Below are 56,244 nucleotides of genomic sequence, written 5' to 3'. Positions count from 1 at the left end.
CCTAACTTCTTTGCTTTCGCTGAATTTTGAGGTGGGGTCTTACTGCCCATTAAAGCGGGATAAAGTGCAAGGAGATTGTGTCGAATGAACAAAAAGAATTTCAAAAAGAGTAAAGCTACTGATGGCATTGATGTTGAGTTCTCTCGTGAACTCGCTGACCACAATGACTTAGAAGCAAACGCACGTGCAAATGCCGCTGATGCACGTCAAAAACGCCAGTCAACAGAAAAATAAGGTGAATAATCACCTTATTCTTTTCAACAGGGACCTACTACCCAACAAAATAAGCCGAGAGATACCTCTCGGCTTATTTTCTATATTTTTTTACGTAATGCGCCAATGTAAGTAACGGATATATGTGGGCATAGCTATGATAACGAATATAAAACCCACCTGGTAAACCTGTTCCAGTAGGATATTTTTCATTCACATAAGAATTCGCAAGCAAATATGAAATACCTTTTTGAATAGCTGGTGTTTCATTATCATAGTAAGCAATGAGAGCATCTAACGCCCATGCCGTTTGAGAGGGTGTACTAAATGGTAAAGGAACAAATCTTTTCTCCAAGCTACTTTGACAAGATTCTCCCCAGCCACCATCTTCATGCTGTATATGTTCAAGCCATAAAGCTGCTCGTTTTAATGATGGATTGCTAGATGGAATTCCGAATGACCGTAAACCTGTCATAACAGCCCACGTACCATATATATAACAAATCCCCCATTTCCCATACCATGATCCATTCTCCTCTTGTACATTCATTAACCAATTTATCGCACTTTGTTTTTGTTTCTCAGGCAATTCATTTTGCGCATATGTCCCGAAAAACTCTAACACCCTCCCTGTAATATCTGGTGTAGAAGGATCTGTAATCATATCGCTTGCATTTTCGATTGGTAATTTTGCTAATATATTGCTCGTCACACCTTTTTCAAAAGCTCCCCAGCCCCCATCATTATTTTGCAATCCTTTAACCCAATTAATCCCTTTCTGCCAAGCATTATCTACCTTTTCGGTTCCTCTACTTCTTGCCAACACTCTTAGTGCAGCTGTTGTATCATCAACATCTGGAACTGTCGTATTTACATCCGAAAAACCCCAACCACCTGGAGTAAGCGCCGGGGCATGTACGCTCCAATCAGCTTTTTTTGTATGTTGTTTTTTTAATAAATATGCTGTTGCATTTTGAAGCATTTTATTATCTTTCGGAACGTGGGCCTCTTGTAACGCATAGCTGAGTAAGGCCGTATCCCATACAGTTGAGGGAGAGTTTTGCACATGATTCCCGCTTTCCATCTTCCATATATAAGATGTTATCCCAGCTATAGCCTTGTGAATCATTGATGATTGAAGAGAATGCCCTAACGCAAGTAAAGCATAAATCATATAAAACGAGGCAGTTGCGTAACTATATAACGTTCCATTTTCATCAATACGCTCTTTCATAAAACGCTCTACTTCCTCATATCCTTTATGATGTAACGAGAGTGGATACGAGATAATTTGTTTTACATCACTTAATAACGTTTGAAACAACGGAGACCGATCCTCCCGAAACCATTCTCCGCCCCCGCCCGCAATGTGATTTAAATTTGGCAATAACTTTTTCCCTACTCGAAACCTTTTATTTAAACACAGCATCATCGGAATTAAATGGATACGTGCTGAGCTACTCAATTCAAATATACTGAGAGGGGAATCATTCTGTAGAAACATGATTGGTGTTGGTAAATGAAAGAGTGAAGGATATTCATATTCTCCATGAATTGCTAATAAAAACTTCGTCATAAAATGAGCACGCGCCACGCCTCCGCGTTCCTTAATAAAATTTTCCGCTCGCTTCATACTCGCATCTTCTTTTGTATATTTTTTCGATGCAAGTAAGGCGGCATAAGATTGGATTGTAGCCGATAAATTACCTCCCACTTCATCTTCATACAATTTCCATGTTCCTTCATTTGTTTGAAGTGATGCTAATCTTTTTACAAACGGTTCTATCTCTTTATCTCTACCTAATAATTTTAATAAAAAAATCATATGGCAATCTGTTAATGGAGCTCCTTCAAAACAAAATCGCCACGTACCATCTTGCCGTTGCATCGTTTGAAGTGCATTTGCTCTTCTCGCTATTTCTTCATGCGCTTTTTCATATAATAACAAGTTACTCACCCACCCTTTCGAAATCCGTATAACGATATTCAAGAAGGTAGCTGAATATGTATGAATACAAAGAAAAGCAGAACATATAAAATGTTCTGCTCATAAACAATATCCTACTCCGACAATAATCCCTAATAAAGCACCGACTACTACTTCATACGGTGTATGTCCGACTAGCTCATTTAACTTCTTATATTCTGTTTGTTTACCGTGGAAAAACTCATTCAATATTTTCGCTTGTTTACTTACGGCAAGCCTTACTCCTGAAGCATCATACATAACAATAATGGCAAAAATAGCAGCAATGGCAAACATGGAACTTTCCACACCTTCCACAACTCCAACACCTGTCGCAAGCGCTGTAACAGTTGAAGCATGAGAACTTGGCATCCCACCTGAAGCGAAAAACTTTGCAAAATCAAATTCACCCGTTTTAAATAATTTAAAGACTACTTTCGTTAATTGTGCTAAAAACCATGAAATTACAGCGGCCATAAGCGGATCGTTATGTAAAATTGTTTCCACGTTCTCAGCTCCCTACTAGCTATAATGGAAATCCTATATAGTATCAGTATAAAGAAAAATGCGTAGAAAATACTACGCATTATGATACTTTTGCTGATTTATTTTTTATAAATTTCGGTTGTTTCTGCACTAAGAACTTTGTTTTCGCTACCGAGAATACAAATAATGCAACCCATATACAGAAAAATGCAATCATATGGGTAGATGTGAAATGTTCACCAAATACGAATACACCTAAAATCAAACTAATTGTTGGTGCAATATATTGTAAAAAACCTACCATATAAAGCGGAATAAGTTGGGCTCCTTTTGCAAAATAAAAAAGTGGTAGAGCTGTAACAATACCTGCTCCTATTAATAATAATGTCGATAACATTGAGATAGAGCCAAATGAGCCGAAACCATGTACTCCTGTCATTACTAGATAAATAATCGCAAACGGCGTCACTAACATCGTTTCCATCGTAAGTCCAATTGTCGCATCATAGTTTAACAATTTTTTCGTTAATCCATATAATCCAAATGAAAGGGCAAGTGATAAAGAAACCCACGGAATAGCCCCGAAACGTACTGTTAAAATGATAACTCCTACTCCAGCTAAACCAACTGCAACGTATTGCCAAAAGTTTAACTTTTCCTTTAAAACGACTGTACCAAGTAAAATACTAATAAGCGGATTAATATAATAGCCAAGACTTGCTTCAATGACATGATTATGATTAACGGCCCATATGTAGACAAACCAGTTTCCGCTAATCAAGACTGAAGCTATTGTTAATGACATTAATAATTTAGGTCGTTTAAAAAGATTCACGAACTCTCCAATAAACTGACGAAATCTCTTCGTAACACCTAATACGATTAACATAAACACGAACGCCCAAACGATGCGGTGTGCTAATATTTCATCTGCTGGGACTTCCTCAACCCATTTCCAATAGATTGGTAGTATTCCCCACATCGTATACGCACCAGCCGCATATATAATCCCTTTTTTTTGCTCTGCTGATTGACTCCCCATCTTCCTTTTTCTCCTCTTCTCATTTTTTCTCCATTATACGGTCTCACATGCTCACTTTACCAATAATCAATCTGCATTTCTTTCGACATTTCTCATACAACGAATAATAAACATATCGTTATTACAACAAGTAACGGTATGCCGAAAACAAATTTCTTTTTATGAGTTTTATGATGAAACATATACATACCGATCCAAGCTCCAACTGCTCCCCCAGCTGCCGCTGATAAAAACAACGTACTTTCTGGCGTTCTCCACTGTTTCTTCTTCGCTTTTCGTTTATCAAGCCCCATAAGGCTAAAAGCTATAACGTTAATAATAATAAAATAAATCCATTTCATCGCTTTCTCTCCCTATGAAAAATTCGCTTAATGGTAACATGAAAAAACGATGGAAACAACTGAAGATCACTTTTTATCAAACTAGTTTAATTCGTTACCTTCATATTTACATAACCAATTAAAATCGCAGTTATAGCAATTAAATAGAAAGCTGTTATGAGCAAAATCTTATATTTCATTCCCTTCACCCACTACCATAGCATCGAAAAAACTTCCCTCAATCTCCTTCTCATCAAAGTGAAGAACTATAATTAACCCTATATATAAAGAAACGAAATTTAAAAACCATCCCCCATTATCATCTTTCTTAGCTAAACATTTAAATATCTCTTGAAATTGCATACGCTCATCTGTTGCAACAACCGGTCGCACGCCAAAATATTTCAATACAAGATGTAGGTTTAGCTGCACGGATAATGATAAAATATATTTTAATAGCTCCGTATATTCTGCACTATCTTTTTGACTATACAACTTCACAAGCTTTTGATGTAAATGAGGGATCGATAATGTTACGTCATTCGTTTTTGTTGCTTCTATCGTTTCAATCATCTTTTTCATATTCACCACATTCACCCCTCCTGGAAAAACTCTAAAGCCAAAGAGTATTCACCTTACCTCATAATGTGCAATAATTGTGCATTTCTCGTCTCTCGTTCTTCTTCACTAACTAAATCATACTTTTTTAGAAGATGAAAAATATCATTTAATGTTTCCTGTGAATGATTACCTTGCAAAAATCCCTTTAACCCTATAAAAATTTCTTCAGATAAAAAACTCTTCTGACTTTCAAGCTTATTCATCACATCTTCAATAGAATGATCAATGTTACATGCCATATTAAACTTCCTCCCCTTATCCTCTATAAATAATATCCTCCGCTAACGATGTAAACACTTCTCCAACAAGAGAATCTTCATCATATACAGATGAACCGCTATTTTCTTCACGTTTTGCAAAAGGTACTTGTGCGATTACTTCTGTTTGCAATTGTTCTGCTAACATTTCGCCGCCGCCTTTTCCGAACAGATAATTTTTCGATTCATCTTGTTCTTCATAATAAGCCATGTTTTCCACAATACCTAAAATCTCGTGTTTCGTATGTTTTGCCATTACGCCTACTCTAGATGCTACGAATGAAGCTACATTATGTGGTGTTGTAACGATAATTTCTTTCGCCTGCGGAATCATTGCTGCAACATCAATGGCAACATCTCCTGTACCAGGTGGTAAATCAAGCAGTAAATAATCTAATTCTCCCCAGTGCGTATTCGCAAGGAAATTTTGAATCCATTTATTTAACATCGGTCCGCGCCACATAACCGGATTATTTCCTTCTGTAAAAAATCCCATCGACATGATTTTAACACCGTGACTAATAACTGGAATTGCTGTTTGATCAATCATCGTTGGTTTTTGATTCGTTTCCATCATAGCTGGAATGCTAAAACCATATATATCTGCATCTAATATCCCCACTTTTTTGCCCATACGAGCTAAAGCCGTTGCAAGATTAATTGTCACCGTTGATTTTCCGACTCCACCTTTTCCGCTCGTTACAGTAATAAATTGTACCCCTGAATCAGGACGAAGCATGCTCGGCATACCAGTTTCTGTTCTAGTATTTTTCTTTAACTTCTCTGTTAAGACTGCACGTTCTTCTTTTGTCATAGAACCAAATGTTAAATCCACTTTAGAGGCACCAATTGCGTGAAGTGAATCTTCAATATCTTGTTGAATTTTTGCTTTTAACGGACAACCTTGAATCGTTAGCACTACTTCAAGTTTAACCTCTGTTCCATTCATTTGTATATTTCTAACCATGTTTAACTCTACAATACTTTTGTGTAATTCTGGATCCTCTACATGTTTTAACGCATTCATTATTTGTTTTTGAGTAATCATAGAACTCATCCCTTCTCATATTCTAATTTATATACAACATCTTCTTGTCATTGCGAGAAACACTTATTATCCACCACTAACGGGCGGGATGAATGCGACGATATCTCCAGCTTTTATCATCTCTTCATTCGTTACAAACTCTTCATTAACAGCCACCATCACTTTATCAAGCGATTGTAAACCATAGCTTGCTTTGAGCCATTCTTTTAATTGCTGCACTGTCATTTCTTCTTTTTCTGAAATTACGAATCGATCCAATCCGACTTCCTCACGTAAATTTGCAAATAGTAAAATTGTAATCATTTTCTCATTCTTCCTTCTTCGGTTTTCCTGCTGGATAAGGTGTATTTTCAAGTTGATCTCCAATCCACATCGTTCCATCTTCCCAAAATTCTTTTTTCCATATTGGGACGATTCGTTTTATACGTTCAATCGCGTATTCATTCGCTTCATAAGCTACTTTACGATGCGGTGATGAAACTGCAATGACTACCGCAATATCCATTATTTCTAGCCGTCCTACTCGGTGCGTAATTGCTACTTTTGCATCCGGCCATCTTTCACTAATTTCTTCCCCAATTCTCGTAAGTTGTTTTACTGCCATCGGTTTATATGCTTCATACTCTAAATGTAGAGTTCGTTTTCCTTTTGTTAATTCTCTCACTGTACCAATAAAAGTTGTAATCGCACCTGCTTCTCTTCTTGCGACTTTATTCGTTACTTCTTCAACTACAATCGGTATATCTACAATCTCAAATAGCGCTTGTCCCATTGGAACCACCTCTCACTTTATAAAATGTCCAAGGCCATTCACTACCCTCGTTATCTTCCAATAAAAGAACATCCACAAACATATCTTTTTTATATCCTCTTGTCCCGCCTGGCAATACGATAAAAGCATTCGATTCTGCTAATGAAGAAACCGAGCTAGATTTATCAAACCCTGATGGATAAGCGATTAACTGACCTTCGTTATATGTCAGTTTTGCTCGTACAAATCTTGTAAATGGATTTGGCTTTAGAAAATCTTCTCCTAATAACGCTTTTTCTCTTTTTACATGTGCTTTTTCACTAAACATATACGTCTGAATACACGGCCTTACGAACAGTTCAAAGCCTACGTAACAAGCAGATGGATTTCCTGATAAACCAAATAATAACTTTCCGTTTAATTGCGCTACAGTCGTAACACTCCCTGGTCGCATTGCAACTTTATTAAAAAGAACTGTTGCACCTAACTTTTCATATATAGCCGGTAAATGATCATAATCACCAACTGATACGCCACCTGTTGTAATTAACATATCTACTTGCCTTAACGCTTCTTTTACAGCTAAGAAGCATGTATCAAAGTCGTCGCTAAACTTCCCAAAATATTTTACTCTTCCGCCCGCTCTTCGAATTTGAGACAATATCATATACGTATTACTATTTCGGATTTTCCCTGGCTGTAAGGAATCATTTACATCCAGTAACTCACTACCGGTCGCTAACAATCCAATTACAGGCTTTCTCGCCACTGGCACCTCGCTATAGCCGAACGTAGCAAGAAGAGCTGAAATACCTGGATTAATGTATGACCCTTTCTTCGCAAGAACCGTTCCTTTACGAACATCTTCACCTTGAAAAGAAATGTTGTCGCCCGTTTGGAATGATCGCTTCACTTCCATATAATTGTTGCCAGCCTCCTCATATTGACGAGTCAGCTCTAACATAACAACCGCATCACACCCACTTGGGATTTGCGCTCCCGTCATAATTCGAACTGCTTGAAACGGAGCTATTTTCTCGTGGAATAGTGATCCTGCCCCAATCTCTCCAACTACCTCAAATGCAATTGGTTTTTCATAGCTCGCTAAAGTAGTATCTTCTGCTCTAATAGCAAACCCGTCATACGGTGAACGATTGAATGAAGGTACATCATGATCAGCTACTAAATCCTCTGCTAATATACGTCCGTAAGCTAATTCAATAGGTAGTAGCTCCTTTAATCCCTCATTAGCAAATCCCATTATTTTACGAACAGCTTTTTCAACCGTAATTGGCACTCTTCTTTCCATTATTGACAACCCTTTCTATTAACCGAATACGCGATAATATAGTTGTTTCGCTTTCGAAATATCATTTGTACCATGAATGAAAACACGACCATCTTGAAAAATAACGACGCGATAATCGTCTAGTTGGCAAGATAGTAAATACGGATTTCGATCTACTTTCCCAAGTTTTTTTAATACTGTTTCTATATCATCAAAATTGTACTGTCTATTTTCTACTGGTCTAATTTGAACTGTATTTCTTCCGCACAAAACAGCTACCTTCGTTTGATTTTCGTATGATAAATAAGGATAAGTTCGATTCGAACCGCAAGAAGGGCAATCGTCTGTTTTGATTTTCCCTAGTTTTATAATATGGTTTTGGTTACTCCATATATCAAACATGAAAAACGTTTTTCTAATTGTTGAAAAATCTTCTACTAAAATTTTGAGTGCTTCCGCCATTTGATATGCTGCGACGATTTGAACAGTCGGACTAATAATTCCAGCGGTATCACATGTCACACCTGTAACAGGAACATTTTTCAGTACACAATGTAAACACGGTGTCTTTTGCGGAATAATCGTATAACTCATACCATATGATCCAACGCAAGAACCATATATCCATGGGATATTATGTTTTTGTGATAAATCATTTATTATAAATCGGATATCAAAATTATCTGTTGCATCAATTATTACATCGACATTTTCTAATAGCCCTTCCAAGTTTTCTACACATGCATCCATTACGAAAGCATGTATTTGTACTTCCGAATTAAGTTGTTCTAGCCGATTTTTAGCAGCAATTGCTTTTGGCATTTTCTCCCTTGCATCTTGTTCAGAGTACAATTGTTGCCTCTGTAAATTACTCCATTCAACGTAATCACGATCAATAATCGTCAACTTGCCAATACCTGCACGTACGAAACTTTCGGCACTTGCACTTCCTAATGCGCCTGCTCCTACAATTAACACATGTTTATTTCGAATTTTTTCTTGCCCTCTACTCCCAATTGGTTTGAACAACTGTTGTCGTGAATACCGCTCAGCCATTACATACCCTTCCTCTCACGGACTCTATTTCATATTAGAATGTTGTTTTTGATAACAAGCGAAGTACGCAAATCCAACAAAGCCTGCTCCTCCAATTACATTTCCGATAAAGACAGGAACAAAATTCCTAGCAAGATCCATCCACGTCAGATGACCTGCAAAAATAACTGCCGAGATGACAAACATATTTGCTACCACTTGCTGAAATCCGATCACTACAAATGCCATAATTGGAATCCAAATTCCGATTATCTTTCCGACAAAATCGCTCGTCCCATAAGCAAGCCAAAGCGCAAGGCAAACGAGCCAATTACAGCCAATTGCTAAAATTAAAGTTCTCCCAAATGATTCATGTAACTTTCCTTCTGCTATCGCTACCGTTTTATTTAAATAATCCCCCTCTGTTAATCCACCAAGATGACCGAAGCAATATGCAACGAAAATAGCTCCAACAAAATTCATAAGCGTAATCCAAACCCAGTTATTGAGTACACTTATCAATGTAATTTTCTTTGCATAAAGTGCCATAGACAATGACATCATATTTCCGGTAATTAATTCTCCCCCTGCTAATACGACGAGCATGAGTCCAATAGGAAAAACAGCGCCTCCTAAAATATTCACTAAACTCCCCCAGCGATCAGGTAAATTACCTAAAACTCGAATGTTAAGTAAAAATCCTAATGAAATAAATGCTCCTCCTAAAAAACCGAGAATAAGCATTGCTGGCAAGGTCTGACTTACTTTTTGAACACCGGCCTCAATTACAAGCTCAGCAATTTGTTCCGGTTTATGAAATGCCATTACTAATTCCTCCATTTTCTCCAAATAAAAAAGCAACTTCAAAAAACCTCCTCAAAATAAAGGTTTTTTAATGCTGCTTAACCTCTCTGCACATCTTTTACAGAGATATCAATCATCACTTTTACTATAAAATAGAAAATCTACAGACGTTGCACATTTTCCATTTTGTATATGCTTTATCATAACGTCACTTTTATATATCAACCACCAATATGTGACATTTCAATTTTAGGCACTCTTTTTTTATTTGTATTACTTAAACGTTCATCTGAATAGCGATCTTCTCGGTTATTCCATATATCGCGTACGACATCTGTTATTTCCTCGTCAGTGTATTCAGATCGAAGCAATTCTCTTAAGTCATTCCCTTTAGAAGCAAACAAACAAGTATACAATTTGCCTTCTGCAGAAATACGAGCTCTCGTACATGATGAACAGAAGGAATCTGTTACTGATGAAATAATACCTATTTCCTCATCACTTCCAATATAACGATAGCGAGTAGCAACCTCACCGGCATAATTCGCTTCTATCCGTTCTAATGGCATAATTTTATGAATGGCATCTACTATTTCTTGTTTAGAAACGACCTCTTTTAACTCCCAACCGTTATAATTTCCAACGTCCATATACTCAATAAAACGAAGAATATGCTTATTCTCCTTAAAGTATTGTGCCATCTGCAAAATATCTTGTTCGTTTTTCCCCTTTTGTACGACCATGTTTATTTTGATTTTCATACCAACTTCAGCTGCAGCCTGTATTCCTTCCAGAACCCTTTGCACTTTGCTCCTATTACCATTCAAATAAAAAAACCGCTCTTCTTCTAAAGAATCTAAACTAACTGTCACACGTGATAAACCCGCCTTATATAAATCAGGGGCAAACTTTTTAAGTAACGATCCATTGGTTGTTAAGCCGATATCCTCCACACCATCTATTTTATTAAGGCGCTCGATAAGCTGCGGAAGATCTCTTCGAAGTAACGGTTCTCCACCTGTAATTCGTAGCTTTCTGACACCTAAAGAAACGAAAATACGTGTTATCCTTTCAATCTCATCAAAAGATAAAATTTTATCATTAGACAAAAACGAATAATCCGGACCAAATATTTCTTCTGGCATACAATAACGACAGCGAAAATTACAGCGATCAGTAACGGAAATACGTAAATCCTTTAAAGGACGTTGTAATTTGTCTAATGTGACAGATTTCATATTTATTGCCTCGCTTTTACTTATTTTATATTTAAAACACGCTCTGGATGCGTATATACATTTAAAGATTGGTTACGGATAAACCCTATTGTAGTAATCCCTAACTCTTCTGCTAGCTGCAAAGCCAACTCAGTTGGAGCTGATTTTGACAATATAATTTCACAACCAATTTTCGCCACTTTCAATAATATTTCTGAAGAAATACGACCACTAAAAACAATGATTTTATCGCTTATAGAAATATTATTTTTTAAGCAATAACCGTAAATTTTATCTAACGCATTATGCCTTCCGATATCCATTCTACTTAAAATAATACCATTCACATCGCACAAAGACGCATTATGAACGCCGCCTGTATGACGAAATGTCTCCGCAGATTGCTGCATTTCTTTCATTAATCGAAAACAGTCTTCTGCAGCAACCTGTACATGGACACCATTCATTTTTTTCGCGCTTAGTGCATCATTTGCAAAAACAAACCCTTGTCTACTCATACCACAGCATGAAGTAATGTAACGTTTATTTTGCATTTGTTCGTAATACGGATTCACTTTTGTCGTCGTGACATGTACAAATCCTTCTTTCTCTTGTACCCATATGTCATCAATATCTTCATACTTTCGAATGATTCCTTCAGATGCTAAGAAGCCTATTACCATGTCTTCTATATATTCTGGAGTACTAACCATTGTAACAAACTCCTGTCCGTTCATTTTAATCGTGACTGGAAACTCTGTTACAATGCTGTCCTCTATATGCTTAAACGCCCCTTGTTCATAACGAAAGATTTCTCTTTCTACCTGTATCGGTTTCACGATCAGTATCCTTCTCTCACGTTATATTTTTATCAAAAACAAATACCGAAACTGCAATATCCTCTTCTACTTTCATATCTGAGAACAAATTCACTAATTTCGCTCCAACAAGTTCCTCCAAATGTTCACGGGAATTCGCAGCATACACTTCTTGAATCATTTTTGTTCTAGCCATATGAACCATTTCCGCACCGTCCATCGTACTTGAAATGAATTTTTCAGTAGGTGTTAAGTTCCCATAAAGTGTTGCAATCGCCATATTTTCAGCAAATACAGTATGAATCCGTTCTGGTCCTTTTCCGAAAAGTTCCTTTCGAAGTTTTCGTATCATATCATTAAATTCATGTACTTTTTTTGACATACAGTCATACCCCCAAAAACACTCATTTTACTTTCGTATATATTTTACCAAAATGACCCTTTCATCCAAACTATTTCATACGAATATTTGGACGAAAAGGTTCACTTCATGAAGGTTACTCGTCTTTTAATCCTTTACCCATACCTTTTAAGAAATGAAGCCCAAATCCGATGGCACGGTTAATGTCTGGATCTTTCAATACTTTCATAAGATCGAATACACCCACTTTTTTATTACTCTCTAGATGTTCATTACCTTCTTCTAGCCCTACTAATAAGCTACCTATAAGTTTTTTCGTAAGTTCCGGATCAAGTTCTGTTAATGCACCAGCAGCGCCCATCATATTATTAATTAAATTCGTAACAGGTTTACGAGTTACTTGGCCAAGAACAATTTTTGCGATTGGCTCTTTCGCTTTCAGCATAGAATTTGCCGCTTCTAGCATACCAATATCATTCAATTCCCCTACTATATTAAACATTTGATTTAGAGCATCTTCATTATTAGCTAGAAGCCCCTTTAAATCATCTAACTTTTGCTGTTTTATTTCTTCTTCAGTTAATTCTTGTCTTTGAATCGCTTTTATAGGTGCAGCCATATTTTTCTCCTCCTACTTATCCGTTAAATGCACATACCCTGGACGTGCCCACTTACGATCTACCTCAATACCAGCTTGAGGATGACGTTTTTTATTACGTGGGTTCGCTTTTGGCATCGGATTTTCGCCATCAATTTCTAGCACTTCCATACGCACTTTCGTCTGTTTATAAGCAGGTGTGTTCGTGCGTAAGTCTACAGCAGGACCTGTTAAGAAATTAATTGCTGTTTCATTATTTGTAGAGTTCATCGGTAAATATAACTCATTCGCTTTTACACGATCTGTAACGAGTACACGTAATTTTAATGCCCCAAAAGGAGAGACAAGACGAACTAATGAACCTGTTTTCACTCCACGTTCTTTTGCAAGTTCTGGAGAAACTTCAACAAACACACCAGGTACTTTCGTTTGAATGCCTGTTGATTTATTTGTCATATTCCCTTCATGGAAATGCTCAAGCATACGACCATTATTAATGTGAAGATCGAACTCAGCTGGGAATTCAGCTGGACGTACCCAGTCAGCAATCGCAAAACGAGCTTTTTTATCTGGGAAGTTAAATCCATCTTGGAAAAGAAGGGGTGTATTCGTTCCATCAAAACTTCCCCAATGGAAACTATTCCATCCTTCCAGTACTTCATAATTCGCTTGTGAAAATAGTGGTGATAAACTTGCCATTTCAGCAAAGATTTCACTTGGATGACTATAATTCCAATTTGCACCTAATTTATTCGCAATTTCCTGCACGATCCACCAGTCTGGTTTCGCATCTCCAAGCGTAGGTAGAACTTGATACAACCTTTGAACACGGCGCTCTGTATTTGTGAAAGTACCTTCTTTTTCAAGAGACGGTGCTGCTGGTAATACAACATCTGCATATTGAGCAGTTTTAGAAAGAAAAACATCTTGCACAACGAAGAAATCAAGGCTCGATAACACTTCATGTACATGGTTCGCATTAGAGTCTACAAGAGCCATATCTTCTCCGACAAGATACATTGCCTTCATTTTCCCTTCTTCGATTGCATGAAGCATTTCAATATTATTAAGACCTGGTTCACTAGCAATTTCCACTCCATATGCAATTTCAAATTTCGCACGTTCCATATCGTTAGTAACGTGCTGATATCCTGGAAGCCAACCTGGTAAAGTTCCCATATCACAAGCACCTTGTACGTTATTATGACCTCGAAGCGGGTACGCACCTGCTGCTGGACGACGATAATTCCCTGTTGCAAGAAGTAAGTTTGAAATCGCAGCGGAAGTATCAGACCCACCTGTATTTTGCGTTACTCCCATACCCCAAAGGATACATGTACCATCTGCATCACGAATCATTTCAGCCATTTGAATAAGTGTTTCTTTTGAAATACCTGTCATTTCTTCTGCATATTCAAGCGTATATTCTTTTAGACTTTCTTTGAAATCTTCAAAGAAGTTTACGTTTTCATCAATAAATTGTTGATCGTGCCAACCTTGATCAATCATATATTTCGTAACAGCCATTAACCATACTTGGTCTGTTCCTTGTTTTGGGCTAACAAAGACGTCTGAACGCTCAGCCATTTCTGTTTTACGAAGATCAGCTACAATTAACTTTTGACCGTGTAACTTATGCGCCCGTTTAATGCGTGTAGCTAAAACTGGATGACCTTCTGTCGGATTACATCCTACAATAATAACAAGACCAGATTTGGCAATATCTTTTATCGTTCCTGCATCACCACCCATACCAATTGTACGGAATAATCCGTCTGTCGCTGGTGATTGACAATAACGTGAGCAGTTATCAATATTATTCGTTTCAAATACTTGTCGAGCTAATTTTTGAATCACATAATTGTCTTCATTCGTAATTTTAGATGAAGAAATAAAACCGATAGCATCTTTACCGTACTCTTCTTTAATAGATCCTAGTTTACTTGCAACTACATTCAATGCTTCTTCCCATGTAGATTCAACAAACGTTCCATTTTTACGAATTAAAGGTTTCGTAATTCGTTCTTTAGAATTTACGAAATCCCAACCGAATTTTCCTTTTACACAAGTAGAAATTGCGTTAACTGGTGCATCAGAAGAAGGCTGTACTTTAAGGATTTTACGCCCTTTCGTCCACACTTCGAATGAACAACCTACACCACAAAATGTACATACTGTTTTTGTTTTCTTCGTACGAGTATCACGCATAGCCGCTTCCACTTCTGATACCGCAAAAATACCGCTATATCCAGGCTCAACTTCTTTAATTAAATCTACCATCGGTTCAAGAATATCTGGTTTTAATCCCGTCATAAATCCAGCTTCACCGAGCATCGTTTTCTCCATTAAAGCGTTACAAGGGCAAATCGTTACACATTGACCGCAACTAACGCATGAAGAATCATTAATATTTACTCCTTCATCCCAAATCACTCGTGGGCGCTCCGCTTCCCAGTCTATCGATAATGTTTCATTTACTTGTAAGTTTTGACACACCTCTACACATTGACCACATGCAATACATTGATTAGGGTCATAGCGATAAAACGGATGCGTCATATCAACTTCACTTACATCTACTTTCGGTTCATAAGGATATTTTTGATGTTCAATTTCCATTAATTCTGCTGTATTATGCAGCTTACAGTTCCCATTGTTGTTGTCACATACTGTACAGTATAATAAATGATTTTCTAGTAACCGATCCATCGCCTCTGTTTGTGCTTCTTTTGCACGAGTAGAATTACGTTCAATGTTCATACCTTCCGTCGCTACTGTCGAACAAGAGCGCATTAACTTTCCGTCAACTTCTACAATACAAGTGTCACATGTTTGAATAGGATCTACTTCTGGCACGTAACAAATTTGCGGATGTTCAATCCCGTTCTCATTAATAATACCCAATATCGTTGAACCGGGCTCCGCTGTATAATTTTTTCCGTCAATTGTAATATGAACCATGTTGTCATTCATGGTCTTTCCCCCTTTTTGAGAATAAAAAAACTCCACCACGAAAATATACGCACCACATTTCGGCACGTTATTATCATGGTGGAGTAGTTTATTAGCACATCTTGCTAAAATACCAATCCATTTATTCATAAATAAAACGATAGATTCATAACAGGTCATATCACGATTCCATCTTTAACACTGTTATTATATCGTTAAACTTAAAAATATACAATATAAAATTCAAACTACGCATATGTCCGCTTGGAACTATCCATAATAACCCATATAAAACATAACAAGGAGTAAGCAAACAAATGGGGTCTTTTAATAAATGGATTCGTGGTGAAAAATCTTTTTCTACCCAAGAGCAAGCTGATCATACATTAAATAAACCTATTTCTTCTTCTCTTCCACTTAACCTAAAGCACTTGTCCAAACTGTTTAGTGGTATTCCAGAATTAATTACACGCACTTTCCCGTTAAAAAACGGACAAGAAGCTGCACTTATATATATGGAAGGACTTGTAGACAAAACTGTTATTAACGTAAACATTCTTCGTCCTTTCTTATTTAAAGAGTGGAATGAATACGATTTTTGGGAAGCCTCTGTTTCAATCGGAAATATAAAAAAAGTTCAGAAGTGGTCCGACATTGAACAGTCCCTTTTGCATGGTAAAAGCATTTTATTTATAAATGGACAACTTTCCGCTTTAGAACTTGATACGCAAGTGGCGGCTTAGTATCTACAGAAAAGTTACAGCTCATTTTATTTAGCACAAATTTTTTAAAACAAGAAGGGGCTATGCCTTACCTCGATGTTTGGTATCGTGATCCTAAAAACACTGGAAACATGCGCATGGTTGCAGTAGACGGTCCCATTTCTTCAGTTATATATAGTAACTTTAAAGATAAGCCCGCCCTTCCCGAGTATTTAACAGATTTAATTAATACGAACAAACTGTACAATCGGACCGTTTTTACGACATTCCATGAATTTCACAGGCAAACTTTTAATAAAGGTATAACACCTGCTATTTCAGAAATAAAAAAAGGTAAAAAAGATGTTATCGTTACCGGTTCTGCGCTATTAACTTCTCGCGGAATTTATAAAATGTCATTAAATCGTTATGAAAGTGCCCTTCTTCTTTTGTTACAAAAGAAAGCTAATACACCGGTTTCGCTTACATTGAAGATCCCTTCTACTTCAGTTGAAAGTAATAGTGATTTAAAAGATACCGATGGCGGCGATTTCGTAACAATAAATGTTCTTAGCATGAATCGTGATATCCGTACAGACTATAGCGATAACCACTTCAAATTTAATGTTAAAATGGATTTAAAAATTGCTGTATCTGAACTTACATTCAATATGGATATAGACAAAGATAGAAAAAAATTAACTTCTCTTATTACAAAACAACTAAACAAAGATTTGAACGATTTAATCCACAAAATTCAAAAACAACAACTTGATCCATTCGGATTTGGTGATTATGCGAGAGCATTTCAATATAAAGAATGGAAAAAGGTTGAAGATGATTGGCCGAGTGCCTTTTCAAAAGCTAACGTGAAAGTAGCACCTACTATTAAAATTTTAGAAAATGGGATTATTAAATAGCAAAAACACGCTACTTGTTCTTATACGTTTAAAGAATAAGTAGCGTGTTTTCATTTCCATTACAAATATTATTTCAACAGACTATACTCTATTTCCATTTCTAACATTACTATGTTTTTTAGCATATACAAAATATATGAAAACACCTATTATAATCCATGCCACAAAACTAATTAAAGTAAGCTTAGAAAGGTTCAAAGCTAAATATATACAACTTACTATTGAAACGATAGGTAAAAAAGGTACTAGGGGCGCACGGAATGGCCTCTTCATATTAGGATGTGTCTTTCTTAATACAATGACAGCTATAGATACAAACACAAATGCTGTTATCGTTCCCATATTAACTAAATTAGCTAATAAATTCAAATCCACTAATCCCGCTAATAAAGCTGCTAGTATACCTGTAACCCACGTATTAAAAAATGGAGTTTGTAAACGTTTATGCACACTTGAAAGTCTTTTTGGTAACAATCCATCTCGACTCATCGAGTAAGATACACGAACAAATGCAAACATAGCTACTAACAAAACTGTTGTTAGCCCTGCTATTGCTCCCACCGATAACAATCCAGCAATTCTATCTTCTCCTACAGTGCGCAACGCATATGCAACCGGATCAGCAACATTTAATTCCATAAACGGAACCATTCCAGTTAACACGAATGAAACACCTACATATAGAACGGTACAAATGAATAAGGAAACAAGTAACCCAATTGGCACGTTACGTTGTGGACGCTTCACTTCCTCTGCGGCTGTTGCAACTGCATCAAATCCTAAAAAAGCAAAAAATACAGTAGCAGCGCCTCCTACTACACCGTGAAAGCCAAACGGTAGAAATGGTTGCCAATTCTCTGGCTTTACATATTGTGTTCCTACAACAATAAATCCTACAATAACAGCCAGCTTAATAATAACCATTATATTATTTATTCGTGCACTTTCTTTTGCACCACGACTTAATAAAAATGTAACAACTAAAATAATAAGAACTGCTGGTAAATCAATAATTCCACCCTTCCCCATACCAGGTGCCGAAGCAAAAATTGTAGGAATGTGAATATTAAATCCTAATAGCAGTGATTGAAAATACGCTGACCATCCTGCTGCTACCGCAGAAGTCGCTAGTAAGTACTCCAACATAACGCACCAACCGACTATAAATGCAAAAATCTCACCTAGTGTCATATATGTATATGAATATACACTTCCCGAAACTGGAACTGTAGATGCAAATTCAGCATAACAGAAAGCTACGCACGCACATACAATCGCCGCTAATATAAACGATAATACAATCGCTGGGCCAGCATGTTTCGCCGCTACAATACCTGTTAATACGAAAATTCCTGTACCAATAATTGCTCCAATCCCTAAAAGAGTTAGGTCAATGGCACCTAAAGTTTGATTCAATACTTTTTTCTTTTCTACATCCATTGTTTTCTTTATTAAAAGACTCATTCATTGAAACCTCTTTTTCAAGTTTATCTCTTACTTATTACAATCTTTATTACTGTTCTGTTTAGAAAATAAAAATATACATGATCCACTTCCCATGAACTAAATAATTCGACAAAAGTCATAAAAATCAATCTTTTTCAACTGTAGTGAATTTTAAAACAATTAATTCAGCAACAAACCACTAAGAACGCTGATTGAATTTATCATATAATTAATTATATTGTCAACAATAAAATTAATTATATGAAATGGTTAATTATGTATCAAATGTTGTTTTTAAACATGATTACTTTCTTGAAAACATTGTTATTTCCTATTTTTATATTTATATTCATTTTTTTATATTGATTTTTATACATTTTTCATTAGATAGAATGTAAGAGACGTTATCATATTTTTAACTAAATTTTTCATTTTATATAATACATTAGATAGAATGTAAGAGACGTTATCATACCTTTAACTAAATTGTTATTTACAATTTAGTTAAAGGTATGCAACCATTTTAAAGCTAATAAAAAAGCGCAGATTTTCATCTGCACTTTTTTATTCTTCTACTTCAGCTTCTGTACTACTATTTTTAAGTTGTTCCTTCTGAGCCTCTTCTTGTAGCTCAGCTGAAATCATCCCATAATAAATTTCTGGATATAATCCAAATATTTGATATACACTTCCTAAAAACGGCATCGGAATCCCTCTTTTCTAAAGTTGTATTGCCACTCTTAAGGATTCCCTTTTCACTCATTATACATTCGTTTTTGGCGATTCTTCTTCATCGTGAACGTGTAATAAATTTTGCCACTTTTTATACGGTGCACTATTTGGATCCACATATCCTTTCGCATACGAACGATCCCACAATTGTTTAATAAACATTTCTTTTTCTTTCTTCGCAACCATATCAGCACCAGTACCATAATAGTTTTGGAAGTATAACTCAATTTCATCCAGGAATAATCTTAATAATTCATCAGAAGTTTCTTCTAACGTCGGATCATATTTCGCTTCACGATCATACATTAAAATCATATCTAAAATATTATGGACATGCTCTTTACGAAGCCATCTAATATCTTGAGCACCTAATACGAATGGATGTGTATATAAATGTCCACCTTGTATCATCGCCTTTTCTTGTTCTTCTTCAAATCTGGACAAGATGTTTTCATAAATGAACGGATTATGAAGCAATGCTCTGTGTAGTTTATAACTTTCGCTTGAAATATTTTTGCCCATGGACTGAATTAAGAAGCTACGTCCCACACCGTTATATTGATACACAAACTGCCCATCAACAGCAACTAAACTAATCCAGCGATACATATACGCGTATAGAAGAGCTCGATTACATTTATCGTAATCTAATTTTGTTTGAGTCGCATTCAAGTCTGGCATAAAGGCCGGTAAGTGCCAATACTTATCTAAATGCGGTGTCAAACTAGATTTTTTACTATTTAATTTATTCACTCGGCGATAATATGATTGGAAGTAGTCACCTTTATCATTCATAAAGCCGTTTGCAATATGCCCTGATGATAATTTAGGAAAGTCTTGTAGCGACAAGCCGTAATGTGCCCGATAACAGATTACTTCAAATGGCGAAAAGGCTTCATGTACTGTATCTTTTTCTTTAAACATCTCTTGAATTAATTCCTCTTGCAGTTCTTTCTTTAAAGAAGGATGTATACCCCAATATTGTAATTCCCTATGATGGGAAACTTTCGGCACGAACGGACTTGCTAAATGGAACAAGTCTTCAATTTTTTCACGGACATATTCATCACGATCACGCTTCTTATAATCCGCTTCTTTTCGTAATGCCTCTACAATATTCAGCTCTAATTTATCACGATAGCGTACTTGTAGTTCATCATAACAATAGCTCAGTATATGTTCACGGTAGAAATCTTCAACCTTTTTCGACTGAATCTCTTCCGTTTTCGCATCCCTGCAATATTCCCCGTACAAACTCATATAAATTTCCGCAGATATATCTTTTGGTAATACACCTAAATTTAAATGTTGCTGCATATCTTGCCAAATCTTTTCTTGTAACTTCTCTTCAGCTAATACGTATACATTCGTTGGATTTGTCTTCCCTTCAAATTCCTTACTTCGTTTTTGAATTTCAAATAATAAATTTTCACGTGTCTCGTGCAAATTATCAAAAAACCTTTCCCAATATTGAATCATTTTACTAACTGCTTGATATAGTGATTGATACACAAGTTCTAATAACATTTCTTTACGATACTCATTTAATTTGTGTACATATTGCATTACGATGTCTTCAAACTCTTTTTTGAATAGACGTTGCTGATTATTAACCATTTTTCCAAACCAGCCTTGTTGCTGCGCAATTTCAACGCGGCGGACAGCGGTTACCGTTCCATCAACATTACTCACGTTAAATTTCTTATCGTAGTTTTGAATTAAATTACGCTTTTGTTCATTGTTTTCATGGAGTCGATTCATTTTTTCTACTAACTGCTTTCGAATTTCGTATAACATAAAACGGGCTGCTACTGGATGAACAGGGTCTGTCTTCTTTAAAAACCATGTATTCAATTGATATGACTGTCCTTCAGATCCACTTTGTGAAAAACGGTCCGATTCAATCATGTCATATAAAAGAGTTGTTACATGTTCATGTACACGACTCGGAATCGCATACGCATATAAACGAACCGCATGATCAACCCTCGCTACTTCCCCTTTCATTTGTTCCATCATTTTCAGTTTCGCAGCTGAAATTTTACACTCGTGCTGTAGACGATTTAATTCCTCGTCTTTTTGCACCGTACGCTGTACATAGCTTTCTACAGCTTCTAAAAACAGTTTAGATTTCGCAACACCGACCTTACCACCCTCCGCTCCTTCACGCGTTTCATTATACATTTGTCTATAGAAAATATGAGCCTGTTCTGGGCGAGTAGCAAGATGTTCTAAGTCTTCTAAATAACTCTTCCCACGCTCTGGCTTTTCACGCTGCATACCACGTTTTACATCTTGATCGTATCTTTGTTTCTTTTCTTGAAACAATTGATCTAAATGAAGCCACGATTCATCTAAACCTTGCACAGCCCATTTTAAAGCACAATATTTTAACACGTGCTCATATGGATAAATAATCTTTGCCGTTCCTGCCCCGCAATACCGCCCTTTCCCACTCGATTCTGCTAATTGTTGAATTTGATTATCTTCCTGCGCAAAATGATTTGCAGACATCGGACTAAATAACTGTAAATAAATCGTATTTGCCATTTGCTCCATATAATCTGATAAATTGTGCAGATGGTGTCCATGTAGATTTTCGTAATCGTATAAGAAACAATAATTGTACGGTAAATGATGTTGTTTAATCGTATGATTCGTTCTTCCATCTTCATCTACTTGATCAGGTCGATATTCTAATTCAATCGTCACTCCGCCACGTTTTGATAATTCCCCAGTAGAACCGAGTGTAATGGCATGTAATTCTTTTAACGATGCATAGCCGTTTGCTTGCACCGTTTCAAACTCTTTCGCACTAACTGTTCTTGTCTTCACTAAAACATCAGGCATTAAAAACGCACCACGTATTAAAATGTTGTGATGCTGCAGTTTTTTCCGAAGCATTTCACGTAAATATAATGCAATTTGTAGAAACATCCCTGAACCTGTTCCGCCCGCTAGTGATGTTACTATAATGACACGCACTCCATATTCTGTTTGATCGCTTGTAACCGGAAAAATCTTCTCAATTTCTTGCCAAAAGGACGTCAATTTATCTTCTTTCATTGCAGCACGTAACGCTAAACGTGAAATGACGCGCAATTGTCCTGCTCCTTCTGTTAATGGTTTATCAAGTATAGTTGGATCCATCGGAAACCACTCTGGAATCGTTGGATCTCCCGCAATATACTCCCTGGGCGTTTTACTAGAACTTGTTTGCGTCTTAAACTTTCGAATATGATCAAATTTACTCAATGTATTCACATCTGTATCAAATACGTGCATTGCTACTTTTTTTCGGCGCTCCTCAGGCAGCCTTTCATATATTTGATGTGTCACAGTACTACCGATTCCACCTAAACCAATTAATATCGTTGGAACTTGTAACGTCATGTGAACCACCTTCCTATTCTTGCTTGTTTGAAAAGAGAAGGGAAAGATAATACGCTCCTCTTTTCCCATCTACTATTCACACTCGTATTTGTAAATCTCCTTACCATATCCTCTATCAATTACTAAAAGTTCATTTGGATATAGTGTCTTATGTTCCAATCCAACCTCATCTTCTGTTATAAACATCCCATCAATAATCATTCCTACTACTTGTGACTCTTTCGCTACAAAGATAGATTTCGATCCTTTCTTTGCTATAAATGTAACGGATTGCACAGTCTTTCTTTCCGCTCTAAACGGGATACCAAAATAATGTTTCCACCACTTATTTCGAAGTAATTCTGGTTCAGATTGATATAGCCAATCTTTTGCTACTTCTTGATCCCATTCGTAATATAATAGTGCTTTCCGGTGAAACCTCGGACGAATAATCCAACCTAAAACGATTATTCCTACTATTAACAGTAATAAAGTGATCGGAATAACAAGCTTAAAAATAAGCGCATACTTTTCATAAAACGGTGCATTTTGAATGTGAAGTGATATTTTTTTCTTTACTTCTTGTAACTTTGAATCCTGCACTACGATGGTAGCTTCTACGGTGCCGGTATCTGTAAAATTAAACGTGTCGGAGTAATGAGGACGAGGGTAAACATAAATTTGATTACCATGTTGCTTTATTTCATAGTTGATTGATTGTTCAGATGTGACACCAGTAGATTTTAATAGTTTCTTTACAGCCTCTTCTGTCATCGGCTTATCATCTAACTCTGGTTGTAATATAAATGGTTTACTATTCTCTAAATTCGTTACTTTTTCTTCATAATCTTTCGTAACAGTTTGAAGTGATAATTTAGGCTTTTCAGTTGTTTCGATTTTAAATTCTTTCGTCTGTCTATAAAATCCTTTTATGTTCATATGAACTTTCCCGCGTACTAATCCTTTAGTAAGCTTCGTTTCGTAATAAAACACATGCCTTTTATCGTCCCACTTCATCTCATATTGCTTTCCGTCTATTTCTACTTCTGCTTGGAAGTAAGAAGACTGCACTGGCAACTCAGTAGGTTTTGCTTCAATAACGGCTGTCACATCTTCATGCATTTCCTCAACATTTTTTCTATTTTTATCCGCTTTGTCATAAGTAGAAACAGTATAGTTAAGCGCGGGTTCGACTAGTACTTGTAACCCTTCTTTCTCAATGTCCCGGTCCACTTCTATCGTATAAGTTCCTGGTTTAATAACTTCCTTATTTTCCGTACTGATATGAACTATATTTCCGAATAATTTAGCTTCGCCTGGTGCATGTATGGAAAAAGAAGATTGTAATTGTAACGGTTTAGAAATTTGTGTAACCTGATAATTAGACAAAGAAGGCGATTGTCGTACCAGCGTCATACGCTTTAACGGAAATGGTGTTGTAATCTCTACTTTCTTCCCTACTACTTTCGTTTTTACAATCGATTCAACAGAGGAGAACGGATCACGATTTGCAACTAATGCTGCCACTTGATTGACACTTTTTACAATACCATCCTCTCCACTAGATGGCATCGTAACCCCATTTATCTCTTTCTTCCATATTTCTTTAAACGTATTTAGTTGTTCCTTTTCTTGCTGTCCTAAATCCTCTTCCATCGTAATTAAAATTGGATGTAACGATATCTTTTTTACATCCATTTCTTTCTTAAACTGTGCTAACTTCTGTGTAATTTGTTCTTTTCCACCAACCTTATCTTTTTCCAAATCATTAAATGCCCCGTCAGTTAAGACAATAAGCCAAAATTCACGTTTCCCATCTATATCTGCTTCCTTTTTTATAGATTGCATCGCTGTTTCTACTGCGCTAAACGGAGTATTTAAATACGTTTTCCACGCTCCAATTCCCTCAATTTCTGTTTGTCTCTTATCCTTCGTTAACGAAATGTTTAATGGATCATTCGGCTTGCTCATTGGAACATAAGAAAATGTATCTTTTTCATCTAATAGCGCAACCAAACTTTGCAAAGCGTAATTGGCATATTTCCAGCGATCGTTATTTCTCATGCTGCCCGAATCGTCATATACAAGTGAAACGACCCTTTCCTTTGCCTCCTCTCCTTTTGCAAAAGCTGATAAAGGTAAACATATAAATAGAAACAACATGAACGTGGCACAAATTCGGATTTTCATGATGAGGCTTCGCCACCTTTGTAGACAAATTCCTATGTTTAAATTTATGAGAGGAAACAAGATATATGACTTGTATTTTAGGACAACTAACTCATCATAACTTTATTATGTAAACAGAAATATACAGTTAGTAATATTTTCTCTCCCCTTACTTATCAAATTATATAAGTAAAAAAAGCCTGTTTAAGTTCTACACTTAAAACAGACTTTTCCTACTTTTCATATGGAAAACACACAGCAAAAAGTTTGATTTTAAATTAATACATCACTTCAATTGTAAATCCACCAGGTGCTTTAACATAAAACGTGTACGCATGTGCACGTTTAGGAGGTTCGACCAAAAATCCATCCTCCTTCAATCTTTGATTCATCTTATTTACTTGTTCTTCACTTTCTTGAGGAAACCCTACATGAAATGTTTGCGGATAATGTACGTCTTTCCCTTTCATTAACGTTAATATAAACCCATCATTATCACGCATAACCGCAAAGCCATTTCCCCTTGCTCCGCTACAAGTTAAAGCAAAATACTTTTCTAAAAACTCTCTCGCAGCTACTACATCTGCAACTGTTAAATTAAGATGTTTAATTCCCAACCCAACACCTTCTTTCTTAATTTTCTAACATTTTACCATACAAATAAAAAACACGCCTTTCACAGCGTGTTTCATTGCTTCACATACACTTCAACAACCGGATTCTCTTTATGATCCGCATGTAAGCGTATATTCTCTTCACTCGCACTATAAATACTAGCTAATAACATAATCGTTAACACATTAGGCGTTTTTGCATCGCTCCCATATTTCCTTTCCAGCGCTTCCTTATATTCAAAATCCAAGTCCCCCTGCACATATGTATACACTTCAAATCCATCTTCTAAATTGCAAACTACCGTATCAATAATATCTGCCCCTACTTGTTTTTTCATTTCATCTCGTAACGCTTCAATAAATGCTTCCCATGGTACTTCGTATGTCTGAAACTGATCTGTAGATTTCATTGCCTTTTCCTCCTTACTATATCCTTTTCCTATATTCCCCCTTTCACATAACAATTATGATAGATAGGTCATTCGTACAAGCCGCACTTGTCCCCTTTACATATCGTATTACTGTAATGCGGAAGGAGGAAAGAACATGCATAGACAAAAATGTTATGATACATGTCGGCGGTACTTTGGAAAAATTGTTCGGATTGAAGACCGAGATGGCCGGGTTCATTTAGGAAAAATAATTGATGTGACAAGAGACTCTGTATGGATTGAACCAATGCAACAACGCTCATCTTTTGATACAGGATTCGGATACTATAACGCATATGCAAACGGTGGTTGCGACCTTTGTGGTGGCCTTAGCAGATGTGATAGTTGTGGATTTGGTTGTGGTGGCGGATTTAGTAGCTGTGGCTGCGGAGGTCGTGGTTGCGGTAATTGTGGTTGTGGAGGCGACTGGGGCGGCGGTTGTGGCTGGGGCGTTGAACTCGGATTTGGTTTTATCTTCGGAATTACTTTAGCTGCACTATTTTTCATTTAATATATAAAAGAGTTGACTATATTTAGCCAACTCTTTTTCTTTACTTTTCACATATAAATATGCGATGCCCTAAAACATGTTGGTACATAAGTCTTACATGTTCATGCTGTACCCACGCCTCATATAAATCATTTGGAATATATGATGATACATTCCATTCTGGCTCTTCTGTGTAGCTAGAGATCGTTTCCGCAATTGTTCCACCGCCAGCAATTTTAACTCTTTTAAAATTTGCTTTTTGGAATAATTGTACCCACTCTCTCTCAGTTAATAGTTCTTTCATCCCATATAGCTGGGTAATTTTTCCTTCCTCTTTTTTCTCAATATGTGTATCAATAATCATTTCAATAACAACAAGCTTGCCACTCTTCTGTAATACACGATAGCACTCCGATATAGCTCTTTCTTTATCTGTAAAAGCTAGTATCGATTCCCCAAGCACAAACTCAAATGAATCGTTTAGGCAAGGTAATTGTTCTGCATCCCCTTGAATTAATTGTATATTCAATCCTTCAAACATCCATCTATCTTTCGCCTTTTGAATCATAATTTCATTCTTTTCAACCGCTGTTACTTTATAACCAAATCTTTTTGTCATATACGCCGCTGTTTTTCCAGTGCCACAACCTATCTCAAGAACATTCGCTTCATGTCTAAGAGGTAGTTGTTCTAACAATTGTTTCGTTAATGTAAAACCACCAGGATGAGCACTTCCTATTCCGTAATAAGCTAGAAAATCTATATATACGTTTCGTCTCATGGGATTCTCCGATACGATAAACTTAACTAAATCTATACAATTCAATCAAATTTATACAAGTTAGTGCTTCACCGTGTTCTCGCAACCCCGAAGGGACGAGGGGTATAACACTCCACACGAGGCAGTATCGTTACCTCCTATTATCAAGCTTTTATTTTACCCATCTTGATAAATTTATCGCAGCATTTACATCCCTATCGTGATGGCTATTGCATGGAACACAGTCCCATTCACGAATCTTTAAACTCCACTGTCCTTCTGATTGAACTGAATGGTCGTATTTTACGCCGCAACATGAACAAATCTTGCTTGAGGCGAACCATTTATCAGCTTTTACATACTCAATGCCATACTTCTCGCACTTGTATGATAAACATTGAAAGAGGAAGTGTAATTTTTGAAATGAAAATGCTTTCGATAGTTTTTTATTTTTTAACAGGTTCGAGATAGATAAGTCTTCCACAACAATCCTCATTGGTTTGGTTTTCACCAATTTAGCTGTTGCTTGATGGATATGGTTATTTCGGATATTCGTAATTTTCCTAGATAACCGCAGGTGCTCAGTTTTAGCTTTTTCATATCCGGCAGATTGAATTTTTACACCTTTTTTAAATCTCCTAGACATATCTCTTTGCGCTGATTTTTTCCTTTTCAAAAGTTTTTTAACTTTGGCATCTTTGGTTATATTTCGTTCTTTCATACCATTAGAAGCTACAAAAAGATCTTTTAAACCAACATCCACACCAATCGACTCATCGGTTAACCCTTGTGCTTCAAAGGATTCTTCGAACCCTACACTAATCCACCAGTGACGACCATCAAAGGTAACTCTTGGATTGGATGGTTTTTTGTTTCTTGGTAGTTGTTGGCTTGTTTTCACTTCTCCAATGGACTGCATATGAACTACTTTCTTTCCTATAATCAGTCTTTCATAATTGGCATACAATCCTTGGATTAAATCTTTTTTGGATTTATAAGAAGTGTGAGAACCATTTTTGTACTTTTTGAACGAATTTTTTCTCGCCTTATCAAAATCTTTTGAAGCCTGTTTGGGAACTTGTGCGTTGATGTCATTTAACCACTCATATCTCTTTCGCTTCTTGATCTTTGTAAATCGTTTCTGTAAAGCTAACTGTGAAACAGATTTTCCAAATAGCTTATAGTATCTATCACTCATTCTTTTACAATAGTTATAAGCGAATCTTGCAGCGCCAGCATGGTTTCTAAGCACTTTTTCTTGTTCAGGCGTTGGAATTAGTCTGACTTTCTTCGCCAATATCATCAGAATTTAACTCCTTTAATGAAAGATTTGTTCTTCTGAATAGTAGCGTGTTCCACCAGCATTCTCCTGAGACTACTCGGATGCAAACCTGTTAATTCTGATACTTGACTAACTCGTAAAAATTTCATTATTATTCTTACCTCATTGAATCTACCATAGCACATACGTTCGATAGATTCGATGAGGTTTGATAGATTTAATTAAATTTATCTCGTTCAACTAAGGGCGCAATTCCTTAGCCAGTTCTCTTATGAACTTCTCATGTTTTCACATGAGCGCAGACTATATGTTTATCTCTTTAGAGATAGAGGATTTTTCCACCACCATAGGCTTGTGATGTACTCTCGTCAGTTATACGAGATAGTCGTTGAACGTTCATCTTATCCATTTTGACTTAGATGATTCGAGGCGGAAGACCCATTGTTCTAGTGTTTAGGATTTAACCTTGCACGATCTGATTGATTTTTTCTGCTTTCGCGACATTCACGCTCGCTATTTCTAGCCACGTTGTAGTTCAATCAGCTTTAGGGATTGCCCGCAGTTAACCCTCACTACTAGCCAATCACTTGACTAGCAGGGCTTACTGATATATTTAATTAACTTTGGTTATAATTGGTTAAATAAATCATAACAGTTACTTACCCTTTTTTATTTTATATATTCGTGGAAAGAAGAAAAGTGCATAGAAAAAAGGGCGCATCATGTGCGCCCTTCATCTTATTTTTCATCACCGATATATGCCCATTTGTAGCTGTAATCTCCACCAACTGGATGGTGAACAATACCTTTTACTTTTGCTTTTTGAACGATAGCATCACCACGTTGGTATAATGGTGCAATTGCTGCGTCTTCAAGTAGCATTTTCTCAGCTTTCAGTAAGCTATCCCAACGTTCTTTTGTTTTTGTTAATAGCTCACCTTTACCTTTTGCTACAATTTCATCATATTTCGGATTTGAGTATCCAGTTTGGTTATGAGGTCCATCTGTAACGAACATATCAATGAATGTCATTGGATCTAAGTAGTCAGGTCCCCAACCAGCATAAGATAAATCATAATCTAAGTCAGACTCTAATTTTAATTTTTGTTTAAACGGCTGATTTTTCAAATTCACTGTTAAGCCTGGTAAGTTTTTCTCAAGCTCCCCTTTTAGGAACTCCCCTACTTTTTTCGCATTATCGCTATCATAGTTTAATAGCTCTACAGTTACTTGCTCTTTTCCAAGCTCTTTTTTCGCTTTTTCCCAATGCTCTTTTGCCTTTTTCAAATCAGTTTTTAAAATATCTCCATTTTCTTTACGGAAGTCTTTTCCGTCCGGGCTCTTAGCAAATTCTTTTGGTACTAAGTAATCTGCAGGTGTAGATCCGTCATTTAAAATAACATTCGTTAAACCTTTTTTATCGTATGCCATTGCAATCGCTAAACGTAAATCTTTGCTCTTTAACACAGTATCATTGCCACCACGTTTTTGGTTTAAACGTAAGAAGAATGTTGAAGGTGTTTTTTGTGTATAGAAATCTGGATTCGATTTATACTTATCAACAAATTCAGATACAAGTCCAGAACGATCAATTTGTCCACTTTCATATAAGTTAACACGTGTGCCGCTATCTTTTACTACGTTAAAATTGATTTCTTCTAACTTAACTGTTTTATTATCCCAGTATTGTGCATTTTTCTTTAATTTCCAACCTTCTTCATGTTTCCAGTCTGTTAATGTAAATGGTCCGTTGTATAGCGTTGTATCTGCTTCTAAACCGAATTTTTCACCTTTTTCTTTTACGAATTTTTCATTTAACGGATAGAATGTTCCGAATGAAGTTAATTCTACAAAGTAAGGAACTGGATTTTCTAATTCAACTTCTAACGTGTAATCATCTACCGCTTTTACACCTAACGTATCAAGTGGTGCTTTTCCTTCATTAATTGCTTTTGCATTCTTTACATCAAACATAATGTATGCATATTCCGCTGCTGTATTTTTATCTACCGCACGTTTCCAAGAAAATACGAAATCTTTCGCTGTTACAGGTTCTCCATTTGACCATTTCGCATTTTTATTTAATGTAAATGTATACTTTTTGCCATCATCACTCTTTTTATATGATTCAGCAACCCCTGGAGTTGCTTTATTATCTTTATCAAGTCGATATAAACCTTCCATTACGTTGTTTAAAGCAAGAAACGATACTTGGTCTGTCGCTTTCGAAGAATCCATAGATGGAATCTCTTGAGCCTCTGTTAAATTCAGTACTTGCTTCGCTGCTAATTTTCCGCCTTCTTTTTCACCGCTTTTCGGTGTTGTGCTTGCCTTGTCTTTTTCCCCTGATCCAGAGCAAGCTGTTAATGCCATACTCATTACTAAAACTGGTGCTACGACCGCTGTTAATTTTTTCATCTTTTTTCTCTTCATTTTCTTGTACCCTCCCCAATTATATGTACGATATTAACATTTAGAAACTCTCTGCTAACTTTCGTTATCAGAAAATTCTTATTAATTAATATTCTACTATTTTTTCGCGTTTTGTAAAGTAGTTTTGTAAAATTTCTAAATTTTTTCACTTTTCAATACTATTAACTTGTTATTTTACTATTATTACTAGACGAATTATCCCCCATCTACTATATGTACACATGGCTACCCTTATTCTTCTCTATTACTAAATTTTATATTTGTTTTATTCATGTATAACCGTTACTGAACACCACTACAGCGGTTTGTTGAAATCGCTTTCAAAAAATACCCTATTCTCTTATACATATAAAAGAACATTTCAAAAGCAGCTCAGCCACTTTTGAAATGCTTTCATATTATTTTTTTCCGCCATCCTCAGTTACATATGCCCACTTAAAACTATATTCTGGACTAATGTTATGCTTAACAATTCCTTTTACATTTGGCTTCATTACATACGATCTTCCTGTTTGATATAAAGGAACTAACCCTGCATCTTCTTCAAGGAATAATTTTTCTGCTTTCCCTAATGCTTCCCAACGCTTCTTCGGATCAGACAGTAACTCATTACCTGCTTTCGCTACCATTTCATCGTATTTTGGATTTGAATAACTCATTTGGTTATATGGGCTCTTCGATTCAAACATATCAATAAACGTCATTGGATCCGCATAGTCTGGGCTCCAACCAGCGTAAGAGATTTCATAATCTTGAGCTGACTCTAATTTTAACTTTTGTTTGAACGGCTGAATTTTCGTATTAATCGTTACACCTTTTAAATTCTTCTCAATTTGATCTTTTACATAGTCTCCGATTTTCTTCGCAACTCCATCATCATAACTTAACAATTCAATTGTAACTTGATCTTTTCCAAGTTCTTTTTTCGCTTCTTCCCATGCTGCTGCGCCTTTTTTCGGATCATATTTCAGGCCATTTTTAAATGTAGCTTGGTAATCTTTACCGTCTGGTCCTGCTGCAAGCCCTTTTGGAACCAATTGATCCGTTGCTTTTGATCCATTATTTAAAATTACATTCGCCAAGCCTTTTTTATCAACTGATAATGCAATTGCTTCACGAAGCTTTTTGCTCTTTAATGGCGTATCTTGTCCGTTACGTTTTTGATTTAAACGTAAGAAGAATGTGCTTGATTCTGCATACTCACCGTATTCATCTTTGTTCGACTTATATTTATCTACGAATTCTCCTGATAGTAATGTAAAATCAATCGATCCTGTATCATATAAATTTACTTTCGTAGCAACTTCCTTTACTACACTATAATTAATTTCTTCTAATTTCACAGTCTTCTTATCCCAATACTTATCATTTTTCTTCAGCTGCCATCCTTGCTCATGTTTCCATGAAGACATAACGAATGGCCCGTTATACACCGTTGTATCTGCTTCTAAACCGAACTTATCGCCTTTTTCTTTTACGAACTTTTCATTTAACGGATAGTATGATGGGAATGCTAGTAAATTTAAGAAATATGGTACTGGCTTTTCTAATTCTACTTCTAATGTATAATCATCTACCGCTTTTGCGCCTAATTCTGTTACCGGTTTTTCTCCTTTATTAATTGCCTCTGCATTTTTAATATAATAGGCAATAAACGCATATTCTGCAGCTGTATTTTTATCAAGTAAGCGCTGCCATCCATATACGAAATCTTTCGCTGTTACAGGATCTCCATTCGACCATTTCGCATCTTTACGCAGTTTAAATGTATATTTTTTGCCATCCTCGCTTTTCGTACTAGATTCTGCAGCAGCAGGAATTGGCTTATTATCTTTATCAAGACGATACAATCCTTCCATCGTGTTTCCTAAAATTTGTGCACCTAACGTATCAGTAGATTTAGAAGTGTCCATCGTCGGAATTTCTTGATTTTCTGTACGATTTAATACTTGTTTCGCTGCATATTTAATATCAGATTTTTTTTCTTCCCCACTATTCGATGTAGTATTTGTTTTCTTTCCCTCACCTGATCCAGAGCATGCTGTTAATGCCATACTCATCGCTAAAACCGGTACTACAACTGCTGTTAACTTTTTCATCTTTTTTCTCTTCATTTTTGTATCCTCCCTAATTATACGTACATTACCAAAGCTTGAGAGACCCCTAACCAATAGTTATTTTCAGAAAATTACAACTAATGTTATTCTACTCTTTTTCCCGTATTTGTAAATAGTTTTATTTTAAATATTCTGATTTTTTAACTCGTAATTTAGTATGATTTATCCCCCATCTACTATATGTACACACTATAGGCCTTATTCTTCTCTATTTAACTGCACTAAAAATTAATATTTTAAGCACACTAAAAAAAGCATTTCAAAGTAGCTTAGCCGCTTTGAAATGCTTTTGGATCACTATTATTTTTCAGTTACATATGCCCATTTAAAGCTAAATTCTGGACTGATATTATGTTTTACTACACCTTTTACATTTGGTTGTAAAACATAAGAATCTCCACGTTGGTATAAAGGTACAATCGCTGCATCTTCTTCAAGTAATGTTTTTTCAGCTTTCCCTAACTCTTCCCAACGTTTTTTCGCATCATTCATTAATTCAGTTCCAGCCTTCTTCACCATTTCATCATATTTAGGATCAGAGAAGCTCATTTGGTTGTGAGAATGCTTAGACTCAAACATATCTAAGAATGTCATTGGATCTGCATAATCTGGATTCCAACCACCATACGAAATATCATATTGTTGCTCAGATTCTAATTTTAGTTTTTGCTTAAATGGTTGAAGCTTAATGTTAACTGTTACACCTTTTAAGTTTTTCTCAATCTGATCTTTAATATATTCTCCAACTTTTTTCGCATTACCAGTATCGTAGTTTAAGAATTCAATTGTAACTTGATCTTTTCCAAGTTCTTTTTTCGCTTCTTCCCAAGCTGCAGCAGCTTTTTTCGCATCTGGTTTCAAACCATTTTTAAATGTTTCTTGGAAATCTTTACCATCCGGTCCAGTTGCTAAGCCTTTTGGTACTAAAGAGTTAATTTCTTTTGATCCATCATTTAAAATTACGTTTGCTAAATTCTTCTTATCAATTGATAGTGCAATTGCTTCACGTAATTTTTTGCTCTTTAATGGTGTGTCTTGTCCATCACGTTTTTGGTTCATACGAATGAAATACGTACTCACTTGTGAATATGTTCCGAATTCATCTTTCTTGCTTCTATATTTATCAACGAACTCTCCATTTAATAAAGCAAAGTCAACTTGACCGCTATCATATAGATTGACTAAAGTTGCAGCCTCTTTAACAACACTAAAGTTAACTTCTTCAAGTTTTACAGTCTTTTTATCCCAATATTGATCATTTTTCTTTAATTGCCATCCTTGTTCATGCTTCCAATCTTTAAGAACGAACGGTCCGTTATAGACAGTTGTATCAGACTCTAAACCGAACTTTTCGCCCTTTTCTTTAACGAACTTTTCGTTTAATGGATAGTATGATGGGAATGCTACTAAGTTTAAGAAGTACGGTACTGCTTGCTCTAACTCAACTTCAAGCGTCAGATCATCTACCGCCTTCACGCCTAATTCAGTTACAGGTTTTTCTCCTTTATTAACCACTTCTGCATTTTTAATCGGGAATGCAATAAATGCATACTCAGCAGCTGTTTTTGGATCTAATAGACGTTGCCAAGCGTATACGAAATCTTTCGCAGTTACTGGATCTCCATTTGACCATTTTGCATCTTTACGTAGTTTGAATGTATATTTTTTACCATCTTCACTTTTCGTGCTAGATTCTGCTGCTGCTGGAATTGGCTTATTGTCTTTATCAAGACGATATAACCCTTCCATCGTATTTCCTAGCATTTGTGAAGATACTGTATCAGTTGATTTTGAAGAGTCCATCGTCGGAATCTCTTGTGTTACTGTTCGATTTAACACTTGTTTTGCTGCTAATTTTTCCCCTGACTTACTATCTCCACTAGAGCTAGAATTTGTGCTTGTCTTCTTATCTCCACCTGATGTAGAACATGCTGTTAACGCCATGCTCATTGCTAAAACTGGTGCTACAACTGCTGTTAGTTTTTTCATTTGTTTCTTTTTCATTTTCTGTACCCTCCCTAATTCTAAACGATACCTATTCAAGAATTTTCTGATAATTCTGTTTTTCTCTATATATTTATCAGACGATTCTTATTAATTCTTATTCTACTAATTTTTTAAATTTTGTAAAGTATTATTATTAAAAATTTTTAAAAAATTATTTTTTTACAGTAATATTCATAAAAATTCCATATACTATTCACATTCTATTTCCCATTCATACAAATGTACCATTTTAATAGTGTTTATTATATTTATAACTTAAACCTCTATAAGTTATTGTTAATAAATAATGTATATTTTTAGAAATTTCTTTCCTACAAAAATAAAAAAGTCAGCAATGCTGACTTTTTATCCGGCAATTTTCTCTCTATTCATTTCCTCTACTACTCTCGTATATTTCTCATCGTTGAATTCATTTTCACTTTTTGCAACAACTACAGTCGCAACGCCGTTACCAATTAAATTGACGATGGCACGTGCTTCTGACGGCAATTCATCACCACCTGAATTGTTGGGTTTCACCCGTAACACAAATCAGATAGAGTCTTCTTGCCGAAAGAGATAAAAAAGCAGACATTACATCTGCTTCAATTCTCCTCAATCTGCTTCTCACTTAATCCAAGGTGTGTTCTAAGAGTATTACTCAAACTCTGTAGATCTTTTTTATTAGGATTATAATAATATACACGTTGCCCATTTGGACCATTAGGTAAATATAAATCATCACCAGCTAATTGTATTTTTTCAACTGAACAGTTTAAACCGTATTTATAAAAAGATAAAATATCATCCATTACTAAATTTGTTTTAAAATCACCTTCAACTGCCTCAACTATTTTTTCTAGCTTCGTAATCGATCCTACACTTTTTAATTTACTTAATATCGCTTCAATAACAAGTTGTTGGCGCTGTCCTCTCATTGCATCACTATCAATATGACGCGTTCTTGCCAATGCAAGTGCTTCTTCCCCTGTTAATTTTTGTAGTCCTTTTTTCAAATGAATCGCGTCAGGTTCATCTTTACTATTTTGCTCCGTAAATTCAACCGGGACATCTACTTCAATCCCATCTAACCCATCAACAATTTTAGTAAATGAATTAAAATTAAACTTCACAAAATAATCAACAGGCACTTGTAATAATTTTTCTACCGCTTCCACTGAAGCTTGCGGCCCTCCATCTTTACCATTTTTAACGAAACCACTTCCATATGCATGCGTTATTTTATCCTTTTTCTTTTCAACTGGGACATATGTATATGTATCACGTGGTATGCTTGTTAATTTCACAGTCTTATCGTCTTTATTAAAAGTAGCCAATAATAACGCATCTGTATGAAATGCACCATTATACTCCTTTTGGCGTTCTTGATTTTCATCAATTCCCATAATTAAAAGTGAAACATTATTGGTAATCGGTTTTACAGTTTCCTCACGTAAATTTGATTTTTCACCACGTGCTAAATTAACATTTGATTTTTGTACGAGATTAGAAGTTTTCATATATACGTAAGTACCATACCCAACTCCACCAAATAGTAATATTGCTAACAATACACTTATTATCGTTGTCTTTTTATATTTTCGTTTATTTTTCTTTTCTCTTGAAGAAGAGTGATTCTCCATATAGTTTCCTCCGTTTTCTATTCATCTAATATATTTTTCAATTTCTCATAATTAACGCTTTCCTTTTGAAATGCATTCTCTTTCAATCCTTTATCTATTTGTATCCATTCGGTCGTAATCGAATATTGAATCATACCTTCGTGGAAACTAAGGAATTTTAACATAATCCCTGTATTTTTCTCTACAACCATTTCAAATTTCCCTCTTAAATCTTCAGATGTACTTACAGGCATTTCTATGTTTATTGTCCCTTCTATTTTGTAGCAATCAAGTCCAAGATACTTCGTTTCTTTATAATTCCAATCTTTATATCGGATTAATAGATCAGCAAATTCTGATTGAATACTATACTTCGCGAATCCCACATATTCATCATCATATCTTTTTTTCTCACCTGATTTTCTCAATAACCTTTCTGTAGGATTTAATTTTAATAGTTCATTGTTTCTTTCTTTCGGGCTCCATTTTGTCTCTTTATATGTATACTTCTCGTCATCAAATTCTTTTTTCTTGCCCTCGTTATATATAAGCGTTCGTTTTTTCGATAGTTTATCTTCTTTAGAAGATATACCTCTTTGTTTTTCTGTATCAATTGCATATTTATATGTTGTAGCAATTCTTGAAGAGCTAGAATACTCCTCAAATTGTCCTGAAATATTTTTAAAATGATCAATTGAATCAAGCATCTTTTGATGAATCTTTTCTTTATCTGGGTAATTTACGTTCGACTTTATTTCCTCTTCATTTTCGTAATCAGAAAATGCCTTTTTCTTTACATATTCAAATACTCCGCCGTTTTGCGCAAAACTTTGTATAGAAAACTCAGACATAGATATCATTGAAATCACTAGAACAGCAGCACTAATAACCATCATATGAACTCTATAACCCTTCTTTTTCACAGGAAGATTATGCAGTGTATTATTAATCTTTTCATTTAACTCTGGTGGAAATATAACATTTTCATCTCTTATTCTCTTCTTTAACTTCTCATCAAATGATTTTTCACTATCCATCCTATACACCCCCTATTCCATCTTTAGTCGCTCTTCTAATTGTTCCCTCGCACGTGACAACCTTGACTTAACCGTGCCTTTTGGAATTTCCAAAAGCGTTGCAATACTTTCTTGATTCATATCTTCGTAATAATAAAGTACGGTTACAGCTCTTAGTTCTTCCGTTAAAGACTGAATAGCATTACAAAGATCAATATCTTCGTATCGATCGAATGCTACCATACTATTATCATGATCCTCGATTACAATTATTTTTTTATACGACCGAATTATATTGTTACACTCATTTATTAAAATTCGAATGAGCCAAGTTTGAAAAAAATCTTCTTTTTTTAGTTTTTTTATATTTTCATAAGCCTTTAAAATTGTTGTCTGTATGGCATCCTCTATATTTGTCTCATCATGTAACATCGCCTTTGCAATTCGATACATCTTCATCTTTTCAGTATGTATAAGTGCCATAAACGCTTCATGATCACCTTTTTTTGCTAAGGAAACATCCGTTTCTTCTTTTACAATTATTTTATATAAAGGGATTACTTTCACAATTGCTCCTCCTGTTTCATCCTCACTTCAAATTTAACTTTACACATATTAGACGGAGGAGCCTAGCGAAAGGTTCATTTTTTTGAATATTTTTATAAAACAAATGATAAACATCCAATTTAGGATGCTACGTTGTAAACATATCGCTTCAAATTTACAAACAAAAAAGCCCACCTTTTCAGTGGACTTCCTACTTTATAACGGTAAATCTCTCTTCCTAAACACTACAATCGCTACTATGAAGATACAGAGTGCTCCAGCAGTTAAACCTAAACTTACTGGCCATATATTATACGTTCCTTCAGCTATTTCTTTCGGACGAAACAGCGTAAATAATGAAAGACTTCTCATCCACTCTAACTTATCGCTTAATTTACCTACCATATCCATTATGAAAAATAATATAGTTAAACTTGCTGAATAGCTCAGCGCCTTTCTTTCGTCATTACATATACAAGAAAAGAAAAATGAATACGCACTAACGACTAAAAATATGAGCCCTCCAACTACATTTATCTTCAAAAATAATTCTTTATTTAAGTTATTATCTTGTAAAAACCATTCTGCACCTACTATACCCGCTACATAAGTGACAATTACAATGATAAGTAGCCCCAATATGAGAACAGTAGCTTGCGTGATTGCAATTTTCACTCTAGAGACGGGGGTTGCTAACAAGTATGCCATCGCTCCTTTATCTACATGACGGGCAATTAAATGCGTCGCAACTGTAACGCAAAAAATTGTTAATATAATAATAAACAATAGACTATAGTACTCACCTGCTAAAAAATCCATTACGTTTTGAATTGGGCTTTCCATGCCAACAATTTTTTTCACACTATCAGGCATAGCACTTATTAATTCATTTAACCCTTTCGCTGATACCATTGATGGAAATATCCAAATTAATAACCACAAATATAACGCCGCACCAGTCGCATAACTCAAAATGCTTTTTTGCGTTTCTTTCAAACTAGCTAAAAACAATTGCTTATTCATGCTTTACCCCTTCTTTCCTATCGTAATAATGCATAAATAAATGTTCTAAATCCATTGCTCTCGTTTGAAGTGCCGTTACGTTATAGTTTGAAAGTGTTTGTAAAACAGTTTGATAGTTTCCTTGCACAATTATCGACGCTTCTCTACCTTTCACCGCTTCAAATTGCAAATCACATTGTGTAAGAGATTCAACCTCTTCTTGCGATGATACGGTTACATCTATCACCTGTCGTCTCATACTTTGTAAATCATGAATATTTTCAACCGTTACAAGGCGACCATCTTTAATAATCGCTACTCGATCACACGTACGCTCAATTTCAGTGAAAATATGTGAAGACATAAGAATCGTTTTTCCTCTTTGCTTTTCCTCTACTATTAAATCTATAAATACTTGCTGCATAAGTGGATCAAGTCCTGATGTTGGTTCATCTAATATTAAAACCTCTGGATCGTGCATAAATGCAGCAACAATCCCTACTTTTTGTTTCATTCCTTTAGACATTTTTCGAATAGGTGTTTTCACATCAAATTGCAGGCGTTCTATGAGTTCATCTCGTCTTTTCGTATCCTTTAGCCCACGCATTCCTTGCATTAAATTTAGAAACTCTAATCCATTCATTCCTTCAATAAATGAAATTTCTCCTGGTAAATAACCGACCTCTCTTTGAATTTTCGCAGCATCATTCCAACAATCTAATCCGAAAATTGAAGACTTTCCGTCTGTCGGTTTTATAAATCCCATTAAATTGCGAATCGTTGTGGATTTCCCTGCACCATTCGGTCCTAAGTAACCGAACACTTCTCCTTCTTTTACATCAAAGGTTATATGAAACAAACCTTTCCCATTTGAAAACTGTTTTGTGACATTTTGAACTGAAATCATAATTCCACCTCATTTTTTGAAATATTTAATACTTTATATTTCAAAATTATTGTACTCCTCATCTTTCATATTCGCAACAACTTTTTGAAATATTTATATGTCCATATTTCAAAAATATTGTTTTCCATTATTTTTTCTTGTATATTTTAATTGAGGTGATTGCATTGAACGGATTTGAAAAAGTGAAAGAAAAGAAAAAACGCGCTATTAAAGAGGCTGCTTTCTTATTATTTTCAGAACGTGGATTTAATGAAGTGAAAATAGAACATATCGCAAAAGAAGCAAACGTTTCTCAGGTTACCATTTATAACCATTTCGGAAGTAAAGATGCGTTATTTAGAGAACTTATACAAGAATTTATCATATCTGAATTTCAATATTATAAAGAGCTTGCTGAAGAAAAATTACCTTTCCATGATATGATGCAAAAAATGATTGTAAGAAAAATGAATACTGGCGGTTTATTTCAACCTGATATGTTACTACAAATGATGCAAAGGGACGAGATTCTCCGAGAGTTTATTTATAAGTATCAAAATGAAAAAATTCTGCCATGGTATTTAGAAATATTAGAACAAGCACAGCAAAAAAATGAAATTAACCCTCACCTTACTAAAGAACTGATGTTACTGTACATTCAAATGTTCACTAAATTAGGTGATGATTTTGGGACACAGCTTCTTGAAGGAGATCGTGAAAAACATATACAAGATATCGTTACGATGTTCTTTTATGGACTGTCCGTCCCAGAAAAATAATTTTTTCTAAAGAACAAATAAAATCACTAAAAGGCCCTTTGGATATTTAAATCTCAAGGGCTTTTTTATATCAAAAAATGACTAAAACTAACTTTGTCTTAAAAAAGTTAAATGCTGCTTTATAGATAACACCTTATTATAGATTAACTCTTTTAGCATAACAGGCTGAATTGAGATAATCGTTTCGCCAAAATTCAGAAAATAACTCGAGATAAAATCAACTTCTTGTTTATTAAAATAGCCTGTTATAAGGTAATTTTCATTTTCTTTTTGTATCCTCATGGAAGGATAATTCTCTTTATCAAAAATGTCTTTTCCTTTTTGATTAACAATGACACTAAAATCAATTGCATCAGGCTTTCTATGAAAAGTAGTAAGATAACTTAATAATTCTTCAAGCTTTTTTGGATTAGTATTGGTTGTTTCCACAATAGAAAGAATTTTATCGCATCTAATTATTTGAACATTATTTGTCTCAAAATTAAAGATTTTAGCATACCACTGGCCAAATCTAGATTCTATCCGAATAAATTGTGCGACCAAGGCTTTCTCCTCATCTTTTTTTAAATATGTTAAATGATAAACCCGCTCAGCAAAAATCCCTTGTAAAATTTCTTTTAAGAACGGACTAAAATTACTATGATTTGTTACTTCAAAAGAAAGCGTTCGTTCCATAATTGAAATATTTTTACGCACATTATCAGGTAATACATGTTTAAATTTATTTTCAAGCGCAATACTTTCTATATGGAATGGTTTTGTCTTGTATCCATTTAATGTAAGAATCGAGAAGTATAATGCATACATTTCATCCACACTAAAATAAATTGGCGATAATACACTATTTTCTATAATTTTATAACTTCCATTTCTACCTAGTTCAGAATATATTGGTACCCCTATTTCTTCTAATGACTGAATATCTCGCAACGCGGTACTTTTAGAAATAGCATATCTAGCCATTAAATCTTTTAAATTAAAATATCTTTTATTATTTAAGAAAATCAACATATCATTTATTCGTTCCGTTTTTTTCATAATTCCCTCCCAAAAAGGTGTCATGTATTGAAACCTTTTTAGTCTATATTATAATTATTAACTAATAAAGGAGTTATATTTATGACATTAGAAATAGCTATTTTTCTTTCAATGAATGGGCAAGCAAAGGAGGCAATTAATTTTTATACACGTAATTTAGAAGCAAAGAAGTTACTGATTGTTACGTATGAAGAATTGGCGAAAAGAGATAGTTCTTTCAAAATTACAAGTGATAATAAAGATCATATTGCTCACTCTGTTTTACAAATTGGGAATACAAAGCTAATGATAGCAGAAGATACAATGAAGCCTAATGAACGTTATAACGTTGGAAATAACATGTCACTTTGCATTCAAAGCGCTAATTTAGAAGAAATACAAAGATTTTATAATAATTTAATTTCCGATAAGCATGTGAAAATAATCTCTCCGCTAGAAAAAAATATATTTAGTGAAGCGTATGGGATTATTGAAGATCCTTACGGTATACAAATCCAGTTAATGTATGACAAACGATTAAACTAAATAATTAGCCATATTCACTCATTCCTATTAAAAAGAGACACGAAGTTCGTGTCTCTTTTTATTTTACAGTGATGACTCTACCCGTTTCACTACTTTCAATCGCCAATTGAATCAGTTTAATAACATCTAAACCTTCTTGTGCTGTCACAGGTAATTTCTCACCACTTATAATACTATTTCTTACACCTTTATAATACATGTCATAACAGCCAACTTCTGTTGGAATACGCACTAACTCTTCTTCTGTTTCTAAAGTAGCAAAATTCTCTTCAGTGTCTGCTCCATAACCGTTATCGCCCGGCTTCATTCCACTTTTCAACTGCTCTTCTTGTGAATCCATACCATATTTCACAATAGAACCTCTGTCTCCATGTAATGTAAAATGCGGTCCTGCTTGTTTCACGTAACTGCTACTATGTAAAATAACACGCTTCACTCCATAATGAAGTACAACATGGAAATAATCATCAACCTCTGCACCTGGTCGTTGTTTGATTACATCTGCACTTATCGCATCTGGTTTACCAAATAATGATAATGCTTGGTCAATTAAATGCGATCCTAAATCATATAATATACCTGATCCTGGTAAATTCTTTTCTCTCCAGCGATCACGTACATGTGGACGGAAACGATCAAAATGCGCTTCATATGAATATAGATTCCCTATTCTATTTTCTTCTAACAATTTCTTAATCGTTAAGAAATCATTATCAAAACGACGATTATGATATACGCTCAATACGACATTATGCTGCTTTGCTAATGCGATAAGTTTTTCTCCTTCTTCAATTGAAACAACAAATGGTTTTTCTACAACAACATGCTTACCATGTAAAATCGCTTCTTTTACATATGGAAAATGAGTTGTATTTGGTGAAGTAATGACCACTAAGTCAATATCATCTCGCTTCACCAATTCATCAATTGTACTAACAACGTTAGCATTCGGTAATGTTTCTTTTACTACCTCTTCTTTTGATGATAATACGGCACGAATATCGTATTCTTCTATCGTTTGTAATAATGGGATGTGAAATGTTGTACTAGAAAATCCAAACCCTACAATCCCTACACCTATTTTTTTCATGTTGCCCCTCCAATTATGAGAACGATTTCATCCAGTTATTATAACAAGATTTTTATTATTTACATAATAAATTGCCTAGAAAAAAGCATCTTGCCATTATTCATGGCAAGATGCTTTTTATTCCGGTCGTTTTTTCGTCCACGTTTCAATAACTTCACCAGTATCATTAACATCTAGTACTAAACTACCGTTACTATACCTGTCCTTATTTCGATACGCTTTCGGATCAATTTCTTCTACAATGTGTTTCTCTGTCTTCATGTAAACTAGTTCATCGTCTCTAACGATTTCAATACCGACAATGCGGTATGGATTACGTTTTAACTCTTTGAAAATAACAAGACCTCGCTTCGCCCTCGTTGATTTCTCAATTTCTGATGCTTTTAGGCGTTTTACAGCACCGCGCTGCGTTACGAGAATAAGTTGATCTTTGTCACCATTTAATGGTTTACCAGAAGCGACATAGTCATCTTCTTTTAAATTAATTGCTTTCACACCAGCGGCTCTTACACCGACTGGACTTACTTCATCTTCATGGAAAATAAGTGCATATGCACCGTGTGTAGCAAGAACGATATCACTCGTTCCATCTGTCGCAAATATATCGACAACTTCATCATCTTTTTTCAAGTTTACAGCAACGAACGCTCTTGAGTAACGCTGTACTTTATATTGGTTTAATTCTGTCTTCTTAATCATACCATTCTTTGTTACAAATACGATAAATCGCTTTTCTTCCTCAAAGTTCGGTACGACAGTTGCCCAAATAATGGTTTCATCCCGGTCGAGTGAAACGATATTAGCAACGTGCTGACCTAAATCTTTCCAACGAATATCTGGCATTTCATATACTGGCAGATATATATAGTTTCCTTTATTCGTAAATAAGAGGACTGTCTCTGTCGTATTCGTATCGAATCGTTCAAGTAAGATGTCACCCTCTTTCATACCGAAGTCTTTGCCGTTTGAGGCATTATGTGAGCGCCATCCAGTACGTTTCACATATCCTTCTTTCGTTACAGTAACGATGACATCTTCTTGTGGGATCATCACTTCTACATCGATTTTAATTTCCTCGATTTGATCTTCAATAATTGCGCGTCGATCATCACTATATGTTTTCTTAACTCTCTTTAAATCTGTTTTAATTACTTGAAGTAATCTTTTTTCACTTTGTAAAATCGACTGTAGTTCTATAATTTTCTTATTAAGCTCATCCGCTTCTTGTTGTAGTGCTGTAATATCTGTATTCGTTAAACGATATAATTGCAAGGATACAATCGCTTCCGCTTGCGCTTCTGTAAAACCAAATTTCGCACTTAAATTATCTTTTGCATTACGCTTATCTTTTGAAGCTCGAATTGTTTCAATAACTTGGTCTAAAATCGATAATGCTTTCTTTAAACCTTCTACAATATGTTGACGATTTTCTGCTTTTCGTAATTCATATTGTGAACGTCTCGTAACAACTTCTTTTTGATGGCCAATATAAGCATCCAAAATTTTCGGTAATGTCATAAGTGTTGGACGACGATTATTTATCGCAACCATATTAAAGTTGTACGGAATTTGTAAATCTGTATTTTTATATAAATAATTTAAAATCCCTTCAGAATTTGCTTCTTTTTTTAATTCTACGACAATGCGAAGACCTGTACGGTCAGTCTCATCACGCACTTCAGCAATACCATCTAACTTTTTATCTAGACGTAGTTCATCCATTTTCTTAACAAGGTTTGCTTTATTCACTTCGTAAGGGATTTCAGTAATTACGATTTGTTGTTTTCCACCACGAACCGTTTCAACTTCTGCTTTCCCGCGAATAATAATTTTACCTTTACCTGTTTCATACGCCTTTTTAATACCATCAATCCCTTGAATAATACCGCCAGTTGGGAAATCTGGACCTTTCATAACTGTTAATAAATCATCAACAGTACTATTTGGCTTATCGATGCGCATTATGGTAGCATCAATAACTTCTCCAAGATGATGTGGAGGAATTTCTGTTGCATAACCAGCGGAAATCCCTGTAGATCCGTTCACTAATAAGTTCGGGAACGCTGCTGGTAATACAACTGGTTCTTCACTCGTATCATCAAAGTTTGACACGAATTCTACTGTTTCTTTATCAAGATCACGTAATAACTCTGATGCGATCGGTGATAAACGTGCTTCTGTATAACGCATTGCTGCTGCTGGATCCCCGTCAACACTACCATTATTACCATGCATTTCAACTAAAACATTACGTACTTTCCAAGTTTGGCTTAAACGTACCATCGCCTCATATACAGAGGAATCACCATGCGGATGATAATTACCAATAACGTTACCTACTGTTTTAGCTGACTTACGAAACGCTTTATCATGGACGTTTCCTTCTACATACATAGAATATAAAATACGTCTTTGTACTGGTTTTAAACCGTCACGCGCATCTGGAAGTGCTCGGTCTTGAATTATATATTTACTATAACGTGCAAAGCGGTCACCTAACACGTCTTCAAGCGGGAGGTCATGAAACTTCTCTGCTTGCATGTTATTCCACCTCCGTCTCCATTATCATTTCATTTTCTAAAATATTTCCTTCTTCTTGCATACCAAATTGTACGTTGCGTTCAATCCATTTACGACGAGGTTCTACTTTATCGCCCATTAACGTTGTAACGCGGCGCTCTGCTCTAGCTGCATCATCAATTTTCACACGAATTAACGTACGCGTTTCAGGATTCATTGTCGTTTCCCATAATTGATCCGCATTCATTTCACCAAGCCCTTTATAACGCTGTAACATGTAGCCTTTTCCAACCTTTTTCGTTACACCATCTAATTCCTCATCTGACCATGCGTATTCAATTACTTCACTCTTCCCTTTACCTTTACTTACTTTATATAAAGGTGGAAGTGCGATAAATACTTTACCAGCTTCGATAAGTGGTTTCATATATCTGTAGAAGAAAGTTAACAACAATACTTGAATGTGAGCTCCATCTGTATCGGCATCGGTCATAATTACCACTTTATCGTAGTTAATATCTTCAACATCAAATTCATTTCCTACGCCGCCGCCAATCGCATAAATGATTGTATTAATCTCTTCATTTTTAAAGATATCAGCAAGCTTTGCTTTTTCTGTATTAATTACTTTACCACGTAACGGTAATACCGCTTGGAAACGACGATCTCGTCCTTGCTTTGCAGACCCACCGGCAGAGTCACCCTCTACTAGGTACAGTTCATTCTTCTGTGGGTTACGTGATTGTGCAGGTGTTAATTTCCCACTTAACGTACCTTCTGATTTCTTTTTCTTTTTGCCAGTACGTGCTTCTTCTCTTGCTTTACGAGCAGCTTCACGCGCTTGCGCTGCTTTAATTGCCTTTCTTACAAGAAGTGTAGCTACGTCCGGATTTTCTTCTAAAAAGTATGCTAAATGCTCTGATACAATGGCATCAATTGAAGAACGAGCTTCACTTGTACCTAGTTTCCCCTTCGTTTGTCCTTCAAACTGAAGTACTTCTTCTGGTACACGTACAGAAACGATAGCCGCTACACCTTCACGAATATCTGTACCTTCTAAGTTTTTATCTTTTTCTTTTAATAGTGAAACTTTACGCGCATACTCATTGAACACACGCGTCATTGCTGTTTTAAATCCAGCTTCGTGTGTTCCACCATCTTTTGTACGTACATTATTTACAAACGAAAGAATGTTTTCTGAGTAGCCATCGTTAAATTGAAACGCTAGCTCTGCCTCAATTCCATTTTGTTCACCAGTGAAATATACAACCGGATGGATTGAATCTTTTTCTTCGTTTAAGTATGAAACGAAAGCTTCAATTCCTGTTTCATAATGAAAGACATCTGCTAAATCATTTCGCTCATCTTTTATTGAAATTTTCATCCCTTTTAATAAGAATGCAGATTCACGTAATCTTTCACATAATGTTTCATAATTGTAATTTGTTGTACTGAAAATCGTTGTATCTGGTTTGAAATGCATTGTCGTACCAGATTCTTTCGTCTTTCCGATTTTCTCAAGCGTTGTTACAGGAACACCACCATTTTCAAAGCGTTGTTCATAAATATTTCCGTCTCTTTTAATCGTTACGACTAACCATTCTGATAAGGCGTTTACAACTGATGCCCCAACACCGTGTAAACCACCACTCGTTTTATAGCCACCTTGACCAAACTTACCACCAGCATGAAGTACAGTTAAAATAACTTCAGGTGTAGGTTTCCCAAGTTTATGCATTCCCGTAGGCATTCCTCGCCCTTTATCAATAACGCTAATACTATTATCTTTATGTATTACGACAGAAATTTCGTCGCCAAATCCCGCTAACGCTTCATCAACGGAGTTATCTACTATTTCATATACTAAATGATGCAATCCACGGCTATCCGTACTCCCGATATACATACCCGGGCGTTTTCGAACGGCTTCAAGTCCTTCTAACACTTGAATTGCATCTTCATTGTATTGGAACTGATGCTTCGCCAAACTCCTTGCCCCTTTCCTAATCCAAAATCAGAACATATGTTTCTATTATAGAATAACGCCTCGACCATAGTTTTGGCAAGTTATCTTATCTCTTTTATATACCATTTTCAATAGAAAAATCCTTGTTTTTTCACAAGGATTCCTCTAGGCTACTATTTCAGAAAAATAATCGTTTGTCAACGAGAAATGGATATGTATTCCAAGATTATACATTCCAAACCTTTTTTATGATCCAAATGATCAATATCCAAAATGGGATAACAAATAACAATCCCCAAAAACAGCCTTTAAAAAATCTCATGATGAACACCTCGTTCATCGCCCTTATAAATGTAACGAGGGCTGAATCAATCTTTCTACCTTTACAATCTATACTATTTTGTCATCGCATGTTCTACTTTTATACAACGATCCATTATTACAGTATAGTCTTTTTCTTTTAAAAGTTTGTATGTATCTTCATCTTGTACTCCTAATTGTGCCCAAAAAACATCTGCATCAATCTCTACAAACTCTTTCGCAACATCCATTAAAAATTCTGAACGGCGGAATACATTTACAATGTCAACATGTTCCTTAATATCCTTTAGTGAAGAAACTGCTTTTTCACCAAGCACCTCATCTACTGTTGGGTTTACTGGAATAATGCGATACCCAGCATCTTGCATCGCTTTTGAAACCATATACGATGTACGTTCTGGCTTATCCGATAATCCAACAACTGCAATTGTTTTGCTTTTCTTTAATACTTCACCAATTTCCGTACGAGTTGGGTTTTCAATTTTCATAATTAATCCCTCCTATTCCTTTAGTATAGCCGATAAAGAAAGTCTCTTTCAATATGAAAGAGACTTTCTTTTATTTCGATTATTGATTCTTTGTAGCTGAATTATCTGCTAATGTAGCTGATTTCGTCATTTTTTGACCGTTGCGATAGAATGTAACTTCTACTTTCTCGCCTACTTTTTTCTTTTCATATAAATATTTACGGAACTGAAGTGAATTTTCTACTTTTTGATCATCTAATGCTACTACCAGGTCATATTGCTCTAAACCAGCTTTTTCTGCCGGTGATACTGGATAAATTTTACCTAATACAACACCATTTGTTACTTCTTTTGGCACTTTTAATTGGTTTACTGCATAAGCTTGCACATCTTCTAATGAAACTACACCTACTCCAAGAGCTGGGCGTTTCACTACTCCGTCCTTTTCAAGAGATTCAATAACTGGTTTTGCAACATTAATTGGAATTGCAAAACCAATTCCCTCAACTTCTTGCTGCGCAATTTTACTTGAGTTAATTCCAATTAATTCACCGTTTTGGTTAAATAACGCGCCACCACTATTACCAGGGTTAATCGCTGCATCTGTTTGAATAACTTGTGCTTGCCAATCTGGACGTTTGTCCCCATCAATATCTACTGGAATTTCACGTTCTTTACTACTGATAATACCTTCTGTTACACTACCGTCAAATCCAAGTGGGTTCCCGATTGCAATTGCTTTTTCACCAGCACGAAGTTTACTGGAATCACCTAAAGTTGCAACTTTATTAACAGTAGATCCATCAATCTCTACAACTGCTAAGTCTAACCAAGGGTCCTTACCAACTAATTTTGCATCCACTTGCTTCCCATCGCTCAGTTTAACAGCAAGTTTATTTGCACCATCTACAACGTGGTTATTCGTTACAATATATGCTTTATTTCCTGATTTTTTATAAATAACACCTGATCCTGTACCAGCTGTTTGCTCTTGCCCTGTCTGTTGCATCGCAAATGGATCCACACTTTGTTGCATATTAATAACACCAACAACAACATCCTTTGCGCCTTCAACCATACCCGGTAAATCAGTTTCGCCCTTCACTTTATTAACAACAGGCGCTACAGTACCCTCCACTTGTTGATTAGAATTAAATGACGAAACTGCCGCTCCATTATTTTGCATCCACGGCATGTAAGGTGCTGCAAAACTAATCGAAACCGCCCCGACTACAGCTCCCACTAAACCTGTGAAGAAATATCCCTTTTTACTGCCCGATTTTCTCACTTCTCTCGTTTCACTATGCTCTTCATTCAAATTTGGTCCGTCGTAATATCCCATGTTTTATTTCCCCTCTCTGGTGAATTCGTATTTTCAGTATAGTCACGCTTTGTGTCCTTCTTGTGAACTCATCGTGAAATCCAATTAAAAAAATACTCTTATCTAACATTGTAGACAAGAAAGATATTTTTTGTACATTCTACCTGCAAAAGAGGATATAAAAGCGACATTTTCCTAGACTAAAGTACACAATCCGTTACAACTATTCTTCAAATTTGTAACCAACTCGAATAACAGTACCGATATGCTTCGCTTTATCGCCTAGCTTATTTCGTAGTTTTTTAATATGCGTATCAACTGTTCTGTCATCTCCATAATAATCATATCCCCATAACTGATCTAATAAATGTTGACGTGACAATACAATTCCTTTGTTCTCCATTAAATAAACAAGAAGTTCAAATTCTTTATGCGTCAATATAATTTCTTCTCCATCTACTAAAACAGTTCTAGATAGACGATTCACTTCTATTCCAGCCAAAGACATAGTATTTTCTTCCGCTACTCCTACCACGCCATCTGCACGTTTCAATAATGTTTTGGCACGGGCTACTAGTACTTTCGGGCTAAAAGGTTTTGTTACATACTCATCTGCGCCTAATTCGAAACCTAGCAATGTATCATCCTCATCCGAACGTGCTGTCAACATAATAATTGGTACCGCTGATTCTTTCCTAATTCGTCTACAAACAGACCATCCATCTATTTCTGGTAACATAATATCTAACATAATTAAATCAATTTCATGCTCCGCAAATAATTCTAACGCTTTTTTTCCGTCTTCTGCTTCGATTACTTCAAAACCTTCATTACGAAAATAATCACTAACAATTTCACGTAATCTTCTTTCATCTTCAACAAGCAATACTGTTTTATTCATATAATCTATCCCGCCTTTTTACTCTTTCAATCGAATAATACGTTGATTGGAGCTTCCGCGAAATGGAAGTGCTAAATCTCTTTTCTCGATTTCAAATCTTCCATCGACCAAAACATCCCCATAATGTAACAACTCTATCATATCATTATTTTGGGAACTCTGTATCTCTTCTAGCGTATAACCTGTATACATCCATAAATTTTTCTTCAAATCTTTCACAGCTTTTGCTACTTTTTTCACTTCAGCAGCTTGAAAAAATGGATCTCCACCTGAAAATGTTACATCAGTTAATGAATTACTTTCAATCTCTTTCACAATTTCTGCTACTGTCATTTCAGTTCCATTACAAATATTCCACGATTTCGGATTATGGCAACCGAAACAACGATGCGGACAGCCCGCAAAAAATACGACTGTCCGCAATCCTTCTCCATCTACTACACTATCATGAATGATGTTCATCACTTTCATTTATGCTTCACCCGATCCATCTCTTCACTACGTTTCGCACTATTCCACTTCGACATATCTCCTACAAGGTATCCTGTTATACGGCGAATTCTTTCTATATTAGCTTCATCTTCATTTCCACAGCTTGGACATTCATTCTCAATAACCCCATGATAGTTACAACACTTACAACGATCAACTGGATGATTAATTGAACCGTACCCAACGCCATTCTCTGCCATCGCTTGTACAATTTGCTTTAATGCTTTTTTGTTATACATAGCTGTCCCGTCTAGCTCAATATACGTAATATGCCCTCCATTGCATAGAGCATGGAACGGCCCTTCTAAACGAATTTTATTTATCGCTTGAATGTTATAATACACTGGAATATGGAATGAATTCGTATAATAATTATGATTCGTTATACCGCTAATCACCCCAAATTCTTCTCTATCCTTTTTCACAAACTTACCTGATAGCCCTTCCGCAGGAGTTGCAATTACTGAGAAATTCAGTTCATGTTCTTCTGTCGCTTTATCCATTCTATCTCTCATAAAGGAAATGATTTCATACCCGATTTTCCATGATTCTTCATCTTCTCCATGATGCTTTCCTGTTAAAGCTACTAAACACTCCGCAAGACCGATAAAACCAAGACTTAACGTCCCTTGCTTTAAAATGGTTGCTACAGAATCTTCAGGCTGTAACGTTTCTCCACCGCGCCATACACCTTGTGAATATAAAAATCGAAAATCTCTTGCTCGCTTCGTACATTGATACGCGAATCTCTCTAATAGTTGCTTAATTCCTAAATCTAAGTAATAATTTAACGCTTCAAAAAACGCTTCTTTTGAACCACTAATTAACGCTAATTTCACTAAATTAATAGACGTAAATGATAAATTCCCTCTTCCAATCGCTGTTTCTTCTCCATGTATGTTAGACATAACACGGGTACGGCATCCCATGTAACATACTTCACTTTCTGGTCGTCCGTCATAATGCACGGCATTAAATGGCGCATCTAAAAATGAAAAGTTAGGGAATAATCGTTCAGCCGTTGTCTCTAATGCTAATTCAAATAAATCATAGTTCGGATCACATTCTTCAAAGTTCACACCTTTTTTCATTTTAAAAATTTGAATAGGAAAAATCGGTGTTTCTCCTTTACCGAGGCCAGCTTGTGTGGCTTTTAAAAGTTGCTTAATTAAAAGTCGTCCCTCTTTCGATGTGTCTGTTCCGTAATTAATAGAAATAAAAGGTACTTGCCCCCCACCCCTACTGTGCATACTATTTGAATTATGAATGAAAGCTTCACACGCCTGATACGTATCATTTTCTGTTTCTTTCCATGCAAATTCTTCTATTTGTTCTTTCGTAAGCGGATATGACTGTAATCGATTTTTATGTCGCTCTACTGTTTTTCTTACATAGGGAGCTAAATCAATATCAAAAAGGGCAAACGATTGACCACCGTGTTGCATATTTTGATTCGCTTGAAAAATAATAGAAGAAAGAGCCAATGCACTTTTTATATCTTGTGGTTGTCTCATATGTCCATGTCCAGTATGAAAACCGTTAGCAAGCATTTGTGCTAGCGGGATTTGCGAACAAGTCGTCGTTCCTGTCGCATAAAAATCCAAATCATGTGGATATAATATATTTTGATTTATCGCTTTTTTCACTTGATCTGACAATAAATTTTCAACTGCATAATATTTCGCACTCTCAGATGCGAACGTTCCCATTACTCCCATTGGAGAGCGGCCGTCTACATTTGCATTTTCTTGCATTAAATCTTGCTCATTACCGTGGACAATCGTCTCAAATACTTTCATTAATTCTTCTCCACGTACATTTTGTTGTAACATTTATAACCCTCCACCAATATGTTGTTGTCTTTTGATTAAAATGTTACAACATATAGACTTACTGTTTCTGTGAGAAATGTAACATTCCTGTGAAATTTTTTTCACGAATTAATGAATTTTTCATTTATAAAAAAGAAATGTGCTCTTTAAAAATGTATGGTACAATATACGGGAAAAACTCTTTTTACCCTTTATCAACACATTTGAATAAAGGAGACTGAACTTATGGTTACTACATATCTTTTATTTATCGTTGCCTACTTACTTGGATCAATTCCATTTGCACTAGTCGTTGGAAAAATTGGCTATGGAATCGACATTCGTGAGCACGGGAGCGGTAATTTAGGCGGAACAAATACATTCCGCACATTAGGGAAAAAAGCAGGTTTTACCGTTACAATTGCTGACATTTTAAAAGGTACATTAGCAACAGGCCTACCGATGATTTTCGGATTAGATGTTCACCCACTATGGTTTGGATTAGCAGCTGTTCTTGGACATGTATATCCAATCTTTGCGAAATTCCGCGGGGGTAAAGCCGTTGCAACTTCAGCAGGAGTGTTATTATGCTACTCACCAGTTGTTTTTGTAATATTAGCTGTTGTATTTTTCACCCTTTTATTTACAACAAGATACGTATCACTTTCTTCTATGGTAACAGCTGTCGTTGCTGTTATTGCATCCATTGTTAGCGGGGATAAAATCTTCATTATTGCGATGTGTTTATTAGCAGGTATGGTTATTTATAAACACCGTGCAAATATCGGCCGAATTATAAATAAAACTGAACCAAAAGCAAACTTTTCAAAAAAGCAAAAATAAGATCGTAACCCACATAACGCAAAAAGAAAACGTGAAGCATATTAATAGCGTCTTTTTGCGTTATTTTTTATACTAAAGAAAAAGCAACATAATTTGGAGGAACTATACATGAATCTTTCCGTAACAAAAGAAGCAGCACAATGGTATAAAAACGAATTAAACTTACAATCAGGTGAAACACTACGCTTTTTCGTACAATACGGTGGTTGCAGTACTGTGCAAAAAGGGCTTTCTTTAGGTATTCGTAAAGATGATCCTGCACACCCTGCTGTTCAAATTCAAGAAGAAGATATTAACTTCTTTATTGAAAGCGATGATGAGTGGTTCTTCGATGGACATAATTTATCTGTTACACTTAATGACGGTGATGATTTCCCTCAGTTTAATTATGAAAAATAAAAAAAGCGTGGCTTCTGCCACGCTTTTTTTATTTTTTCTTAATTTCCTCATATTTCGCATACCACTCAGGATATAATTTTTTAAACGATACGGGACGGAATCCTTCTTTTTTTGCACAAATATTCGTCGTACTTGCAGTAATACAAAGCTCGCCATCACCATTATATATTTCATAACCATATACAACGCGAAGCGGGCTCACAGTGTCCACCCACGTTTTCACAATTGCTTTTTCACCGTAACGCATCGCTTTACGATATGAAATTTGCAAATCTAACACAGGAGAAATAATTCCCTCTTTCTCCATTTCAACATATGAAAACCCTAAATCTTGTATAAGTTTCGTGCGACCTAGCTCAAGCCACACCAAATAGTTTGAATGGTAAACAACACCCATTTGATCTGTTTCCGCATAGCGGATTTCAACTTCATGTTCTGCTACAAACATATGTATTCGCCTTCTTTCACTTCTGCTACCTTGCATACATTTAATCATAATACAGTGGCATCAAAAATAAAATAAAAACAGTGAATCTTTTACTGAAAGGGGCAAGCGTATGATTCAAATTGTAACTGTTCGTAGTGGGGATAGCGTATATAGCTTAGCATCAAAATATGGCTCAACACCTGAAGAAATTGTAAAAGACAATGGACTAAATCCATCTGAAACACTCGTTGTTGGCCAGGCACTTATCGTGAATACGAAAGGGAATAATTATTATGTACAGCCCGGCGATAGCCTATATCGAATTTCTCAAACATACAATGTTCCCCTCGCTAGTTTAGCTAAAGTGAATAATCTATCTTTAAAATCTATTCTCCATGTCGGACAGCAATTGTATATACCAAAAGGGACAAAAAGATCTGTAGAATCTATCGCATATTTACAGCCTTCAACAATACCTATTAAAGAAAGCTTAGTTAATGCTACACGTGCCATTAATCCATTTTTAACATATTTAGCCTACTTTAGTTTCGAAGCAAAAAGAGATGGCACATTAAAAGAACCAACGGAAACAGCTAAAATCGCTACTATTGCAACGCAAGGTAAAACCATCCCTATGCTCGTTATTACAAATATCGAAAATGGAAATTTCAGTGCTGATCTAACATCGGTTATTTTACGTGATGCATCCATTCAAAATAAATTTATTACGAACATTTTGCAAACAGCTGAAAAGTACGGGATGCGCGACATTCATTTCGATTTCGAAAATGTGGCACCTGAAGACCGCGAAGCGTATAATCGCTTTTTAAGAAATGTGAAAACACGTTTACCTAACGGATACACACTCAGTACAACACTTGTACCGAAAACGAGCTCCAATCAAAAAGGAAAATTCTTTGAAGCACATGACTATAAAGCCCAAGGACAAATTGTTGATTTCGTTGTCATTATGACATATGACTGGGGTTGGCAAGGTGGACCACCGATGGCTATCTCTCCTATAGGTCCAGTGAAAGAAGTA

Annotated in this window: 50 protein-coding genes and 3 pseudogenes (1 of these 53 cut by a window edge); 9 read left to right on the top strand and 44 right to left on the bottom strand. The window is 35.6% G+C overall.

The window, feature by feature from the left end; genetic code table 11:
* Positions 1–84: 84 nt before the first annotated feature.
* Positions 85–234, top strand: a complete 150-nt coding sequence (locus tag DN410_RS15025) for a YfhD family protein (RefSeq protein ID WP_149177102.1) — start codon at positions 85–87, stop codon at positions 232–234.
* Positions 235–307: 73 nt separating this feature from the next.
* On the opposite strand, the gene DN410_RS15020 is transcribed toward DN410_RS15025, so the two are convergent.
* From DN410_RS15020 to fdhF, 17 genes are all read right to left on the bottom strand, one after another.
* Entirely contained in the window at positions 308–2,161 is a 1,854-nt protein-coding gene (locus DN410_RS15020) for a terpene cyclase/mutase family protein (RefSeq protein WP_149177101.1), read from the bottom strand.
* A gap of 99 nt (positions 2,162–2,260) precedes the next feature.
* A complete protein-coding gene (locus DN410_RS15015; RefSeq protein ID WP_098596899.1) occupies positions 2,261–2,686 on the bottom strand; it encodes a divergent PAP2 family protein in 426 nt (141 codons plus the stop codon).
* A 79-nt stretch (positions 2,687–2,765) separates the two neighbouring features.
* Entirely contained in the window at positions 2,766–3,707 is a 942-nt protein-coding gene (gene rarD / locus DN410_RS15010; protein WP_000535531.1) for an EamA family transporter RarD, read from the bottom strand.
* Between the two features lie 92 nt (positions 3,708–3,799).
* Entirely contained in the window at positions 3,800–4,048 is a 249-nt protein-coding gene (locus tag DN410_RS15005; RefSeq protein ID WP_149177100.1) for a DUF1294 domain-containing protein, read from the bottom strand.
* 168 nt (positions 4,049–4,216) lie between these two features.
* On the bottom strand, positions 4,217–4,615 hold the full coding sequence (locus tag DN410_RS15000; protein ID WP_149177106.1) for a hypothetical protein: 399 nt from the start codon (positions 4,613–4,615) through the stop codon (positions 4,217–4,219).
* 47 nt (positions 4,616–4,662) lie between these two features.
* Positions 4,663–4,887 (bottom strand): group-specific protein, encoded by a 225-nt coding sequence (locus tag DN410_RS14995; RefSeq protein WP_149177099.1) that lies wholly within the window; start codon positions 4,885–4,887, stop codon positions 4,663–4,665.
* Between the two features lie 16 nt (positions 4,888–4,903).
* Positions 4,904–5,953: a P-loop NTPase gene (locus tag DN410_RS14990; RefSeq protein WP_149177098.1), complete on the bottom strand. Its 1,050-nt coding sequence runs from the start codon at positions 5,951–5,953 to the stop codon at positions 4,904–4,906.
* A 66-nt stretch (positions 5,954–6,019) separates the two neighbouring features.
* Positions 6,020–6,256 carry a molybdopterin converting factor subunit 1 gene (gene moaD, locus DN410_RS14985; RefSeq protein WP_002194735.1) on the bottom strand — a complete coding sequence of 79 codons (237 nt, stop codon included), beginning with the start codon at positions 6,254–6,256 and terminating at the stop codon, positions 6,020–6,022.
* Positions 6,257–6,260: 4 nt separating this feature from the next.
* The gene (moaE, locus tag DN410_RS14980; RefSeq protein WP_149177097.1) at positions 6,261–6,725 is read right to left on the bottom strand and encodes a molybdopterin synthase catalytic subunit MoaE; all 465 of its coding nucleotides are present in this window, start codon (positions 6,723–6,725) and stop codon (positions 6,261–6,263) included.
* Positions 6,706–8,013: a molybdopterin molybdotransferase MoeA gene (locus tag DN410_RS14975; RefSeq protein ID WP_149177096.1), complete on the bottom strand. Its 1,308-nt coding sequence runs from the start codon at positions 8,011–8,013 to the stop codon at positions 6,706–6,708. Before DN410_RS14975 ends, moaE begins: the two co-directional genes overlap by 20 nt.
* Before the next feature lie 18 nt (positions 8,014–8,031).
* Entirely contained in the window at positions 8,032–9,048 is a 1,017-nt protein-coding gene (locus tag DN410_RS14970) for a molybdopterin-synthase adenylyltransferase MoeB (protein WP_149177095.1), read from the bottom strand.
* 24 nt (positions 9,049–9,072) lie between these two features.
* Positions 9,073–9,852 (bottom strand): formate channel, encoded by a 780-nt coding sequence (locus tag DN410_RS14965; protein ID WP_149177094.1) that lies wholly within the window; start codon positions 9,850–9,852, stop codon positions 9,073–9,075.
* Positions 9,853–10,052: 200 nt separating this feature from the next.
* Positions 10,053–11,069 carry a GTP 3',8-cyclase MoaA gene (moaA, locus tag DN410_RS14960; protein ID WP_149177093.1) on the bottom strand — a complete coding sequence of 339 codons (1,017 nt, stop codon included), beginning with the start codon at positions 11,067–11,069 and terminating at the stop codon, positions 10,053–10,055.
* Positions 11,070–11,089: 20 nt separating this feature from the next.
* On the bottom strand, positions 11,090–11,887 hold the full coding sequence (gene fdhD / locus DN410_RS14955; protein ID WP_149177092.1) for a formate dehydrogenase accessory sulfurtransferase FdhD: 798 nt from the start codon (positions 11,885–11,887) through the stop codon (positions 11,090–11,092).
* A 16-nt stretch (positions 11,888–11,903) separates the two neighbouring features.
* Positions 11,904–12,248 carry a Na-translocating system protein MpsC family protein gene (locus DN410_RS14950; RefSeq protein ID WP_000039582.1) on the bottom strand — a complete coding sequence of 115 codons (345 nt, stop codon included), beginning with the start codon at positions 12,246–12,248 and terminating at the stop codon, positions 11,904–11,906.
* Positions 12,249–12,363: 115 nt separating this feature from the next.
* A complete protein-coding gene (locus DN410_RS14945; protein WP_149177091.1) occupies positions 12,364–12,846 on the bottom strand; it encodes a helical membrane plugin domain-containing protein in 483 nt (160 codons plus the stop codon).
* A 12-nt stretch (positions 12,847–12,858) separates the two neighbouring features.
* Positions 12,859–15,798: a formate dehydrogenase subunit alpha gene (gene fdhF / locus DN410_RS14940; protein WP_149177090.1), complete on the bottom strand. Its 2,940-nt coding sequence runs from the start codon at positions 15,796–15,798 to the stop codon at positions 12,859–12,861.
* Between the two features lie 296 nt (positions 15,799–16,094).
* Here fdhF and DN410_RS14935 point away from each other — a divergent pair.
* Both DN410_RS14935 and DN410_RS28510 read left to right on the top strand, forming a co-directional pair.
* Positions 16,095–16,514, top strand: a pseudogene (locus DN410_RS14935) (spore germination protein); the annotation flags it as partial.
* A pseudogene (locus DN410_RS28510) lies at positions 16,505–17,398 on the top strand (Ger(x)C family spore germination protein); the annotation flags it as partial. The pseudogenes DN410_RS14935 and DN410_RS28510, both read left to right, overlap by 10 nt.
* 81 nt (positions 17,399–17,479) lie before the next feature.
* Here DN410_RS28510 and DN410_RS14925 read toward each other — a convergent pair.
* The 6 genes from DN410_RS14925 to DN410_RS14900 all read right to left on the bottom strand — a co-directional run bounded on the left by DN410_RS14925 (position 17,480) and on the right by DN410_RS14900 (position 26,141).
* Complete coding sequence (locus DN410_RS14925) at positions 17,480–18,862, bottom strand: amino acid permease (protein ID WP_149177088.1); 1,383 nt, start codon at positions 18,860–18,862, stop codon at positions 17,480–17,482.
* 546 nt (positions 18,863–19,408) lie between these two features.
* Entirely contained in the window at positions 19,409–19,549 is a 141-nt protein-coding gene (locus tag DN410_RS14920; protein WP_149177087.1) for a phosphonate ABC transporter permease, read from the bottom strand.
* 57 nt (positions 19,550–19,606) lie between these two features.
* Positions 19,607–22,969 carry a tubulin-like doman-containing protein gene (locus DN410_RS14915; RefSeq protein WP_149177086.1) on the bottom strand — a complete coding sequence of 1,121 codons (3,363 nt, stop codon included), beginning with the start codon at positions 22,967–22,969 and terminating at the stop codon, positions 19,607–19,609.
* A gap of 72 nt (positions 22,970–23,041) precedes the next feature.
* Positions 23,042–25,138, bottom strand: a complete 2,097-nt coding sequence (locus DN410_RS14910; RefSeq protein ID WP_149177085.1) for a vWA domain-containing protein — start codon at positions 25,136–25,138, stop codon at positions 23,042–23,044.
* Between the two features lie 257 nt (positions 25,139–25,395).
* Positions 25,396–25,734 (bottom strand): VOC family protein, encoded by a 339-nt coding sequence (locus tag DN410_RS14905; RefSeq protein WP_149177084.1) that lies wholly within the window; start codon positions 25,732–25,734, stop codon positions 25,396–25,398.
* Between the two features lie 71 nt (positions 25,735–25,805).
* Positions 25,806–26,141 carry a hypothetical protein gene (locus tag DN410_RS14900; protein WP_149177083.1) on the bottom strand — a complete coding sequence of 112 codons (336 nt, stop codon included), beginning with the start codon at positions 26,139–26,141 and terminating at the stop codon, positions 25,806–25,808.
* Positions 26,142–26,277: 136 nt separating this feature from the next.
* Between DN410_RS14900 and DN410_RS14895 the strand changes: the two genes are divergently transcribed.
* Positions 26,278–26,673, top strand: a complete 396-nt coding sequence (locus DN410_RS14895) for a hypothetical protein (RefSeq protein WP_149177082.1) — start codon at positions 26,278–26,280, stop codon at positions 26,671–26,673.
* A 40-nt stretch (positions 26,674–26,713) separates the two neighbouring features.
* Here the strand turns inward: DN410_RS14895 and DN410_RS14890 are convergent, their stop codons facing one another.
* The 11 genes and pseudogenes from DN410_RS14890 to DN410_RS14840 form a co-directional block, all read right to left on the bottom strand.
* Complete coding sequence (locus DN410_RS14890) at positions 26,714–27,433, bottom strand: class I SAM-dependent methyltransferase (protein ID WP_149177081.1); 720 nt, start codon at positions 27,431–27,433, stop codon at positions 26,714–26,716.
* A gap of 151 nt (positions 27,434–27,584) precedes the next feature.
* Complete coding sequence (locus DN410_RS14885) at positions 27,585–28,715, bottom strand: RNA-guided endonuclease InsQ/TnpB family protein (RefSeq protein ID WP_149177080.1); 1,131 nt, start codon at positions 28,713–28,715, stop codon at positions 27,585–27,587.
* Positions 28,716–29,432: 717 nt separating this feature from the next.
* Positions 29,433–31,127, bottom strand: a complete 1,695-nt coding sequence (locus DN410_RS14880) for a peptide ABC transporter substrate-binding protein (RefSeq protein WP_149177079.1) — start codon at positions 31,125–31,127, stop codon at positions 29,433–29,435.
* 398 nt (positions 31,128–31,525) lie between these two features.
* Positions 31,526–33,241 carry a peptide ABC transporter substrate-binding protein gene (locus DN410_RS14875; RefSeq protein WP_149177078.1) on the bottom strand — a complete coding sequence of 572 codons (1,716 nt, stop codon included), beginning with the start codon at positions 33,239–33,241 and terminating at the stop codon, positions 31,526–31,528.
* A gap of 303 nt (positions 33,242–33,544) precedes the next feature.
* The gene (locus tag DN410_RS14870) at positions 33,545–35,248 is read right to left on the bottom strand and encodes a peptide ABC transporter substrate-binding protein (protein ID WP_149177077.1); all 1,704 of its coding nucleotides are present in this window, start codon (positions 35,246–35,248) and stop codon (positions 33,545–33,547) included.
* A gap of 348 nt (positions 35,249–35,596) precedes the next feature.
* Positions 35,597–35,752, bottom strand: a pseudogene (locus DN410_RS28505) (C4-dicarboxylate ABC transporter); the annotation flags it as partial.
* Positions 35,753–35,835: 83 nt separating this feature from the next.
* Positions 35,836–36,873, bottom strand: coding sequence for an LCP family protein (locus DN410_RS14860; protein WP_149177076.1), 1,038 nt, complete (start codon positions 36,871–36,873; stop codon positions 35,836–35,838).
* 17 nt (positions 36,874–36,890) lie between these two features.
* A complete protein-coding gene (locus tag DN410_RS14855) occupies positions 36,891–37,889 on the bottom strand; it encodes an anti-sigma factor (protein ID WP_149177075.1) in 999 nt (332 codons plus the stop codon).
* A gap of 12 nt (positions 37,890–37,901) precedes the next feature.
* Positions 37,902–38,435 (bottom strand): RNA polymerase sigma factor, encoded by a 534-nt coding sequence (locus tag DN410_RS14850; RefSeq protein WP_149177074.1) that lies wholly within the window; start codon positions 38,433–38,435, stop codon positions 37,902–37,904.
* A 195-nt stretch (positions 38,436–38,630) separates the two neighbouring features.
* Entirely contained in the window at positions 38,631–39,437 is an 807-nt protein-coding gene (locus tag DN410_RS14845; RefSeq protein WP_149177073.1) for an ABC transporter permease subunit, read from the bottom strand.
* Positions 39,430–40,323, bottom strand: coding sequence for an ABC transporter ATP-binding protein (locus tag DN410_RS14840; RefSeq protein WP_149177072.1), 894 nt, complete (start codon positions 40,321–40,323; stop codon positions 39,430–39,432). The genes DN410_RS14845 and DN410_RS14840 overlap by 8 nt, the downstream gene beginning before the upstream one ends.
* A gap of 155 nt (positions 40,324–40,478) precedes the next feature.
* Here DN410_RS14840 and DN410_RS14835 point away from each other — a divergent pair, with 155 nt between their 5' ends.
* Positions 40,479–41,081: a TetR/AcrR family transcriptional regulator gene (locus DN410_RS14835; protein WP_179958618.1), complete on the top strand. Its 603-nt coding sequence runs from the start codon at positions 40,479–40,481 to the stop codon at positions 41,079–41,081.
* 87 nt (positions 41,082–41,168) lie between these two features.
* On the opposite strand, the gene DN410_RS14830 is transcribed toward DN410_RS14835, so the two are convergent.
* Positions 41,169–42,143 (bottom strand): helix-turn-helix transcriptional regulator, encoded by a 975-nt coding sequence (locus DN410_RS14830; protein ID WP_149177070.1) that lies wholly within the window; start codon positions 42,141–42,143, stop codon positions 41,169–41,171.
* A gap of 57 nt (positions 42,144–42,200) precedes the next feature.
* On the opposite strand from DN410_RS14830, the gene DN410_RS14825 reads away from it, so the two are divergent.
* Positions 42,201–42,644 carry a VOC family protein gene (locus tag DN410_RS14825; RefSeq protein ID WP_149177069.1) on the top strand — a complete coding sequence of 148 codons (444 nt, stop codon included), beginning with the start codon at positions 42,201–42,203 and terminating at the stop codon, positions 42,642–42,644.
* A 58-nt stretch (positions 42,645–42,702) separates the two neighbouring features.
* Here the strand turns inward: DN410_RS14825 and DN410_RS14820 are convergent, their stop codons facing one another.
* The 8 genes from DN410_RS14820 to DN410_RS14785 all read right to left on the bottom strand — a co-directional run bounded on the left by DN410_RS14820 (position 42,703) and on the right by DN410_RS14785 (position 53,554).
* Positions 42,703–43,734 (bottom strand): oxidoreductase, encoded by a 1,032-nt coding sequence (locus tag DN410_RS14820; RefSeq protein WP_149177068.1) that lies wholly within the window; start codon positions 43,732–43,734, stop codon positions 42,703–42,705.
* Between the two features lie 117 nt (positions 43,735–43,851).
* Positions 43,852–46,275 carry a DNA topoisomerase IV subunit A gene (parC, locus tag DN410_RS14815; protein WP_149177067.1) on the bottom strand — a complete coding sequence of 808 codons (2,424 nt, stop codon included), beginning with the start codon at positions 46,273–46,275 and terminating at the stop codon, positions 43,852–43,854.
* 1 nt (position 46,276) lies between these two features.
* Positions 46,277–48,241 (bottom strand): DNA topoisomerase IV subunit B, encoded by a 1,965-nt coding sequence (gene parE, locus DN410_RS14810; protein ID WP_140971008.1) that lies wholly within the window; start codon positions 48,239–48,241, stop codon positions 46,277–46,279.
* A gap of 374 nt (positions 48,242–48,615) precedes the next feature.
* Positions 48,616–49,029 (bottom strand): CoA-binding protein, encoded by a 414-nt coding sequence (locus tag DN410_RS14805; RefSeq protein ID WP_071727788.1) that lies wholly within the window; start codon positions 49,027–49,029, stop codon positions 48,616–48,618.
* Between the two features lie 79 nt (positions 49,030–49,108).
* The gene (locus DN410_RS14800; RefSeq protein WP_149177066.1) at positions 49,109–50,350 is read right to left on the bottom strand and encodes a S1C family serine protease; all 1,242 of its coding nucleotides are present in this window, start codon (positions 50,348–50,350) and stop codon (positions 49,109–49,111) included.
* Between the two features lie 202 nt (positions 50,351–50,552).
* The gene (locus tag DN410_RS14795) at positions 50,553–51,230 is read right to left on the bottom strand and encodes a response regulator transcription factor (RefSeq protein WP_001044686.1); all 678 of its coding nucleotides are present in this window, start codon (positions 51,228–51,230) and stop codon (positions 50,553–50,555) included.
* Positions 51,231–51,248: 18 nt separating this feature from the next.
* Positions 51,249–51,701, bottom strand: a complete 453-nt coding sequence (gene nrdG, locus DN410_RS14790; RefSeq protein ID WP_149177065.1) for an anaerobic ribonucleoside-triphosphate reductase activating protein — start codon at positions 51,699–51,701, stop codon at positions 51,249–51,251.
* A complete protein-coding gene (locus tag DN410_RS14785; protein ID WP_149177064.1) occupies positions 51,698–53,554 on the bottom strand; it encodes an anaerobic ribonucleoside triphosphate reductase in 1,857 nt (618 codons plus the stop codon). The genes nrdG and DN410_RS14785 overlap by 4 nt, the downstream gene beginning before the upstream one ends.
* 225 nt (positions 53,555–53,779) lie before the next feature.
* Here DN410_RS14785 and plsY point away from each other — a divergent pair, with 225 nt between their 5' ends.
* Both plsY and DN410_RS14775 read left to right on the top strand, forming a co-directional pair.
* Positions 53,780–54,376 (top strand): glycerol-3-phosphate 1-O-acyltransferase PlsY, encoded by a 597-nt coding sequence (gene plsY, locus DN410_RS14780; protein ID WP_149177063.1) that lies wholly within the window; start codon positions 53,780–53,782, stop codon positions 54,374–54,376.
* 108 nt (positions 54,377–54,484) lie between these two features.
* Positions 54,485–54,775: a HesB/YadR/YfhF family protein gene (locus DN410_RS14775; RefSeq protein ID WP_149177062.1), complete on the top strand. Its 291-nt coding sequence runs from the start codon at positions 54,485–54,487 to the stop codon at positions 54,773–54,775.
* 28 nt (positions 54,776–54,803) lie between these two features.
* On the opposite strand, the gene DN410_RS14770 is transcribed toward DN410_RS14775, so the two are convergent.
* The gene (locus DN410_RS14770; RefSeq protein ID WP_000495812.1) at positions 54,804–55,223 is read right to left on the bottom strand and encodes an acyl-CoA thioesterase; all 420 of its coding nucleotides are present in this window, start codon (positions 55,221–55,223) and stop codon (positions 54,804–54,806) included.
* Positions 55,224–55,332: 109 nt separating this feature from the next.
* On the opposite strand from DN410_RS14770, the gene DN410_RS14765 reads away from it, so the two are divergent.
* Positions 55,333–56,244, top strand: the 5' portion of a protein-coding gene (locus DN410_RS14765; RefSeq protein ID WP_149177061.1) for a glycoside hydrolase family 18 protein. The gene runs 381 nt beyond the window's last position; the window shows 912 of its 1,293 coding nt (coding positions 1–912); its start codon is at positions 55,333–55,335; the stop codon falls past the right edge of the window.

Source organism: Bacillus sp. SH5-2 (assembly GCF_008368905.1).
Classification (GTDB): Bacteria; Bacillota; Bacilli; order Bacillales; family Bacillaceae_G; genus Bacillus_A; species Bacillus_A luti.
The sequence above is the reverse complement of the archived record's forward strand: the minus strand, read 5'-3'. Positions and strand labels throughout refer to the sequence as shown.

Coding starts and splice junctions, on each gene's coding strand:
- DN410_RS14840 (WP_149177072.1), bottom strand. CDS start 40,323: ATGATTTCAGTTCAAAATGTCACAAAACAGTTTTCAAATGGGAAAGGT.
- DN410_RS14855 (WP_149177075.1), bottom strand. CDS start 37,889: ATGGATAGTGAAAAATCATTTGATGAGAAGTTAAAGAAGAGAATAAGA.
- DN410_RS14975 (WP_149177096.1), bottom strand. CDS start 8,013: ATGGAAAGAAGAGTGCCAATTACGGTTGAAAAAGCTGTTCGTAAAATA.
- DN410_RS14965 (WP_149177094.1), bottom strand. CDS start 9,852: ATGGCATTTCATAAACCGGAACAAATTGCTGAGCTTGTAATTGAGGCC.
- DN410_RS14885 (WP_149177080.1), bottom strand. CDS start 28,715: ATGATATTGGCGAAGAAAGTCAGACTAATTCCAACGCCTGAACAAGAA.
- DN410_RS14900 (WP_149177083.1), bottom strand. CDS start 26,141: ATGAAATCTACAGATCAGTTTCAGACATACGAAGTACCATGGGAAGCA.
- plsY (WP_149177063.1), top strand. CDS start 53,780: ATGGTTACTACATATCTTTTATTTATCGTTGCCTACTTACTTGGATCA.
- fdhF (WP_149177090.1), bottom strand. CDS start 15,798: ATGAATGACAACATGGTTCATATTACAATTGACGGAAAAAATTATACA.
- DN410_RS14915 (WP_149177086.1), bottom strand. CDS start 22,969: ATGACGTTACAAGTTCCAACGATATTAATTGGTTTAGGTGGAATCGGT.
- DN410_RS14860 (WP_149177076.1), bottom strand. CDS start 36,873: ATGGAGAATCACTCTTCTTCAAGAGAAAAGAAAAATAAACGAAAATAT.
- DN410_RS14945 (WP_149177091.1), bottom strand. CDS start 12,846: ATGGCTGCACCTATAAAAGCGATTCAAAGACAAGAATTAACTGAAGAA.
- DN410_RS14875 (WP_149177078.1), bottom strand. CDS start 33,241: ATGAAGAGAAAAAAGATGAAAAAGTTAACAGCAGTTGTAGTACCGGTT.
- DN410_RS14970 (WP_149177095.1), bottom strand. CDS start 9,048: ATGGCTGAGCGGTATTCACGACAACAGTTGTTCAAACCAATTGGGAGT.
- moaD (WP_002194735.1), bottom strand. CDS start 6,256: ATGATTACAATTTTACTATTTGCAAATTTACGTGAGGAAGTCGGATTG.
- moaE (WP_149177097.1), bottom strand. CDS start 6,725: ATGGGACAAGCGCTATTTGAGATTGTAGATATACCGATTGTAGTTGAA.
- DN410_RS14830 (WP_149177070.1), bottom strand. CDS start 42,143: ATGACACCTTTTTGGGAGGGAATTATGAAAAAAACGGAACGAATAAAT.
- DN410_RS14785 (WP_149177064.1), bottom strand. CDS start 53,554: ATGTTACAACAAAATGTACGTGGAGAAGAATTAATGAAAGTATTTGAG.
- DN410_RS14950 (WP_000039582.1), bottom strand. CDS start 12,248: ATGTCAAAAAAAGTACATGAATTTAATGATATGATACGAAAACTTCGA.
- DN410_RS14920 (WP_149177087.1), bottom strand. CDS start 19,549: ATGCCGTTTTTAGGAAGTGTATATCAAATATTTGGATTATATCCAGAA.
- DN410_RS14795 (WP_001044686.1), bottom strand. CDS start 51,230: ATGAATAAAACAGTATTGCTTGTTGAAGATGAAAGAAGATTACGTGAA.
- DN410_RS14870 (WP_149177077.1), bottom strand. CDS start 35,248: ATGAAAAAGAAACAAATGAAAAAACTAACAGCAGTTGTAGCACCAGTT.
- DN410_RS14995 (WP_149177099.1), bottom strand. CDS start 4,887: ATGGCATGTAACATTGATCATTCTATTGAAGATGTGATGAATAAGCTT.
- DN410_RS15005 (WP_149177100.1), bottom strand. CDS start 4,048: ATGAAATGGATTTATTTTATTATTATTAACGTTATAGCTTTTAGCCTT.
- DN410_RS14990 (WP_149177098.1), bottom strand. CDS start 5,953: ATGATTACTCAAAAACAAATAATGAATGCGTTAAAACATGTAGAGGAT.
- DN410_RS14910 (WP_149177085.1), bottom strand. CDS start 25,138: ATGAAAATCCGAATTTGTGCCACGTTCATGTTGTTTCTATTTATATGT.
- DN410_RS14890 (WP_149177081.1), bottom strand. CDS start 27,433: ATGAGACGAAACGTATATATAGATTTTCTAGCTTATTACGGAATAGGA.
- DN410_RS14770 (WP_000495812.1), bottom strand. CDS start 55,223: ATGTTTGTAGCAGAACATGAAGTTGAAATCCGCTATGCGGAAACAGAT.
- DN410_RS15025 (WP_149177102.1), top strand. CDS start 85: ATGAACAAAAAGAATTTCAAAAAGAGTAAAGCTACTGATGGCATTGAT.
- DN410_RS14800 (WP_149177066.1), bottom strand. CDS start 50,350: ATGGGATATTACGACGGACCAAATTTGAATGAAGAGCATAGTGAAACG.
- rarD (WP_000535531.1), bottom strand. CDS start 3,707: ATGGGGAGTCAATCAGCAGAGCAAAAAAAAGGGATTATATATGCGGCT.
- DN410_RS14925 (WP_149177088.1), bottom strand. CDS start 18,862: ATGAGTCTTTTAATAAAGAAAACAATGGATGTAGAAAAGAAAAAAGTA.
- DN410_RS14820 (WP_149177068.1), bottom strand. CDS start 43,734: ATGAAAAAAATAGGTGTAGGGATTGTAGGGTTTGGATTTTCTAGTACA.
- DN410_RS14775 (WP_149177062.1), top strand. CDS start 54,485: ATGAATCTTTCCGTAACAAAAGAAGCAGCACAATGGTATAAAAACGAA.
- DN410_RS14845 (WP_149177073.1), bottom strand. CDS start 39,437: ATGAATAAGCAATTGTTTTTAGCTAGTTTGAAAGAAACGCAAAAAAGC.
- parC (WP_149177067.1), bottom strand. CDS start 46,275: ATGCAAGCAGAGAAGTTTCATGACCTCCCGCTTGAAGACGTGTTAGGT.
- moaA (WP_149177093.1), bottom strand. CDS start 11,069: ATGAAATCTGTCACATTAGACAAATTACAACGTCCTTTAAAGGATTTA.
- DN410_RS14895 (WP_149177082.1), top strand. CDS start 26,278: ATGCATAGACAAAAATGTTATGATACATGTCGGCGGTACTTTGGAAAA.
- DN410_RS14805 (WP_071727788.1), bottom strand. CDS start 49,029: ATGAAAATTGAAAACCCAACTCGTACGGAAATTGGTGAAGTATTAAAG.
- DN410_RS14825 (WP_149177069.1), top strand. CDS start 42,201: ATGACATTAGAAATAGCTATTTTTCTTTCAATGAATGGGCAAGCAAAG.
- nrdG (WP_149177065.1), bottom strand. CDS start 51,701: ATGAAAGTGATGAACATCATTCATGATAGTGTAGTAGATGGAGAAGGA.
- DN410_RS14880 (WP_149177079.1), bottom strand. CDS start 31,127: ATGAAGAGAAAAAAGATGAAAAAATTAACAGCGGTCGTAGCACCAGTT.